The organism is Frondihabitans cladoniiphilus (assembly GCF_039544345.1).
Taxonomy (GTDB): domain Bacteria; phylum Actinomycetota; class Actinomycetes; order Actinomycetales; family Microbacteriaceae; genus Frondihabitans; species Frondihabitans cladoniiphilus.
In genome coordinates this window covers 109,088-165,820 of the sequence record NZ_BAABLM010000012.1, presented here as the reverse complement: position 1 = coordinate 165,820, position 56,733 = coordinate 109,088, and the positions used below count along the sequence as shown (strand labels likewise).

Annotated in this window: 52 protein-coding genes and 1 pseudogene (2 of these 53 only partly in view); 28 read left to right on the top strand and 25 right to left on the bottom strand. The window is 69.8% G+C overall.

Annotated features, from left to right (window positions below; genetic code table 11):
* The 4 genes from ABEA39_RS18490 to ABEA39_RS18475 form a co-directional block, all read left to right on the top strand.
* On the top strand, positions 1–88 hold the final stretch of the coding sequence (locus ABEA39_RS18490) for a class I SAM-dependent RNA methyltransferase (protein WP_345377447.1). 1,142 nt of this gene lie to the left of the window's left edge; the window shows 88 of its 1,230 coding nt (coding positions 1,143–1,230); the start codon falls outside the window, past its left edge; the stop codon is at positions 86–88.
* Positions 89–234: 146 nt separating this feature from the next.
* Positions 235–888, top strand: coding sequence for a response regulator transcription factor (locus tag ABEA39_RS18485; protein ID WP_345377486.1), 654 nt, complete (start codon positions 235–237; stop codon positions 886–888).
* Entirely contained in the window at positions 878–2,143 is a 1,266-nt protein-coding gene (locus ABEA39_RS18480; protein ID WP_345377446.1) for a sensor histidine kinase, read from the top strand. The genes ABEA39_RS18485 and ABEA39_RS18480 overlap by 11 nt, the downstream gene beginning before the upstream one ends.
* The gene (locus tag ABEA39_RS18475) at positions 2,140–3,234 is read left to right on the top strand and encodes a hypothetical protein (RefSeq protein WP_345377445.1); all 1,095 of its coding nucleotides are present in this window, start codon (positions 2,140–2,142) and stop codon (positions 3,232–3,234) included. The genes ABEA39_RS18480 and ABEA39_RS18475 overlap by 4 nt, the downstream gene beginning before the upstream one ends.
* A gap of 415 nt (positions 3,235–3,649) precedes the next feature.
* Here ABEA39_RS18475 and ABEA39_RS18470 read toward each other — a convergent pair whose 3' ends face one another.
* Both ABEA39_RS18470 and ABEA39_RS18465 read right to left on the bottom strand, forming a co-directional pair.
* Positions 3,650–3,895 carry an acyl-CoA carboxylase subunit epsilon gene (locus tag ABEA39_RS18470; protein ID WP_345377444.1) on the bottom strand — a complete coding sequence of 82 codons (246 nt, stop codon included), beginning with the start codon at positions 3,893–3,895 and terminating at the stop codon, positions 3,650–3,652.
* Positions 3,892–5,499, bottom strand: a complete 1,608-nt coding sequence (locus tag ABEA39_RS18465) for an acyl-CoA carboxylase subunit beta (protein ID WP_425556999.1) — start codon at positions 5,497–5,499, stop codon at positions 3,892–3,894. Before ABEA39_RS18465 ends, ABEA39_RS18470 begins: the two co-directional genes overlap by 4 nt.
* Positions 5,500–5,535: 36 nt before the next feature.
* Here ABEA39_RS18465 and ABEA39_RS18460 point away from each other — a divergent pair, with 36 nt between their 5' ends.
* From ABEA39_RS18460 to purE, 4 genes are all read left to right on the top strand, one after another.
* A complete protein-coding gene (locus ABEA39_RS18460) occupies positions 5,536–6,360 on the top strand; it encodes a biotin--[acetyl-CoA-carboxylase] ligase (protein WP_345377442.1) in 825 nt (274 codons plus the stop codon).
* 31 nt (positions 6,361–6,391) lie between these two features.
* Positions 6,392–6,928 carry a PH domain-containing protein gene (locus tag ABEA39_RS18455; protein ID WP_345377441.1) on the top strand — a complete coding sequence of 179 codons (537 nt, stop codon included), beginning with the start codon at positions 6,392–6,394 and terminating at the stop codon, positions 6,926–6,928.
* A 66-nt stretch (positions 6,929–6,994) separates the two neighbouring features.
* Positions 6,995–8,146: a 5-(carboxyamino)imidazole ribonucleotide synthase gene (locus ABEA39_RS18450; RefSeq protein WP_345377440.1), complete on the top strand. Its 1,152-nt coding sequence runs from the start codon at positions 6,995–6,997 to the stop codon at positions 8,144–8,146.
* A gap of 319 nt (positions 8,147–8,465) precedes the next feature.
* The gene (purE, locus tag ABEA39_RS18445; RefSeq protein WP_345377485.1) at positions 8,466–8,933 is read left to right on the top strand and encodes a 5-(carboxyamino)imidazole ribonucleotide mutase; all 468 of its coding nucleotides are present in this window, start codon (positions 8,466–8,468) and stop codon (positions 8,931–8,933) included.
* A 279-nt stretch (positions 8,934–9,212) separates the two neighbouring features.
* On the opposite strand, the gene ABEA39_RS18440 is transcribed toward purE, so the two are convergent.
* The 7 genes from ABEA39_RS18440 to lepB all read right to left on the bottom strand — a co-directional run bounded on the left by ABEA39_RS18440 (position 9,213) and on the right by lepB (position 18,019).
* Positions 9,213–10,349: a glycosyltransferase family 4 protein gene (locus tag ABEA39_RS18440; RefSeq protein WP_345377439.1), complete on the bottom strand. Its 1,137-nt coding sequence runs from the start codon at positions 10,347–10,349 to the stop codon at positions 9,213–9,215.
* 13 nt (positions 10,350–10,362) lie between these two features.
* Entirely contained in the window at positions 10,363–11,256 is an 894-nt protein-coding gene (gene rfbD, locus ABEA39_RS18435) for a dTDP-4-dehydrorhamnose reductase (RefSeq protein ID WP_345377438.1), read from the bottom strand.
* Positions 11,253–12,239, bottom strand: a complete 987-nt coding sequence (rfbB, locus tag ABEA39_RS18430) for a dTDP-glucose 4,6-dehydratase (protein ID WP_345377437.1) — start codon at positions 12,237–12,239, stop codon at positions 11,253–11,255. The genes rfbD and rfbB overlap by 4 nt, the downstream gene beginning before the upstream one ends.
* A gap of 115 nt (positions 12,240–12,354) precedes the next feature.
* A complete protein-coding gene (locus ABEA39_RS18425; RefSeq protein ID WP_345377436.1) occupies positions 12,355–13,251 on the bottom strand; it encodes a glucose 1-dehydrogenase in 897 nt (298 codons plus the stop codon).
* Between the two features lie 90 nt (positions 13,252–13,341).
* Complete coding sequence (locus tag ABEA39_RS18420; protein WP_345377435.1) at positions 13,342–15,633, bottom strand: FUSC family protein; 2,292 nt, start codon at positions 15,631–15,633, stop codon at positions 13,342–13,344.
* The gene (locus ABEA39_RS18415) at positions 15,624–17,216 is read right to left on the bottom strand and encodes an alpha/beta hydrolase (RefSeq protein WP_345377434.1); all 1,593 of its coding nucleotides are present in this window, start codon (positions 17,214–17,216) and stop codon (positions 15,624–15,626) included. The genes ABEA39_RS18420 and ABEA39_RS18415 overlap by 10 nt, the downstream gene beginning before the upstream one ends.
* Positions 17,213–18,019 (bottom strand): signal peptidase I, encoded by an 807-nt coding sequence (lepB, locus tag ABEA39_RS18410; protein WP_345377433.1) that lies wholly within the window; start codon positions 18,017–18,019, stop codon positions 17,213–17,215. Before lepB ends, ABEA39_RS18415 begins: the two co-directional genes overlap by 4 nt.
* Positions 18,020–18,172: 153 nt before the next feature.
* Here lepB and ABEA39_RS18405 point away from each other — a divergent pair, with 153 nt between their 5' ends.
* From ABEA39_RS18405 to ABEA39_RS18385, 5 genes are all read left to right on the top strand, one after another.
* A complete protein-coding gene (locus tag ABEA39_RS18405) occupies positions 18,173–18,574 on the top strand; it encodes a lactococcin 972 family bacteriocin (protein ID WP_345377432.1) in 402 nt (133 codons plus the stop codon).
* A gap of 65 nt (positions 18,575–18,639) precedes the next feature.
* Positions 18,640–20,619 (top strand): hypothetical protein, encoded by a 1,980-nt coding sequence (locus ABEA39_RS18400; protein WP_345377431.1) that lies wholly within the window; start codon positions 18,640–18,642, stop codon positions 20,617–20,619.
* A complete protein-coding gene (locus tag ABEA39_RS18395; RefSeq protein ID WP_345377430.1) occupies positions 20,616–21,335 on the top strand; it encodes an ATP-binding cassette domain-containing protein in 720 nt (239 codons plus the stop codon). Before ABEA39_RS18400 ends, ABEA39_RS18395 begins: the two co-directional genes overlap by 4 nt.
* Entirely contained in the window at positions 21,332–21,628 is a 297-nt protein-coding gene (locus tag ABEA39_RS18390; RefSeq protein ID WP_345377429.1) for a hypothetical protein, read from the top strand. The genes ABEA39_RS18395 and ABEA39_RS18390 overlap by 4 nt, the downstream gene beginning before the upstream one ends.
* An 89-nt stretch (positions 21,629–21,717) precedes the next feature.
* Positions 21,718–22,170, top strand: a complete 453-nt coding sequence (locus ABEA39_RS18385; protein WP_345377428.1) for a YdeI/OmpD-associated family protein — start codon at positions 21,718–21,720, stop codon at positions 22,168–22,170.
* 8 nt (positions 22,171–22,178) lie between these two features.
* Here ABEA39_RS18385 and ABEA39_RS18380 read toward each other — a convergent pair whose 3' ends face one another.
* The 4 genes from ABEA39_RS18380 to ABEA39_RS18365 form a co-directional block, all read right to left on the bottom strand.
* Complete coding sequence (locus ABEA39_RS18380) at positions 22,179–23,015, bottom strand: hypothetical protein (RefSeq protein WP_345377427.1); 837 nt, start codon at positions 23,013–23,015, stop codon at positions 22,179–22,181.
* The gene (locus ABEA39_RS18375) at positions 23,012–23,839 is read right to left on the bottom strand and encodes a heavy metal-binding domain-containing protein (protein WP_345377426.1); all 828 of its coding nucleotides are present in this window, start codon (positions 23,837–23,839) and stop codon (positions 23,012–23,014) included. The genes ABEA39_RS18380 and ABEA39_RS18375 overlap by 4 nt, the downstream gene beginning before the upstream one ends.
* A gap of 13 nt (positions 23,840–23,852) precedes the next feature.
* Positions 23,853–24,800: a heavy metal-binding domain-containing protein gene (locus ABEA39_RS18370; protein ID WP_345377425.1), complete on the bottom strand. Its 948-nt coding sequence runs from the start codon at positions 24,798–24,800 to the stop codon at positions 23,853–23,855.
* 88 nt (positions 24,801–24,888) lie between these two features.
* Entirely contained in the window at positions 24,889–25,704 is an 816-nt protein-coding gene (locus tag ABEA39_RS18365; RefSeq protein ID WP_345377424.1) for a dienelactone hydrolase family protein, read from the bottom strand.
* A gap of 54 nt (positions 25,705–25,758) precedes the next feature.
* Between ABEA39_RS18365 and ABEA39_RS18360 the strand changes: the two genes are divergently transcribed.
* From ABEA39_RS18360 to ABEA39_RS18350, 3 genes are all read left to right on the top strand, one after another.
* A complete protein-coding gene (locus ABEA39_RS18360) occupies positions 25,759–26,385 on the top strand; it encodes a dTDP-4-dehydrorhamnose 3,5-epimerase family protein (protein WP_345377423.1) in 627 nt (208 codons plus the stop codon).
* A gap of 7 nt (positions 26,386–26,392) precedes the next feature.
* Positions 26,393–27,253 (top strand): glucose-1-phosphate thymidylyltransferase RfbA, encoded by an 861-nt coding sequence (rfbA, locus tag ABEA39_RS18355; protein WP_345377422.1) that lies wholly within the window; start codon positions 26,393–26,395, stop codon positions 27,251–27,253.
* A 93-nt stretch (positions 27,254–27,346) separates the two neighbouring features.
* Complete coding sequence (locus ABEA39_RS18350) at positions 27,347–27,697, top strand: hypothetical protein (RefSeq protein ID WP_345377421.1); 351 nt, start codon at positions 27,347–27,349, stop codon at positions 27,695–27,697.
* Between the two features lie 28 nt (positions 27,698–27,725).
* On the opposite strand, the gene ABEA39_RS18345 is transcribed toward ABEA39_RS18350, so the two are convergent.
* From ABEA39_RS18345 to ABEA39_RS18325, 5 genes are all read right to left on the bottom strand, one after another.
* On the bottom strand, positions 27,726–29,360 hold the full coding sequence (locus tag ABEA39_RS18345) for a hypothetical protein (protein WP_345377420.1): 1,635 nt from the start codon (positions 29,358–29,360) through the stop codon (positions 27,726–27,728).
* Positions 29,361–29,428: 68 nt separating this feature from the next.
* Positions 29,429–30,331, bottom strand: coding sequence for a glycosyltransferase family 2 protein (locus ABEA39_RS18340; RefSeq protein WP_345377419.1), 903 nt, complete (start codon positions 30,329–30,331; stop codon positions 29,429–29,431).
* Entirely contained in the window at positions 30,328–31,473 is a 1,146-nt protein-coding gene (locus ABEA39_RS18335) for a glycosyltransferase family 4 protein (RefSeq protein ID WP_345377418.1), read from the bottom strand. Before ABEA39_RS18335 ends, ABEA39_RS18340 begins: the two co-directional genes overlap by 4 nt.
* A gap of 210 nt (positions 31,474–31,683) precedes the next feature.
* Positions 31,684–32,631: a GDP-mannose 4,6-dehydratase gene (locus ABEA39_RS18330; protein ID WP_345377417.1), complete on the bottom strand. Its 948-nt coding sequence runs from the start codon at positions 32,629–32,631 to the stop codon at positions 31,684–31,686.
* 14 nt (positions 32,632–32,645) lie between these two features.
* Positions 32,646–33,635, bottom strand: coding sequence for a GDP-mannose 4,6-dehydratase (locus ABEA39_RS18325; protein WP_345377416.1), 990 nt, complete (start codon positions 33,633–33,635; stop codon positions 32,646–32,648).
* A gap of 152 nt (positions 33,636–33,787) precedes the next feature.
* On the opposite strand from ABEA39_RS18325, the gene ABEA39_RS18320 reads away from it, so the two are divergent.
* The 5 genes and pseudogenes from ABEA39_RS18320 to ABEA39_RS18300 all read left to right on the top strand — a co-directional run.
* Positions 33,788–34,063 (top strand): hypothetical protein, encoded by a 276-nt coding sequence (locus ABEA39_RS18320; protein WP_345377415.1) that lies wholly within the window; start codon positions 33,788–33,790, stop codon positions 34,061–34,063.
* A 1-nt stretch (position 34,064) separates the two neighbouring features.
* Positions 34,065–35,591 carry a glycosyltransferase gene (locus tag ABEA39_RS18315; RefSeq protein ID WP_345377414.1) on the top strand — a complete coding sequence of 509 codons (1,527 nt, stop codon included), beginning with the start codon at positions 34,065–34,067 and terminating at the stop codon, positions 35,589–35,591.
* On the top strand, positions 35,591–37,096 hold the full coding sequence (locus tag ABEA39_RS18310) for a glycosyltransferase family 4 protein (protein WP_345377413.1): 1,506 nt from the start codon (positions 35,591–35,593) through the stop codon (positions 37,094–37,096). The genes ABEA39_RS18315 and ABEA39_RS18310 overlap by 1 nt, the downstream gene beginning before the upstream one ends.
* A 129-nt stretch (positions 37,097–37,225) precedes the next feature.
* A complete protein-coding gene (locus ABEA39_RS18305; RefSeq protein WP_345377412.1) occupies positions 37,226–38,191 on the top strand; it encodes an ABC transporter permease in 966 nt (321 codons plus the stop codon).
* 2 nt (positions 38,192–38,193) lie between these two features.
* A pseudogene (locus ABEA39_RS18300) lies at positions 38,194–38,913 on the top strand (ABC transporter ATP-binding protein); the annotation flags it as partial.
* 75 nt (positions 38,914–38,988) lie between these two features.
* On the opposite strand, the gene ABEA39_RS18295 reads toward ABEA39_RS18300, so the two are convergent.
* Both ABEA39_RS18295 and ABEA39_RS18290 read right to left on the bottom strand, forming a co-directional pair.
* Entirely contained in the window at positions 38,989–40,317 is a 1,329-nt protein-coding gene (locus ABEA39_RS18295) for an exopolysaccharide production protein (protein ID WP_345377411.1), read from the bottom strand.
* 21 nt (positions 40,318–40,338) lie between these two features.
* A complete protein-coding gene (locus tag ABEA39_RS18290; RefSeq protein ID WP_345377410.1) occupies positions 40,339–41,709 on the bottom strand; it encodes an O-antigen ligase family protein in 1,371 nt (456 codons plus the stop codon).
* 84 nt (positions 41,710–41,793) lie between these two features.
* Here ABEA39_RS18290 and manA point away from each other — a divergent pair, with 84 nt between their 5' ends.
* The 5 genes from manA to ABEA39_RS18265 all read left to right on the top strand — a co-directional run bounded on the left by manA (position 41,794) and on the right by ABEA39_RS18265 (position 48,980).
* Positions 41,794–42,960 (top strand): mannose-6-phosphate isomerase, class I, encoded by a 1,167-nt coding sequence (gene manA / locus ABEA39_RS18285; RefSeq protein WP_345377409.1) that lies wholly within the window; start codon positions 41,794–41,796, stop codon positions 42,958–42,960.
* A gap of 120 nt (positions 42,961–43,080) precedes the next feature.
* Positions 43,081–44,043: a UDP-glucose 4-epimerase GalE gene (gene galE, locus ABEA39_RS18280; RefSeq protein WP_345377408.1), complete on the top strand. Its 963-nt coding sequence runs from the start codon at positions 43,081–43,083 to the stop codon at positions 44,041–44,043.
* Between the two features lie 288 nt (positions 44,044–44,331).
* A complete protein-coding gene (locus ABEA39_RS18275) occupies positions 44,332–44,649 on the top strand; it encodes a WhiB family transcriptional regulator (RefSeq protein ID WP_345377484.1) in 318 nt (105 codons plus the stop codon).
* A gap of 76 nt (positions 44,650–44,725) precedes the next feature.
* Positions 44,726–47,557, top strand: coding sequence for a glycosyltransferase family 2 protein (locus tag ABEA39_RS18270; protein WP_345377407.1), 2,832 nt, complete (start codon positions 44,726–44,728; stop codon positions 47,555–47,557).
* The gene (locus ABEA39_RS18265) at positions 47,550–48,980 is read left to right on the top strand and encodes a DUF5719 family protein (RefSeq protein WP_345377406.1); all 1,431 of its coding nucleotides are present in this window, start codon (positions 47,550–47,552) and stop codon (positions 48,978–48,980) included. The genes ABEA39_RS18270 and ABEA39_RS18265 overlap by 8 nt, the downstream gene beginning before the upstream one ends.
* Before the next feature lie 191 nt (positions 48,981–49,171).
* Here the strand turns inward: ABEA39_RS18265 and ABEA39_RS18260 are convergent, their stop codons facing one another.
* Positions 49,172–49,621, bottom strand: coding sequence for a metallopeptidase family protein (locus tag ABEA39_RS18260; RefSeq protein ID WP_345377405.1), 450 nt, complete (start codon positions 49,619–49,621; stop codon positions 49,172–49,174).
* Positions 49,622–49,738: 117 nt separating this feature from the next.
* Between ABEA39_RS18260 and ABEA39_RS18255 the strand changes: the two genes are divergently transcribed.
* The gene (locus ABEA39_RS18255; protein ID WP_345377404.1) at positions 49,739–49,951 is read left to right on the top strand and encodes a DUF3499 family protein; all 213 of its coding nucleotides are present in this window, start codon (positions 49,739–49,741) and stop codon (positions 49,949–49,951) included.
* A 79-nt stretch (positions 49,952–50,030) separates the two neighbouring features.
* Here the strand turns inward: ABEA39_RS18255 and ABEA39_RS18250 are convergent, their stop codons facing one another.
* A complete protein-coding gene (locus tag ABEA39_RS18250) occupies positions 50,031–50,861 on the bottom strand; it encodes an RDD family protein (RefSeq protein ID WP_345377403.1) in 831 nt (276 codons plus the stop codon).
* A gap of 66 nt (positions 50,862–50,927) precedes the next feature.
* On the opposite strand from ABEA39_RS18250, the gene ABEA39_RS18245 reads away from it, so the two are divergent.
* Complete coding sequence (locus tag ABEA39_RS18245) at positions 50,928–51,923, top strand: stage II sporulation protein M (RefSeq protein ID WP_345377402.1); 996 nt, start codon at positions 50,928–50,930, stop codon at positions 51,921–51,923.
* A gap of 1,004 nt (positions 51,924–52,927) precedes the next feature.
* On the opposite strand, the gene ABEA39_RS18240 is transcribed toward ABEA39_RS18245, so the two are convergent.
* The 3 genes from ABEA39_RS18240 to ABEA39_RS18230 all read right to left on the bottom strand — a co-directional run.
* Entirely contained in the window at positions 52,928–54,220 is a 1,293-nt protein-coding gene (locus ABEA39_RS18240; RefSeq protein ID WP_345377483.1) for a DUF58 domain-containing protein, read from the bottom strand.
* A gap of 253 nt (positions 54,221–54,473) precedes the next feature.
* Positions 54,474–55,427, bottom strand: coding sequence for an AAA family ATPase (locus tag ABEA39_RS18235; RefSeq protein ID WP_345377401.1), 954 nt, complete (start codon positions 55,425–55,427; stop codon positions 54,474–54,476).
* A gap of 97 nt (positions 55,428–55,524) precedes the next feature.
* Positions 55,525–56,733, bottom strand: the 3' portion of a protein-coding gene (locus ABEA39_RS18230) for a DUF4350 domain-containing protein (protein WP_345377400.1). The gene runs 9 nt beyond the window's last position; only the last 1,209 of its 1,218 coding nucleotides appear in the window; its start codon lies beyond the right edge, outside the window; it ends in the stop codon at positions 55,525–55,527.

The window sequence follows — 56,733 nt, the reverse complement described above, 5'->3', positions numbered from 1 at the left end:
TCTCGGGTACGGCTTGGAAGCCCTCCGAGCGTTCGACCTGTTCCCGAACACCCACCATCTCGAAACGGTGGTGCGCCTGTCTCGATAGGCGGTTCGGGTACCGATATGATTTGCGCTGTGACGCCCGGTTTTCAGGGATCCGGTGCGCCCATCGAACGAAGGAAGATCGTGTCAGACCCCACGACGAACCCGACCCCCGCCGAGCCGCAGGCAGGAGGCCCCTCGGCCCCGCGCGTGCGCGTGGCGATCGTAGACGACCACGAGTCCGTGCGACTCGGCATCCAAGCCGCGTGCCAGAACGAGGGCTTCGACGTCATCCTCACCGCCGCCGGTGTCCAGGAGTTCGTGGACAACCTCGCCGGTCGCGAGGTCGACGTCGTCGTCCTCGACCTCTCGCTCGGCGACGGCTCGACGGTCACCGAGAACGTCAAGCGCGTGCAGGCCACCGGCTCCGCCGTGCTCGTGCACAGCATCGCCGACCGTGTGGCGTCGGTCCGAGAGGCGCTCGCCGCGGGCGCCGCCGGCGTGATCCCCAAGTCCTCCGCCACGAAGACCGTCATGGCCGCCGTCGCGACGGTCGCCCGCGGCGACGTCCTCAACAACCTCGAGTGGGCGAGTGCGATCGACGCCGACCGCGACTTCGCCAAGGCCCAGCTCGGCCGCCGCGAGCGTGAGATCCTCCACCTCTACGCGTCGGGACTGCCGCTCAAGCTCGCCGCGCAGCAATTGGGCATCGGCTACTCCACGGCTCGCGAGTACCTGGACCGGATCCGCGTCAAGTACGTCGAGGTCGGTCGCCCCGCCCCCACCAAGGTCGACCTCCTCCGACGTGCCGTCGAAGACGGGATCCTCCCCGGACTCGATTCGGACGGCGGCGATGGCCGCTGACGGAGCCCCCTCCGCTCCGTCCTTCCGGCCGAGGCCCACGCGCAACCCGATCAGCGGCCCGCTGCTCGACAAGATCTTCGCGCGTGCCCTCTCGGCCCTCGGCATCGTCTTCGGCCTCCAGGCGCTGCCCTTCGCGCTGAACCAGGCGCCGGACATGCAGCCCGCCTGGGCCTGGGTCATCGGCATCGCGCTCTTCGGCGGCATCCTCACCGTCGCCGTGGCGAGTCTGACGATGCGCGGCATCGAGACCGCAGCGGCTCTCGTGGCCGTGGCGTTCCTCGTGGCGCTCATCACCTGGCCCCTGGCCGTCCGCGATCCCACCGTCGTCCAGCCTCAGCTGCCCTGGCTCTGGTATCTGGTGACCCTCGGCACCTCGGCCGCCGCCGTCGCGTTCTCGCTCTGGGTCGCGACCGGCTACCTGTTCCTCGCGCCGATCGTCTACGGGCTCATCCGCCTCACCCCGTCCGGCGGAGCCGTCGATCCGGGTCGCGCCGCCCTCGACGCCTCGTACTCGATCATCCTCGGCGGGGCCGTCCTCATCCTCATCACCCTCCTCCGCCAGGCGTCCGAGGCCGTCGACACGGCGCAGAACATGGCCGTGGCCCGCTACTCGGGGGCGATCCGCGAGCACGCGACCGAACTCGAGCGCGTCCAGGTCGACGCCATCGTCCACGACAGCGTGCTCACCACGTTCATCTCCGCCTCCCGTGCGTACGGGAAGGACGAGCAGGCCCTGGCCGCGACGATGGCACGGAACGCCATGTCGCATCTGACCGCCGCCGCGACCGCCACTCCGTTCGACGATGCGAGCACGAGCCTCTCGGCCATGCGCGACCGCATCGCCGGCATCATCGAGAACCTCGGGGCGACCGTGCAGGTCCGGGCCAAGGGGCTCGACCACCACGAGATCCCGGCCAATGCCGCCGAGGCGCTGTACTCCGCAGCCGTTCAGGCCATCGTCAACAGCGTCCAGCACGCCGGCGGCGACGACGTCGAACGCTGGGTCAGCGTCGACTGGGCCGAGCAGGGCGTGACCGTCGAGGTGGGCGACACCGGTTCGGGATTCAACCCGGACGCCGTCGCGAGCGAACGCCTCGGGGTGCGGGTCTCGATCACCGAGAGGCTCGCCAACGCCGGCGGCGAGGCGCGCATCCACACCAAGACCGGTTCCGGCACGGTCATCAGTCTCGTCTGGCCGCGCGCCGTCCCCCGGGAGCGCGCCGTCCCCGCCCAGTTCTCCGAGGAGACCCCGTGAACGTCCGTCTGCCCCGGTGGCTGCCCATCGGGCTCGCCGCGCTGTTCTCGCTCTATCACCTGCTGCTCGCCGCGGTCTCCATCTCGACCCCGCGCGACCCCATCCCCATCATCGGCTGCATGGCCCTCTACGCCGCGGTGACGGCCATCGTGCTCTTCCCGACGAAGACCCGGACCCTGACCATGCCGGTCTGGATGGCCTCCCTCGCCCTGGCGGTCGCGGTGATCCTCCCGCTCGTCGTCGGTTCGCAGTTGTCGCCCCTCCGCCACGGCGGGAACGGCTACGCCACCTGGTACGTCGCAGCCGTGGGCACCCTGATGGTCATCGTCTCGACCCGGCGTCGACACGGCTTCGCCTGGTTCGGAGTGGCCTTCCTGGTGGTCCACACGATCATCTGGAGCGGCGATCCCGCCGACCTCGCGAACCTCGGCGTCATCGGCAGTGTGAGCTGGGTCGCCATCTCCCACGCACTCCAGGCCACGCTCGCTCGAGCGAGCCGCGACACCCGCGAGTTCATCCGGGCCGAGCAGGAGGCGGCCGACTGGCAGGCCGCCCAGGAGGCTCACGTGAACGAACGGCAGTTCCGACTCCTGCAGACCGGCCGGACCGCGCGCCCCATGCTCCAGCGCATCGTGGCGACCGGGGGCGACCTGACACCCGAGGAGCGACAGGAGTGCCTCCACCTGGAGGGCGCCATCCGTGACGAGATCCGGGGCCGGAGGCTGCTCAGCGACGACGTCCGCAAGGAGGTCATGGCCGCCCGGCGCCGCGGCACGATCGTGAGTCTGCTCGACGAGGGCGGCATCGACGACCTCGCCGACGGCGAGCTCGATCGCGTGCACGCGGCGCTCGCCGACGCCATCCGCGACTCCGTCGCCGACCGACTCATCATCCGGACCGTCGCCGCGGGCAGCGAGTATGCCGTGACCGTGGTGGGGCTGAGCTCGGAGGACATGGAGTCGAGTGCTCTCGGCAGCGGCAACACGTCGTCCTCCGACGACGACGAGGACGACGAGGACGACGACGAGGACGAGGTCAGCCTCTGGCTGCAGATCCCGCGATCGTCGAGCGTCGTGGCCGAGTTCGACTAGCCGCGCGACCGGTATTGCCCGCGCGACCGGTATTGCCTGCGCGGTCGGTGCCGCTCGTGCGGCCGATTCCGCTCACAGAGCCGACATCGCTTAACGGCAGAAGGGCCGGACGCCCAGTCCGGCCCTTCGCAAAGCCCCGAGTCAGGGCGACAACCCGAATGCTGCCCTGACTCGCCCCCGAACAGAAGCCCGCTTACCCTAGGAGGCCTGTTCGGTGGTGTAACTCTGAGAGAGACACCTAGCACTAGTAATAGTGGCGGTAGGGTCGACCTCAGAAAAGTCGTCATTTAGGGGGACAATGGGGTTCATTTTTCCCATCCCCGAAATCGTACTTGCCCCCCGTTGTGGGGATCAAGCCCCGTGGCGGATTCTCAGGCGACCCCCGACCGGGGGACAAAACGAGATGGTTCGGACGTCAGGGGCGGCCGTCGCGCCAACGCCCGGGCCCCGGCTCGACGGGCCCGCGCAGCGATCGCTGACTGCGGCGCCACGCCGTCGGGCCTTCGACGGTCTCGGCCGCTGCGGCTCGGGCGGCGTTCTCGGCCTCGAGACTCGCCAGCACGGCAGTGACCGCCGCGAGCTCGGCCGCGTCGGGGTCGCCCGACACGACCCGGATGGTCGGTTCGGCCGAGCCCGATTCCGGCGACGAGGCGGTGGTCACAGCGGAATGTTCCCGTGCTTCTTCTGCGGCTGCGACGCCCTCTTGCCCTGCAGTGCGCGAAGCGCCTTGACGATGGCCACCCGGGTGGCCGCCGGTTCGATGATGCCGTCCAGTTCGCCGCGCTCGGCGGCCAAGAAGGGGGATGCGACGTTGTACGTGTAGTCGTTGGCCAACTTCGTGCGCACGGCCGTGACGTCTTCGCCGGCGTCGGTGGCTCGCTTGATCTCGCTGCGGTACAGGATGTTGACCGCGCCCTGCCCGCCCATGACGGCGATCTCGCCCGTCGGCCAGGACAGATTGATGTCGGCTCCGAGCTGCTTCGAGCCCATGACGATGTAGGCCCCGCCGTACGCCTTGCGCGTGATGACGGTGACGAGAGGCACGGTCGCTTCGGCGTAGGCGTAGAGCAGCTTGGCCCCGCGGCGGATGATGCCGGTCCACTCCTGGTCGGTGCCGGGAAGGAACCCCGGGGTGTCGACCAGCGTGACGATCGGGATCGAGAAGGCGTCGCAGAGGCGGACGAACCGGGCCGCCTTCTCGCCGGCGTCGATGTTGAGGGTGCCGGCCATCACGGCGGGCTGGTTGGCGATGATGCCGACCGAACGGCCCTCGACCCGGCCGAAGCCGATGACGATGTTCGGTGCGAAGAGGGGCTGCACCTCGAGGAACTCGCCGTCGTCGACGATGTGCTCGATGACGGTGAGCATGTCGTACGGCTGATTGGGGCTGTCGGGGATCAGCGTGTTCAGCGTGCGGTCCGCGTCGGTGGTCTCGAGTTCGGGGGCGGTCTCGTAGACGGGCGGATCGGTGAGGTTGTTGTCGGGCAGGTAGCCGAGGAGGGTACGCGCGTAGTCGAGGGCGTCGTCCTCGTCGGAGGCGAGGTAGTGCGAGACGCCGGAGATCTTGTTGTGGGTGAGGGCCCCGCCGAGTTCTTCGAACCCGACGTCTTCACCGGTGACCGTCTTGATGACGTCCGGCCCGGTCACGAACATCTGCGAGGTCTTGTCGACCATGATCACGAAGTCGGTCAGCGCGGGGGAGTACACCGCGCCTCCCGCCGCCGGGCCCATGATCAGCGAGATCTGGGGGATCACGCCGGACGCACGCGTGTTCAGCCGGAAGATCTCCCCGTACTTGCCGAGGGCCACGACGCCCTCCTGGATCCGGGCGCCACCCGAGTCGAGGATGCCGATGATGGGGACGCCGGTGCGCAGCGCGAGCTCCATCACCTTGATGATCTTCTCGCCCGCGACCTCGCCCAGCGAGCCGCCGAACGTGGTGAAGTCCTGCGAGTAGACGGCGACCTGGCGGCCGTTCATGGTGCCGGTGCCCGTCACGACGGAATCGCCGTAGGGGCGCTTCGCGTCCATGCCGAAGGAGTGGGTGCGGTGGCGGACGAATTCGTCGAGCTCGACGAACGAGCCCGGGTCGAGAAGCTGCTCGATGCGCTCGCGGGCCGTCTTCTTGCCCCTCGCGTGCTGTTTGGCGATGGCGGCCTCGCCGGACGCCGTCACGGCCTCGTGATAGCGGTCCTTCAGGTCGGCGAGCTTGCCCGCGGTGGTCCGCAGGTCGTGCTGGGGGAGTTCGGAAGTCACGCCGTTCACTCTACTTAACCGATCCGGGCGCTAGATTGCGTGGTCGTGCCAGAACACGACGCCGACTTTCCCCTGACCTCCACAATCGCAGCGCGCTTCGTGCACCTCGGCGAGACGGGATCGACGAACACCGCACTCGTCGAGCTCGCCGGCGACGGGGCGCCCGACGGCACGGTGCTCGTCGCCGACCGTCAGACGGCCGGACGGGGCAGGTTGGGTCGCGAGTGGGTCGCGCCTCCCGGCAGCTCTTTGGCAGCGAGCATCCTCGTCCGCCCCGCGCTTCGATCCGGACGCGTGCTCCCCGACGCGGCGTGGGGCTGGTTCCCCCTCCTCGGCGGCGTCGCCCTCCGTCGCATCCTGGCGGCGCTCCTGCCCGAGCGCGACATCCTGCTCAAGTGGCCGAACGACGTGCAGATCCGAGGGCTCAAGGTCTCGGGGATGCTCGCCGAGCTGGTCGTCCGCGACGGCGCCCCCGACGCGGTGGTCCTGGGCATGGGTCTCAATCTGACGATCGGGCGCGAGCACCTGCCGACGCCCACATCCACCTCCCTCGCTCTCGAGGGGCTCGCAGGAACCGCCGCGGAGCTGGCCGACCTGGTCCTCTCCCGGGTCGTCGCCGAGGTCCGTGCCCTGGTCTCCGATCTCGTCGCGGCGGACGGGGATCCGGCCGTCGCCGACCTGGTCGGCGTGGTCTCGGCCGAGTGCGACACCCTCGGGCGGCGTGTGCGGGTCGAGCTGCCGAGCGGCGACACCCTCCTCGGAACCGCCTCCGCGCTCGACGACCAGGGCCGTCTCGTCGTGCGGGACGAGGAGACGGGCGAGTCCGTGGCGGTGGCGGCCGCCGACGTCACGCACCTGCGTCTCGCATGACTCGCCGACCGACGTGAGGTAGGAATGACTCATGTCGACGGACGAGGTGCCCCAGGAGCGTGTGATCGCGCGACTGCGCCCGCACGGTCGGGCGCTGTTCTGGCCCTGCGTCCTCCTGATCGCGGTCTGCGGTGCGACGGGGTTCTTCGCCGGCCGCTTCTCGGTCGACTGGCAGAACTCGGCGGTGCTGATCGCGGCCGCCGTCCTGGTCGTCCTGCTCTGGCTGCTGCCGTTGTTGGCCTGGCTCTCCCGCAACTACACGATCACGACGCGTCGCATCATCATCCGGCGCGGCCTCGTCGTGCGTACCCGGCAGGAGCTGATGCACACGCGGGGCTACGACCTCACGGTGCGGAAGAACGGCGTCCAGAGCCTCTTCGGCAGCGGGGACGTCCTGATCAACACGGGCCTCGACCGGCCCATCGTCCTGTGGGACGTCCCCTCCGCCGACCTCGTGCAGTCGACGCTGCACGACCTGATGGAGGTCAACATCAGCGCGGTGGCGCGACTCCGCCAGCAGGAGCAGTCGACGCCGCCGCAGAACTCCACGTACTGGAACGGCGTGTGAGAAGAGGTTCTCCCCAGGGCGAGGAACCGGGCATCCCCCGTTCGACCTGACCGTTACTCTGGTGCCATGGCTTTGAAAGTGGGCGTCATCGGTGGTGGGCAACTCGCTCGGATGATGGTGCCGCCTGCCATCCACCTCGGGCTCGAGATCAGCGTGCTGGCCGAGAACGAGGGGTCGTCGGCGCGTCTGGCCGCGACCCGCGTGGGCGACTATCACGATGCGGCGACGGTGCTCGCCTTCGCGCAGGGCGTCGACGCGATCACGTTCGACCACGAGCACGTGCCGCAGTCCGTGCTGCGGGCGCTGGTCGACGCGGGCGTGGCCGTGCATCCCTCGCCCGAGGCCCTCTTCGTGGCGCAAGACAAGCTCGTCATGCGGCAGCGGCTGACCGACCTCGGCCTTCCCGTGCCCGACTGGGCGCGGCTCGAGACGCCGGCCGACCTGGCGGCGTTCCTCGCCGACCACGGCGGGCGCGCCGTCGTGAAGACGGCTCGCGGCGGCTACGACGGCAAGGGCGTGCGCGTCGTTTCCGATCCGTCCGAGGTCGCCGACTGGTTCGCCGGCCTGTCCGACCCGAGCGTCGACCCCGAGAGCACGGGCGGGGCGCTCCTCGCCGAAGAGCTGGTCGAATTCCGGCGTGAGCTCGCGCAGTCGGTGGCGCGGCGCCCGAGCGGCGAGATCGTGGCCTGGCCGGTCGTGGAGTCGGTTCAGCGCGACGGGGTCTGTGCCGAGGTCATCGCCCCCGCGCCCTCGTCGGCCGGTCGTCTCGCCGACATGGCCGAAGACATCGCCCGCACCATCGCGGCCGAACTCGGGGTCACCGGCGTGCTCGCCGTCGAGCTCTTCGAGACGACCGACGACCGCATCCTCATCAACGAGCTGGCCATGCGTCCGCACAACACCGGTCACTGGTCCATCGACGGCTCCACCACCAGCCAGTTCGAGCAGCATCTGCGGGCCGTGCTCGACCTGCCGCTCGGCGACACCGGCACCTTCGAGGACTGGAGCGTGATGATCAACGTGCTCGGCGGCCCCACGACGGGCACGCTGGCCGATCGTCTCCCCGCGGCGATGGCGGATCAGCCGAGCGCGAAGATCCACGACTACGGCAAGGATCCCCGTCCGGGTCGCAAGGTCGGGCACGTGACGGTCGTCGGCGACGACCTCGACGACGTCGTGTTCCGGGCGCGGGCCGCGGCCGACCACTTCCTCGACTGAGGCTGGGCGGCTGCTGCGGCTGCGGTTGCTGCTGCTCGGGAGCCGGCCTGCATTCGTCTGTCGCGCAGACGCACCCCGGTCGCGCGGACCCGCGCCCCGGTCGCGCGGACCTGCACCCCGCCCGTCGGCCGCGACCCCCGGTCGACCGAGGTTCCATGCGGTTTCCCGGGTGCGGCTCCCCGGGCGGCCCCGTGCGAGAGACGATGATCGGGCGCGGTGATCAGCCGCAGTGGCCTGAGCGCAGTGCCCCTCGCCGAGCTTCGGTAGCCTGGCACCCGTGACCGATTCCGCATCCCCCTCGCCCCTCGTCGCTCTCGTGATGGGTTCCGACTCCGACTGGGCGACCATGAAGAGCGCCGCCGACATCCTCGCCGAGTTCGGCATCCCCTTCGAGGTCGAGGTCCTGTCCGCCCACCGCACCCCTGACAGGATGATCCGCTTCGGGCGCGAGGCCGCGTCGCGCGGGCTGCGTGTGATCATCGCCGGCGCGGGAGGTGCCGCTCACCTGCCGGGGATGCTCGCCTCGGTCACCACCCTGCCGGTCGTCGGCGTGCCCGTGGCCCTGGCCAAGCTCGACGGCCTCGACTCGCTGCTGTCGATCGTGCAGATGCCGGCGGGCATCCCGGTCGCCACGGTCTCCATCGGCGGGGCGGCCAACGCGGGCCTCCTCGCCGCCCGCATCCTGGGCTCGTCCGACCCCGCGGTGTCGCGCCGGCTCGCCGAGTACGCACTCGCGCTCGAGGGGCTCGTCGTAGAGAAGAACGCGGCGCTGAAGGCCTCGCTCTAGCGTTCGCATGCGCCTTGCTCTAGCGTCCGCGTGCGCCGCGCGGTTCGCGCCACCGCAGGGTCGACTCCAGGACACGCCGCTCAGGTTCGGCGAGGAGCGTGAATAGTGGAGTCGATCACGGCCGCCAACGCAGCCGACTCCAGAAATCACAGGCCCCGGGGAAGGTGAGCGGCGTGTTCTGGAGTCGCCCGGCAGGCAATCGCGCACGAACGACAACGAGACGTGCCGCGGCGCGTGGCATCGACCGCGCGACGTCTGGCGGCCTCGCGGCGCGACGCCCTACAGCTCGGCGTGCAGCTGCCAGACCTTCTCGGCGGAGTCGCGCCAGCTGAACGCCCGCGAGCGGTCCAAGCCGGCGATGCCGAGGCGTGTCGACAGCTCGACGTCGTTCACCACCTGGAACATGGCCTGCGCGAGACGCTCGGGGTAGCTCTTTTCGGAGCGGGACACCACCACGGCGGCGCCAGCCGACACCTCGACGAGGGCGGGGGCGTCCGAGTGCACGACGGGCGTGCCGAGGCTCAAGGCCTCGATGACCGGGAGCCCGAATCCTTCGGCGAGCGACGGGTAGACGAAGACGGAGGCTCGTTGCAGGAGCACGGCGAGGGTGGCGTCGGGCACCCGGCCGAGCACGCGCACGCGCCCCTCGGGCAGCCCCAGGCGGGCCACCACCTCGTCAACCTTGACGTCGCCCCAGCCGTCGGGACCGACGACCAGCAGCGGCACGTCGGGGGCGTCGGGGTGCGCCATCGCCTCGAGCAGGGGCTCGAGGCCCTTGCGCGGCTCGAGGGTGCCGACACTCAGGGCGTAGCGCTCGGGCAGGTCGAGGGACTCGGCGATCTCGTCGGCGTCGTCGGGCACCACGAGGTCGGGGCTCACGGCCCCGCCGATGACCCGGACCCGGTCGCCGAAGTCGTAGTACTCGGCGAGCTGGGCGGCGACGGCGTGCGTGGGGACGACGACCGCGTCGGCGTACTTGTGGGCCCGCTTCGTCATGGCCTTGTGCCAGCGGACCCCCTGCGCGGTGAGGGTCTCGGGGTGGGTCCACGGCACCGTGTCGTGGATGGTGACGGCGGTCTGCGTGCCCGGCTCGAGCGAGCGGTCGTGCTTGTAGAGCGGCGTGAAGAGGCTCGTGCCGTGCACCATGCCCCTGCCGGGCAGTTTCAGGGTGCCGGTCTGCCACGCGAGCGAGAGCTCGCGGCGGCCGAGGACGGAGCGGTAGAGGCTGGCGAGGCCCGGCAGGCGGTCTTCGAGACGGTCGTAGTCGGCCTGGGGATGCGCGGAGACGATGCCCTCGACGTCGCAGCCCTTCGGTGCCACCGTGATGATCTGCTTCGTGAGCTCTTCGGTGTAGCGTCCGATGCCCCCGGGGACGGGCGCGAGGATCTGGTCGACGACAACTCGCAGGGTCAGCATGGCGACATCGACCCTACCCGAAGACGCTTCCGGTGGCGTCCCCCGCGGCGCTCCCGAAGACCCCTTCGGCCGCCGCCTCGCTCAGGGCCTCCTGCCACGGCCGCATCGGGGCCAGCCCGGCGCGCTGCCAGGCGTCCTGCCCGAGCACGCTGAACGACGGCCGCGCCGCCGGGCGCACGAACGCACGGCTGTCGGTGGGGCGGACCCGCTCGGGGTCGAGGCCCTGGGCGGCGAAGACGGCGCGGGCCAGGTCGAACCAGGTGGCCCGCCCCGAGTTGGTGCCGTGGTACACCCCGGCCGGGGCGCCGGCGTCGAGCAGGGCGACGATCTGCCGCGCGAGGTCGAGGGTCCAGGTGGGCTGGCCGAGCTGGTCGTCGACGACCGACACCGTGTCGTGCGTCTCGGCCAGCTTCAGCATCGTCGCGGGGAAGCTGGCGCCGTGCTGCCCGTACAACCAGGCGGTCCGGACCACGTAGGTGCCATCGGGGTGGAGGGCGAGGGCCCGGCGCTCGCCCTCGGCCTTCGAGCGTCCGTAGGCGTTGATCGGGTCGAGGGGGGCATCCTCGGTGTAGGGCGAGGTCGCCTGCCCATCGAACACGTAGTCGGTCGAGAGGGTCACGAGGGATGCACGGGCCTCGCGACTGGCCTCGGCGAGGAGCCCGACGGCGGTGCCGTTGACCGCCAGGGCGTCCCCCTCGTGCTCCTCCGCGGCGTCGACTGCGGTGTAGGCGGCGGCGTTGATGACGACGTCGTGCCCCTCGACGGCCGCGAAGACGGCGTCGCGGTCGGTGACGTCGAGCTCGGCCCGGCTCGCCACGGTGACGTCGCGACCGAAGAGGGCTTCGACGAGGTCGGCCCCGAGCATCCCCCGGGCACCGGTGATCAGGTAGCGCGAGTGCTGGCTCATGCCAGGGCTGCTCGGGCCTTGAGCGGTTCCCACCAGGAGCGGTTGTCGCGGTACCACTCGACGACCGCGGCCAGGCCCTCGGCGAAGGGGACCCGCGGTTCGTAGCCGAGCTCGGCGCGGATCTTCGAGATGTCGACGGAGTAGCGGAGGTCGTGACCGAGCCGGTCTTGCACGTGATCGACGGAGGACCAGTCCTTGCCGGTGGCGTCGAGGAGGAGCTGCGTGAGCTCGCGATTGGTCAGCTCGGTGCCGCCGCCGATGTTGTAGATCTCGCCGGGACGGCCTCCGACGAGCACCATCGCGATGCCGCGGGTGTGATCGTCGACGTGGAGCCAGTCGCGGACGTTCAGGCCCTCGCCGTAGAGGGGAACGTGCCGATCGTCGATCAAGTTCGTGACGAAGAGCGGGATGACCTTCTCGGGGAAGTGGTACGGCCCGTAGTTGTTGGAGCAGCGCGTGATCGAGACGTTCAATCCGTGGGTGCGGTGGTAGCTGCGCGCGAGGAGGTCGCTGCCGGCCTTGGATGCGGAATAGGGGGAGTTGGGCTCGAGCGGGCGGTCTTCGGCCCAGGACCCCTCGGCGATCGAGCCGTAGACCTCGTCGGTGGAGATGTGGACGAACCGGGGCAGCTCGTGACGGAGGGCGGCATCGAGGAGGCGCTGGGTGCCGAGGACGTTGGTCTCGACGAAGATCGACGCGTCTCGGACCGAGCGGTCGACATGCGACTCGGCGGCGAAATGCACGACGGCGTCGAGACCGGGGAAGAGGGTGTCGAGGAGAGCGGCGTCGCGGATGTCGCCCTCGACGAAGGAGTAGCGCGGCGACTCGGACACCGCAGCGAGGTTCTCGAGGTTGCCCGAGTAGGCGAGGGCGTCGAGGACGACGACCTCGGCGCCCTCGAGCCCGGGGTAGGCGTCTTCGAGCGTGCGCCGGACGAAGTTGGAGCCGATGAACCCGGCCCCGCCGGTGACGAGGATCTTCACGTGCGTTGTCTCTCTCTGGAGGCGGGCTGTCCGGCGAGTCTACTGAAGCGCCGACGACGAACGCCTCCTCCCCAGGGGGAGGAGGCGTTCGATCACCGAGCGAGCAGCCGCCCGATCACGGTGTCGGCATGCCGCCGTTCACATGCAGAGTCTCGCCGATCACGTAGCTGGACTCGCCGGAGGCCAGGAACACGTAGGCGGGGGCGAGTTCGGCCGGCTGACCCCAGCGGCCGAGCGGGGTCTCTTCGCCGACCGTGGGCAGGGCATCCGCCGGCTGTCCACCTGCGGGCTGGAGCGGGGTCCAGATCGGGCCGGGAGCGACGGCGTTGACCCGGATGCCCTTCGGCGCGAGCTGCTGCGAGAGCGCCTTGGAAAAGGTGTTGATCGCGGCCTTCGTCGAGGCGTAGTCCACGAGGAACGGCGCCGGCGAGTAGGCCTGGATCGACGTCGTGTTGATGATGCTCGAGCCGGGCTTCAGGTGGGGGAGTGCAGCCTTCGTGATCCAGAACATCGCGTAGACGTTGGTCTTGAAGGTGTCGTCGAAGTTCTCGTCGCTCAGCTCGAGGAAGTCCTCGACGTGCTGCTGCTTGCCGGCGTTGTTGACGAGGATGTCGAGGCCGCCCAACTCGTCGACGGTCTTGGCGACGAGGTCGAGGCAGAACTGCCTGTCTTTGATGTCGCCGGCGATGGCGACCGCCTTTTGGCCCGCCGCTTCGATGAGGCCGACGATCTTCTGCGCGTCCTCCTCCTCTTCGGGCAGGTAGGCGATGGCGACGTCGGCGCCCTCTCGCGCGTAGGCGATGGCGACCGCCGCGCCGATGCCGGAGTCGCCGCCCGTGACGAGGGCCTTGCGACCCTCGAGACGGCCGCTGCCGCGGTAGGTGTCCTCACCGTGGTCGGCCGGGATCGCGAGGTCGGCGTCCTTGCCGGAGCCCTCCAGGTACTGCTCGGGCGGGGTCTTGTCGGCGTACTTCTTGCTCGGGTCTTCGAATGCGTACTGGTCGGTGGCCATGACGTCCTTTCGGCTGGGTCGTGCTGGCGTCCGCGTGCATTCGCGGACGACCTGGGACGGTAGGCGAGGGCCGCTGAGCGTCGTACCCCGTCAGGCCGTCAGCGGCTCGAGCGTCGCGCCGAGTTCCGAGCCGCGACCGCAGAGGGCCTGGTCGACCGCGTGGAGGTGCCTGGCCGCCGCGACGAGCGCGATGCGGTGCCGGGACGCCACGACTGCCGGGTGGTCCTCGAAGGCGTCGATCAGGGCGTCCGCCGGGCGGAAGACGACCCGCGACATGCGTCGCTCCTCGAGCGCTCCGGTGAACCTCTCGACGTCGTCGAGGACGGCCCGGATCGCGCGGTCGAGGACGTCGCCGACCGCGGCGTCGGAGGCGGCTGCCACGGCTCCGTCGGCGGCGCGGACGAGGGCGCGGGCATGGTGTTCGCAGGAGGCGAGAATCAGCATGGTGCGTCGGGAGCCGGACCGGTCGGAGACTCCGGCCAGCCCCTGCGTGAGGGGCTTGCTGGTCGTGCCGAGCGCGGCGAACGACTCCCGGAGCGCTCGCACGTCGTCGGGGGCCGAGATGGCACCGAGGCGGGCCGTCTCCCGCCCGGCGGGTGAGTCCTGATCGTCGGTGTCGCCGCGGACGTCCGTGAGGCGCTCGCCGGAGAGCCGGATCGCCGCCGCGAGCTCGCCCAGGAAGGTGCGCACGTCGCCGCGCACGGCACCCGAGGTGCTGTTGGGGAACACGACGTACGAGACGAGGATGCCGATGGCCGCCCCCGCCGCCGTCTCCTCCAGCCGGGTCAGGAGGAGCGCGACGCTGAACTCGCCGAGGATCCCGTACAGCAGCGCGAGCATCGTGGTGATGAAGAAGATCATGAACGCCGACGAGATCGACATCAGATAGAAGCCGAGGAACAGCGCCACGACGATCAGGACGACCGAGACCGGGACGTTGCCGCCGACGAGCCCCGCGATGAGCACTCCCGCGACGACCCCACCCAGAGTGCCGATCACACGGAGCCAGCCCTTGGTCAGGATCTCGCCGCGGGTGGAGGTTCCAACGAAGACCACGAAGGCGGCGATGACGGCCCAGAACCAGCGGGTCGAGGAGAGGGCGGTGCCGGCGGCGATTGCCAGAGCGGCGGCGACAGCCACCTGGACGGCGGTCCGCCAGAGCCGGCCGAGGTTCGCGGTCCGTGGTGGTGGCGTCGCCGACTCGACCCGTGCATCCTCGTTGCCCGTCTTTCGAGCCGTGTCGGTCGGGGTCTCGTCGAGGGCGTCGGGCCCCCGGGTCACGATTCCCTGCCATGCGGCGAAGGCGAAACGAAGGATGCGCGACAACGACTCGAGGCGTTCGTCCGCGTCCGAGATCCCGGCCTCCGAGACGTGCGCTCCGGGTCGTGCGTCGTGCGGGGCCTGGTCGCGCGGGCTCGGCGCACGCAGCAGCGCCGGGGTCGAGCCGGGCGGCCCGTCGAGCCGCAGGGGCGAGTGGACGGCCCGGCGGAGTTCGCGGAGGCGGGCGGAGATCCGGAGGAGTTGCTCGGGCGAAGCGCTGCCGTCGTCGAGCACGCGTCGGACCGTGCTGCACAGGCGTTCCAGGACCAGTTGGAAGTCGAAGACCCGCACGCCGAGGTCGTCGTTGTCGACGCCGAGCACGAGCGGGGCGGCCGCCGTCTCGAGTGCCTGCTCGACGGATGCCGCGGTGGACCCGCTGGCGGCGAGGCGCGATCGGATCGAGCGCCGGAGCCGTTCGTCGATCGTGCCCGCGCGGACCCCGTCGTCGACCGCGTCGAGGACACGGCCGGCGCGCACGCCGAGGGCGCGGAGCATCCGCCGGAGGTCGCGATCGGGATGCCGCGGCCGGAAGACGTAGCGCAGGGCGATGGTGAGGAGAGCGGCGATCGTGACGGCCCCGGCCACCACGGGGATCTCGGCCGGCGAGACCTTCGTGAAGATCGCCAGGAAGTACGACATGAAGCCGACCATGCCGATGGCGACGCCGCGCGGACCGATCGCCCGGATCATCACGGCGGCGAAGGCGACCGCGACGAAGACGGCGTCGGCCAGGAGCGGGGTGCCGCTCACGACGGAGGCGAGCGAGATCGTGGCCACCGAGGAGGGGAGCAGAAGGAGGATGGCCACGGCTCGGGGCCCGGGCCGGGGCTCGCGCACGGCGGTCGACGCCAGCATGGTGACGATCAGGCCCGGGATCACCGCGATCGCGGACAGCCCGGTCAGAGCAGCCAGAGTGAAGAGCACGACCGCCACGACCAGCAGGGTCGTGATGGTCGTGGCAGCCGTCCGGAGGCGGGAGAGGTCGGGGTCGGCCGTCGCCAGGATCCGGGCGACGCGCCGGAAGGGGCGCGTCGCCGTGCGGACGACGTCGGTCAGTGGCACAGCGGATCGTGGCTGGGGACGGTCCCGTGCACGAGGTACGCGTCGACGGTCGTATCGATGCAGGTGTTGCCGAGGTCGTAGGCCGTGTGCCCCTGGCCGTAGCGGGTCACGAGGTGGCCGCTCGAGAGCTGCTTCGCCAGGGCCTTCGCCTCGGCGTACGGCGTCGCCGGGTCGCCGGTGGTGCCCAGCACGAGGATGGGGCCGGCACCCGGAGCGGTGACCGGGGCGGGGAAGGCGAGCGGCTTGACCGGCCATTCGTCGCAGGTGACGTCGGTGTACCCCTCGTACGGGCCGAGCACGGGCGCGGCCTTCGTGAGCTGGGCCGCCTCCTTGCGCATCTCGCCCGTGCTGACGTCGGCACCGCCTTCGAGGCAGTTGATCGCGGTGTTGGCCTCGGTGGTGTTCGTCTCGTAGGTGCCTTTGGGGCTGCGCTCGTTGTAGTCGTCCGCGAGCGTGAAGGCCTCGGCCGGGTCGCCGTGGAGGGTCGACGCGAAGAGGGTGGTGAGGTCGGGCCACTCGGCGGTCGAGTAGAGCGGGTCGACGATGGCGGTCGCCAGGGTGGAGGCCCCGAGCATCCTGCCGTCCTTCGCCTTCAGCGGTGTCGTGGCGACCGACGACAGCAGGCCGGAGATGCTCGTCATGGCCTGGTCGACCGTGCCGGTGAGAGGACAGGTGGATGTGCCCACCGCCTCTTTCTTCTCGGCCAGGCAGGCCGTCACGTACGTCTTGAGGTCGCCCTCGAAGCCGGACGTCTGCGCGACGATGCCGCCGCCGGTCTCGGCCCAGGGGTCGTCGGCGCCGTCGAGCACGAACCGGCCCACCTTCGTCGGGAACAGGCCGGCGTAGATCGTGCCGAGGTAGGTGCCGTACGAATAGCCCAGGTAGTCGAGCTTCGGGTCGCCGAGGTCGGCGCGGATCAGGTCCATGTCGCGGGCGGCGCTCGCGGTGTCGACGTGGGCGAGCAGGCCCTTGCTGTTCTTCTCGCACGCGGAAGCGAAGGTCTTGGCATTCGCGCGGTCGGCCGCGAGCCATTCGGACGAGCCGATCGCGCCGGGAAGGATGCCGTAGAGATACTGATCGGTGCCCTTGGCGTCGAGGCACTTCACGGCGCTCGAGTAGCCGACGCCGCGGGGGTCGAAGCCGATCACGTTGTCTTTCGACGACACGGCCGAGTCGACGGCGTTCGAGACGTCGCTGCCGACCAGGTCGACGCCCGATTCGCCGGGCCCGCCGGGGTTGACCAGCAGGTCGCCCTGGGCCGTGCCGCTCGGGCGATGTTCCATCAACGCCAGGTGGATGCTGCTCGTCGAGGAGTCGCTCCAGTCGAGCGGAGCCTGGATCGACCCGCACCAGTAGCTGCCGCCGCAATGGGTCCACTCCACGGGAGCGGTGTACTTCTTCTCGAGCGAGGACGCCGTGCTCGACGAGATCGTCCCGGTCGCGAGGTGGGCGGTGGCCGTGCCGGCGACGGCCGCGGCGATGCCGACGACGAGCGCGAGGACGAGGGCCAGGACGACGAGTAGAGACCGGGGGATGCGCGGCGCACGTCGCTCGGAAGCGGGCGGGTTCGGGAAAAGGGTCACGACGACGCGCCTTTCGGGACTCGGGCGAAGACCTGCGGGTAGTCGCTGATGGTGCCCCAGCGGGACGACGGCCAGGTGATGGCGACGGCGCGCCCCACGACGTCGGAGATCGGCACGAACGCCGTCGACGGGGTCTGCGTGTAGTGGTAGGCGGAGTCGGCGGAGTCGTCGCGGTTGTCGCCCATGACCCAGAGCTCGCCGGCGGGGACGGTCACGTCGAACGTGTACGGATCGGCCGGTTTGCCGGCGGGGACGTTGATGTAGGGCTCGGTGAGGGGGGTGCCGTTGACTTCGAGCTGCCCCTGGGCGTTGCAGCAGGCCACGTGGTCGCCCGGAAGCCCGATGACGCGCTTGATCAGATGGTTGCCGCTGTCCTGCGTGCCGAGGCCGACCTGGGTGAGGGCCCACTGGAGGCCGTCGACGACGGGGTTGCCGGTCGTGGTCTGGGCCTGCTCGCCCTCGCTGAGCCAATTGCCCGGGTCGGTGAAGACGACGACGTCGCCGCGCTTGATGGCGGACGCCCTCGGCACCAGCTCGTTGACGACGATCCGGTCGTTCACCTGCAGGGTGTTCGTCATCGACGGCGACGGAATGTAGAAGGAGCGGACCAGGAACGTCTTGACCAGGAACGAGATCAGCAGGGCGGCAAGGAAGATGATGAGGATGTCGCGGAGGAAGCGCGCCGTGCCCCCGCGGCGGGGCTCGGGCCGCTCGGCGCGACGTCGGCCGCGTTCACTCGGCGCGTCGCCGTGGCCGCGCGCCTCGCCGTCGGCCGACGCGGCAGCAGTGTGGTCCGACATCATGCGGGGCCCCCGTTCCTCCCCGATCGTAAGCGAAAACGCGCTCTCGCCTCGACGCGCCCGCCCTGACTGCTTAATTTGTATTTCGTACGCAGAATCTGAAAGGCTGACCGCGGTCGAGAAAACACTCGCCCACGACTCGATGAGGAGAATCCCATGAAGAAATCACTGACGATCGCGACGGCCAGTTCCATCTGTGCTCTAGTAGGAATGCTTTTGATGCCGATGTCGGCGCAGGCTGCACCGGTGAGGGCCGATGCCTCGGCTTCCGTCACCGCCGGATCAGTTGACGACACGCAACGAGGCGTCGACATTCCCGAAGGCTTCTCGACTCGAACCGTGGCGCATCCCGAGGGAGGGGAATGGCGATACGGCATCGACGGGCCCGGCAACACCACGTACTCGCACTACCTCCACTCGTCCAGGAAGCACAGTTCCTCCGTTCGCAACGGCAACCTCGAGTGGTTCCGCAGTTCCGTGGCCGGTGCCGGGGTCCAGTCGAGGGCTGCCGTGGCACACACGGTGGGCGGCAATCAGTCCTTCTACAAATTCAACTAGCTCCTGTGGCCCGTCCGAATCGGTGAGACTCGGGCGGGCCACCCCTCTCACCGACGGACGTCCTCTTGATTCTCAAGCTCAGCGCAGCCGCTGCCGTCATCACCACTATCCTGACGGCCTTTCTCGTTGTGAGAAGCGGCGACGAGGCCGTCGTGAAAGGCGCATCCACCGTCGTGACCGTGTGGGACGACGGCGGCCTCACCCGAGTCGAGGCCGAGCGGGCGATCGTGGCAGCGGCGCGCCAAGAACGCATCACCCTCTACCGCAGCATCACCTCGGTCGAATCCGGGATCACCGTGCGCTCTTTATCGGTAGCCAATCAGGGCGATGATCGCGCACTGCCTGGTGTCGACGAGCAGTATCCCGACTTCGGGAGATCGCTTCATACTCGTTTCCGTCCAGCCCCGAACGGCATTTCTCCGGGCGGAATGTACGTGACGGGTGCGACCGAGATCCGGGCAGACCGCTTCGTCGCCGTCCTTCGGCAGCAGGGCCTCGACGTCACGGCCGTGCCGTTCGGGTTCGCTGGTCAATTCTGGTGGACGGCGGGTGCGGCACCGCTCCTGCCACTGCTCATGGCAGCACTTCTGGGAATGATCCTAGGGTGCGTGTCTTCGACCGTAGGTGCGCGGCGACAAGACGCAGTTCGCGTTGCCAACGGTATGTCCAGGACTGATGTGGCTTTTCGCCAGTGCGCGAGAGTCATTCTGCTGGTCCTCGCCTACGGGGTCATAGGGCTCGCTGTATCGGTGCTCCCTCTTGCCATTTACAACGGCCTGGCTCAATTTGCACGATTCGCAGGAACAACGGCCGTGGGAATCGGACTTGCGGCCGTCGTCGGGGGTGCTGTCGTTCTGGTGACCTCTCTCTTGGCGAATCGCCGTTCTCTGCTCCCGGCACTCGAGGGGAGGCTGCCATTTGGCCGCCTCACCCTGTTCGGCCTCGTCGCCCATGGGGCAGCCGTCGGTCTGGTCGTGGCCGTTCTCGCCTCTGCAATTGCGGCTGGCTGGTCGGCGTCCGAAAATCGTCGCGACTCGGCGGAATGGGACAGAGGCGACGACTTGTACGCCTTGAGCTTTCGCCTCTCGAACACAGAAGGCGAGAAATTCGTCGATGTGTTCGCCGCGCTTGGCCTTCGCGCCATCGCTGAAGGAAGAGCACTCGTCTCGACGAGACCGTTGGGGGGACCCGAGGATCACGGCCCCGACGGAGGTGGGGCTCTCATCGTCAACGATCGGTATCTGGCGGAGCAGACGATCCGGGATCACACCGGCAAACGTGTCGAAGGGTCAAACCTGCGGCCTGACGAGTTGACGTTGCTCGTGCCTGACGATCTCCGTGGGGTGCCTGAGCTCGTCTCTCGATATGAGGAGTGGATCCGTTTCCGTGCCGAAGCGGACGGCAGGAGATCCGACGATTCACGAGTGCCGATTCACGTGATCAGAACTGCCGGCGGCCAACGCGTCTTCAACTACTCGACGAGAGAGACGACCAGCTCCCAACTTGATCCCGTGGTCGCGGTCGTGCCCTCCTCCCGTCCGGTTCTCTCTTCGGATTGGATTGTCTCCGGGATGACACAGGGCACCGTCCTCTTCACTGACAGGACTCGACTGGAACGCGACCTCCGATCGAGCTCGCTCGATTCGTCGGCCTGGATCGTCAGCGCCAGGGACCTGGCAGAAGTGCGCCTCGACGGTCAGGAGCACGACTTGCGCACGACCATGTCGGTGGCCCTCCTCGCCGGGATCGTGGCTGTCCTCGCCGCGTTCGTCTTCGCTGCCGCGTCAGCGGAAATATCCCGGCGCGGTGATTTCTTGCGGCTTGTCCACGGTGATTCTGGGCTCCGAACGGTCCTGCTTCCCGCGACTCTGGCAGTAGCTTCCGCAGGAGCCGCTTCGGGGCTCGCGCTTTCGTCCCACCTCTCGGTGAGCCCATCGACCTTCTCCCCGTGCGGGGTCGTCCTTTTGGCCGATGTTCTCGCTGTGGCTTTGTTCATCAGCGTCCGAAGTCGGCGCCTGCGCGCAGACACCCTCAAGAAGTCTTGAAGCAGACGGGAAAAGGCCCTATGACACGCGTCGAAGCGACCAAAATCACGAGCGAAGACCAACACCCGGGCGCCATGTCCGTCCGCGGTCTCACGAAGAAACGGGGTGACCATCTCCTGTGGGCCGACCTCCATGTCGACGTCTCGGCAGGCGAGTCGCTGGCGATCACGGGGCCGAGTGGTGCAGGGAAGTCGACTCTGCTCAACTGCATCGGTCTCCTCGAACATGCCGATGCCGGCACCATCGAGTTGGCAGGCACTCCCACGATCGGGATCTCGCGCAGGCGGCGCCGACAGCTTCTGCGCGATACCGTCGGGCATCTCTTCCAGAACTATGGTCTGGTCGAGAGTTGGTCGGTAGACGCAAACCTGAACGTGGCTTTTATCGGCCGCCGGCTAACTTGTCAGGAGAAGGAGGGGCGACGAACGTCCGCTCTTGGCCGAGTCGGCCTCAGAGGGTTCGGCAATCGCCGCACCTACTCGCTGAGCGGTGGCGAGCAGCAGCGGGTTGCACTCGCGCGGCTGCTGCTCAAGTCGCCGCTCGTCGTCGTCGCGGACGAGCCCTCGGCCGCTCTCGACGAGCACAACGTGGCGATGGTGCTGTCTGTTCTGGACGAGCTGCGACGCCGCGGTTGCGCGATCGTCATCGCCACCCACGACGTGGCGATCGCTGATTGGTGCACCCATCGACTCGATCTGGCACAGGAGATCCGATGACGACATCGAGAGCACGGCGGGTGATCGCCGCGGCCCTGGCAGCCGCGGCCGTGTCGCCGCTCACAGCGTGCGCCAGCGAGGAGACCTGGGATCGATCCCGGGCTCAGGCCGCCTGCCTGGAGGCGAAGGGCTGGGACATCGAGTTGAACTGGGATGCCACTCTCTCAATCGACGACGGACCGGAAGCCGTTCCGGCATTCCGAAGCGATGCGGAGCAGTGCTGGATCACGACGGCACCGACGACGGTGCCGCCGACCGTGCCGCCGAGCAAGTCGGCGACTCCTCCGAGCTAGGACCGCGCGCTCCGCGGGCCGATTGCCGACGCTTGCGCCGACCGGGCCGTGAACGGCATGATCCAGTCACCGACCGACAGGAGAGCCCCGTGCCCACGTTCCACACCACCATCCTTCTCGCTCGCCAGACGGCGACCGGACTGGAGGTGCCGCCGGCCGTGATCGACGAGCTGGGTGCCGGCAAGAAGCCGGCGGTCGTCGTCACCGTGAGCGGTGCGGCCTCGCCCGACGGCTACGAATACCGCTCGACCGTGGGCATCATGAGCGGCAAGTTCTTGATCCCGCTCAGCTCCGACCACCGCAAGGCGTCGGGGTTCGCCGCCGGCGACGAGGTCGAGGTGGCTCTCGCGCTGGACGACGCGCCGCGCGAGGTCGCCGTGCCCGCCGACCTGGCGTCGGCACTGGACGCCTCCGGCGTGCGAGCGGCGTTCGACGCGCTGTCGCACAGCCGCAAGCGAGCGCTGGTGGAACCGATCGAGCAGGCCAAGGCCGCGGACACCCGCGCTCGCCGGGTCGCTAAGGCCGTCGAGTCGTTGGCGTAGCGGGGCGGCTACTGCAGCTCGAGCCCTGTCGCGAAACGATCGGCGAGGAATCGGCCGTTGACGAGCAGGGCCGAGGCGTCCTGCTCGACCGCGGCATCTCGCATCCTCGTCGCCGCCGTCTCGAGGTCGTCGAGCTGAGCGACCAGGGTGTCGGCCGAGGTTCGGCCGTTCGACAGCACGTGGGACGTCGCCCAGTCGGCGGGCAGCGCGAGGTAGGCCCGCAGCGTGTCGGGCAGGTAGGCCGTCGCCGTCCGCTCGACCACGACCTCGGCCTCGCCGCCGCCGGTCACGCGGGGGAGCGTCTCGTGCACCAGGGCCACAATCCGCTCGACGCGGGTGAGGGCCTCGTCGGGGATCCGTCCGCGAAGACGCGAGGGGAGGGTGAGGATGCTCGCGCCGATGTCGCTCTCGTCCACCGCCAGGTCGGACCCGGCCGGTCGCACGCCCAGCACGGTCAACGCCCGCGCGGCCGTCGCCGCGTCTCCGGCGGCGTCGGCGGCAATGGCTCCGATCTCGCCGGCGAACAGCTCGAGCCACTCGCCGAGCGGCGGGGTCTTCCGGGAGATGATGATCCCGCCGGCGACGCGAGCCACCTCGGTCACGAGCCGGCCGCCTCGCTCCAGGCTCAAGGTCATCGAGCGGCCCTCACGGGTGATCCGGAGCGACTCGGCACGGCCGGGTCGGCCCGCCATGCGATCGCCCAGCGACCGGTTGCGGGTCACGTCGAGGACCTCGCGGACGACCGACGCTGGCAAGGCGCGGGTCACGCCTTCGGCGAGGGAGTCGAGTAGGACCTGCGGGTCGTCGTCGGCCGAGGCCGTGAGCCCGATGGCCCCGTCGCTCACCGGGAGGGCCCGTCGGTCAGCGGGAGGACGAGGCTCGGCGTGGCGATGACGTGGTCGTCCCGCAGACTGCGGACAGCCGTGCCGATCGCGAAGAACTCGGTGGTGTGGCCGCCCCAGCGGTGGGCGAGGGAGTTGAGCTGCACGCCGACGATGCCCTCGGATCCGAGCACCTCGGCCTCCGTCTGCATGCGGCCCATGGCGAGCTCGCGGGCGTCGTAGAGGGCCTCCGTGTACTGCGGAATCTCGACGTTGGAGCCGATCGAGCCGAGCGACGCCATCATGCCGCGGTGGGCGATGTGATAGACGCAGGTGCCCATGACGAGGCCCTGCGGGGCGTAGCCGGCCTGGATCAGGGTCCAGAAGTCTTGACCCGACAGGTCGGACGTGAAGGGCAGGCCCTTGTTGTTACGCCACTTGCCGGTGGGCGGTGCCTTCTCGGCCACGACGGCCGTGCCGACCGCGATGAACTCGGCGAGGTCGTTGCCGTACTCCTTGAACTCGATCTCGAGGCGGACCCCGACGATGCCGTCGGCGCCGAGAGCGTCCGCTTCGGCCTCCATGCGCGTCATGGCGAGTTCGCGGGCGTGGTACATGGCCTGGCTCAGCTTGTCGAGCTCCATGTTCTTCGACCACTTACCGATCTGGATCCCCACGTGGTACACACTGGTGCCCAGCACGAGGCCGACCGGCCGGAACCCGGCCTGCTTGACGAGCAGGAACTCGTTCACCGACAGGTCGGAGGTGAAGAGGTTCTTCTTTCCGTCGGCGAGGCGCGCTCGGGCGTCCGGGGGCAGGGAGACCTGCGAGAGATCGGCATCGCTCATGAGGGGGTTCCTTTCACCGTCGGCGCGACGGCGGGTCGGTCAGAGGCATCACGGTCATCACGGCCGCGGTGCCGGGGCGTTTGTGGGTGCGGAAGTCGGCCATCGGGCCGGGGCCCAGGACGGTGCCGACGAAGATCGCCTCGGCGTGGAGGTCCTTCTCCTCGCCGCACGGGGTCTCGAATTCGCCGACGAAGGAGTGGGAGATGACGAGGTCGCTGCCGCCGACCCGGGAGGCTCGCGCGGCGAGTTGAGCCCGAGCGTCCTTCCGTGCGGCCTGCAGCAGGAGCGTGAGCCCGTCGACTTCGGTGTTGGACCAGCTGTTGCGCTGCATCTTGAGCTGGTAGTCCTCGTGCTTCGTCGCGACCGAGATGCCGAGGACGAGCCCACGGGGAACGAGGCCGGACAGGATGGCGGCCGCGCAGTCCTCGGCGCTGAGGCCGGCGTACCAGACCTCGCCGCTGCGGCTCGGGCGGGGCATGAGAGCCGTGTCGACGCTGCGGACGGCCGTCCCGATCGCCGTGAACTCCCAGGTGGAGTTCTCCATGCGCTTGCGGGTGACCTGCACGCCGACGACGCCCTCGGCGCCCAGGGCGCGGGCTTCCGTCAGCATCCGGTCGACGGCGCCGTACCAGGCCTTCTCGAACGCCTTCACGTAGGGGCCGAAGCCGCCGTACTTGCCGGACGAGCCGCCGGACGTCGTGACCGGCGTCGTGTAGCCGCCCCCGAGCATCCCGAACCCGCCCGTCCCGAAGCCGCGGCTGCCGTAGGCCCCGCACCCGCCCATGGTCCAGCCGAGCTGCATGACCAGGCAGCCGAAGACCTCGCCGACAGGAGCGAGACCGGAGCTGCGAAGAGCCGCCGCCGCCGGAGCGGAGAGAAGCGAGCCGGACGTGCTGCTGGCACGCTGGCGAGCGATGCGTTCGTGTGCCGCAGGGGGCAGTCCGTCGATCCAGTCGCTCACGTGCCCATCCAAGCACTGCCGTCGGGCGACGCGCCGAGCGCCGCGCGGACTCCAAGGTTCGACCTCACGAGGCGGCGGGATGCACGGCTCACGCCGCCGGGACCAACCGCCCCCGGAGGAACTCGACGACACGGCGCCGCGCCTCGAGCGCCGGGTGGCCCGGCTCGTCGCGCACCTCGTGCGTCAGAACGGAATGGGCACCCTTCGAGAAGCCGCCCGCGTTGCCCAGTGAGGAGTCGAGCTCGATGACCTCGAACGCGTCGCCCAGCCTCTTCGAGATCGTCGCGAATCGAGCCCGGGGAGCGGAGAAGTCGTTGCTGAAGCGGAGCCCCAGAGCGCAGACCTCACCCGCGTCGGCCCGCTCGGCGATCCGGTCGAACTCCTCGGCGGAGACGGGCGCCGGTGCCAGTTGTCGCGCTCGACCCAGCGGCATCGGCACAGCGGGCTGGCTGAGCACCGAGGCGACGACGGAGTCGTCCAGTGCAGCCGCCAGAGCGAAGCCGCCGGTGAAGCACATGCCGATGACGCCGACGCCGGGCCCCGGGGTCCGGGAGGCGAGGTCCGCGGCCACGGCCCGCAGATAATCGGTGATGGGGCGGTGCGCGTTGACGGCGAACGCCCGGAACTCGGCCGAGACGCACAAGCGCGAGACGGTCCGGACCACGTAGCCGGTCGTCGGGGCGCGACCGGGCTCGCCGAACGGCGACGGCACGACCACGGTGAAGCCTTCGTCGACCAGGTGATCGGCCAACCCCAGCACCTCGGGGGTGATGCCGGGCACCTCGGGGATGAGGACCACTCCCGGGCCCGAGCCCTTCTCGTAACAGTCGTAGGTGAGGCCGCCGCCGGTGAAGGGCGCCCGCGCCCAGCCGGTGAGGTCCGATTCGGGTGCCGAGGACGTCATAGCCGAAGCCTGGCACACCCGAAGGCGAAATGTGTCCCTACGTATACTGGGCGGATGCAGATTCGCGAGCTGAACATCCAGGGGGCGTGGGAGTTCACGCCGACGCAGCACGGCGACGAGCGAGGGGTCTTCTTCGAGCAGTACCGCTTCGAGGCACTCGAAGAGACGGCCGGGCACGCTCTCGACCTGCGGCAGACCAACACGTCGGTGTCGGCGAAGGGCGTCGTGCGGGGCATCCACTACGCGCTGCTCCCGCCGAGCCAGGCCAAATACGTCTCGGCACCCAAGGGGGCCTTCATCGACTTCGTCGTCGACATCCGGGTCGGCTCGCCGACGTTCGGCCAGTGGGACAGCGTCGTGATCGACGACGTCGACCGCCGGGCCGTCTACCTGTCGGAGGGCCTCGGGCACGCGATCGTGGCGCTGACCGACGGGGCCACCGTGAACTACCTCGTCTCCTCCGTGTTCGACCCCCAGCGCGAGAAGGGGCTGAGCGTGAGCGACCCCGAGATCGGTCTGGTCTTCCCGCCTGACCTGGGCACGCCGCTGCTGTCGCCGAAAGACGTGGCGGCCCCGACCCTGGCCGAGGCCGCAGCCGCCGGGCTGCTGCCGTCGTACGACGCGTGCGTGGCCTACGCCGAGTCGCTGCGGACCGTCTCGACTCCCATCGAAGGGCGGTGAGCGGGCGGTGCGCGGCATCATCCTCGCGGGCGGCTCCGGCACCCGTCTCTACCCCATCACCAAGGGCATCTCGAAGCAGCTGATGCCGATCTACGACAAGCCGATGGTCTACTACCCCCTGTCGACGCTGATGTCGGCGGGCATCCGCGAGATCCTCATCATCACCACCCCGGAGGATGCCTCCTCGTTCGAGCGCCTCCTCGGCGACGGCTCCGAGCTGGGCCTCGAGATCTCCTACGCCGTGCAGGCGTCGCCCGACGGGCTCGCGCAGGCCTTCCTCATCGGCGAGGAGTTCATCGGCGACGAGAAGGTCGCCCTCGTGCTCGGCGACAACATCTTCCACGGCACCGGGCTCGGCACGAATCTGCGTGCCAACACCGATCCCGATGGCGGCGTGATCTTCGCCTACCACGTGAGCAATCCCCGGTCGTATGGCGTCGTCGAGTTCGACGCGGACTTCGTCGCCCTCTCGATCGAGGAGAAGCCCGAGCATCCCAAGAGCAATTACGTGGTTCCGGGCCTCTACTTCTACGACAACGACGTCGTGGCGATCGCGAAGTCCATCGAGCCGAGCCCGCGGGGCGAGCTCGAGATCACCACGATCAACGAGCGCTACCTCGCCGAGGGGCGCCTGCAGGTGCAGGTGCTCGAGCGGGGCACGGCGTGGCTCGACACCGGCACGCACGAGTCGATGATGCAGGCGTCCGAATACGTCCGTGTGATCGAACAGCGTCAGGGTTTCAAGATCGGCTGCGTGGAAGAGATTGCCTGGCGGCACGGGTGGATCGACGACGCCGCGCTCCGCGCCCTGGCGGCCCCGCTCGTGAAGAGCGGCTACGGCGAGTACCTGCGCGGGCTGCTGGGCTGAGGGCCGCGCTCGCGGGGGTCGGAAATCCTCGCGGGGTCCCTCGCGGAGGGGTACGGCGGTCTTCGCTCAGGGGCGGAGGTGTACTCACGAATCATGGAACGCATCTTCTACGCGAACGCGTCGGTCCTCACCGGAACGTCGATCGCGCGTGCCCTCATCTCCTACGCGGAGGCGTTGGCACGGCGAAGCTCTTCCGCGGCCATCGACATCCCGATCCGCAATGCCGACGGCACGGTCGGGCGGGCCAATTTCCTGCTGGGCCCGGCCAGCCAGATCGTGGCGGAATCGGCCGACAGCGAGTTCGACGAGATCGAGGACGAGGAGCTCGTCGCACGGTTCCAGCGCCAGACCGACCTCATCGGACCGGCCCGCGCGGAGGCCTTCCCGCGAGGTGCGGTCGATCTGGAGAGCGCGCCGGACTTCGAGCCGCCCGCTCAGGACTGACCCGGGTCGACCGACTTGGCCGGGCATGTCAGAAGGTGATCAATCCCAATTCGTTGGGCCGGAGTTGCTTGCTGAGGTCGTCGAAGATGGTCACGCGGCCGATGTGGACCTCGTCATACGTGACGCCGTGAGAGTCGAGGGCTGCTTTGATGGCGGCCACGCGATCAGGTGTCGTTTGATTCGACGTCATGTAGACGAAAGTGGGTGATGCTTCGACGAGTGCGTTGTCCTCCCCGCCCTTGCTCTTTCCGTCCACCAACGGGGCGAACGCGATCTTCTCGTCGTCGTCGTAGTACTGAGCCGGGAGAGCCGTCCAGTAGTCGGCGTACACGCGCAGATCTCCGTGCGACTCGAGATACGCCTCGGCCTTCTCCATGTTCGCCGCGCTGGCGAAACTCGCCTCCGCACTGGCGTTGGCCGAATGGGTTCTGCGCGCAGTGCCCGAGACAGTCGATCCGACCAGGAGCACGGCGAGGATGCTCACAAGGACGGCGCTGACCCGTCTGGAGCCGCCGCGGCCGGGTAGTCGCAACGAGGCCGAGCGGTGAACCAGCATGCCGAAGGCGACGGCGGTCACGGGGAAGAGCACGTTCAAATACCTCGGGCTGTCGATGAACCACGTGTACGAGGAGGCGAGATAGATGAGCACCGCGACCGGGATGATCGCCAGGATGAGATCGCCGGGTCGCCGAGGAGCCAGACGGAGAGTCAGAATTCCGAGAAGCCCTCGAGCGCGCACGACCCATGCTGCGAGGAGGACTGCCACCAGCAGCAGGATCACGATGCTCTGGAGTCGCGGCGGGCCGGCCAGCCCCAGGTATTGCCGCGCGACATAGCTGAAGAGCAGGTGAGCGCGCTCCAGGAAAGAGGTGGGGGTCTGTGGACTCGTGGACGTCGGCAGTCTGCCGTTGGTGACGACCCAGACGAGGACCGGCCCGGCTCCGACCACGATTCCGAGGATCCCGAGTACCAGACCACGCCACGATCGCAGAAGGGTCGGTAGGAGCCAGACGGCGGCCATCACGAGCACCTCTAGGGCGGGGAGCCCGAGCCAGACGGTGAGGCCGAGGACGACGCCGAACGCTCCGAGCCAGAGAGCGACCGCCCACCGGCCTGGTTCTTTTCGCTCGCCGTTCCACGTCCAACCCGTCACCCGGAGGGCGATGACGACACCGACCAGAGCGACGAGCTGGCGGCTGTCGTAGGCTCCGTAGCTCTCCGTTCCGATCAGAACGTTGAAGTAAGGCCCTGCGGCGAAGTAGGCGGCAGCCGCGACTGCAGGCCAGCGGTTCGGCATCACGAAACGAGTCAGGACGTACACGAGAGCGATGGTGGCGGCCCCGAACGCGACCTGGACGAGGCGGAGGGTGAAGGGGGTCTCCGGCAGCCGGAAGATCGCGTACATGGCGGCCTGGATGTACTGCTCGAGAGATCCGTTGTACTCCTGGCCCGTGAAGTAGACGTACTGGTTCTCGCCTCGAAGGATGTGCCGGACCATGACGCCGGTCACGGCTTCGTCTCCGTTGAAGGCGCTGCCCGGAGCGATCGCCTGCAGGCGGAGGAGGACTCCCACCACGAAGGCGATGGCGAGCGTGGCGAGAGGAGCCCACCGCGTGAGGAGCGTGCCCGTGGCGGCGTCGTGGCGGCGTAGGGCTCGGGTCATCGCTGTCGTTCCTCTGATCGTGGACACGTGCTTCACGACGGATGGCACGAAGAAGTCAACCGAGGCTATCAGTGGCGCGCCGACGAGCTCGGAAGCGCTCGGTGGGATTTCCGGACGATCGATCGCGCGCGAACGGCCAGACCCAGGCGGACCGCCACCCGTATCGGAGCCCAGACCATGCCCGGGTGCGTCTTGGCGATGTAGGTGTACGCGCTGCGGTGGTGTGCGGCGATCATGGCGTCCGCGACGTGGTCGGTGCTCGCGCCGCCGATGTGGACGACGACCGCAGCCGGGACGAAGAGGTTGAGCCAACCTGCGTTCGTCATCCGCCGTCCGAGGTCCACATCCTCGAAGTACATGAAGAAGTCGCTGTCGAATCCGCCGATCGACTCGAACGCCTCGCGGCGCAGGAGGAGGAAGGCTCCTGAAAGCCAGCCCACCGTCGTCGGCTCGGACGACGACGAGACGTCACGCTGCTGATAGCGCCGGGTCCACGGATTGGTCGGCCAGACGCCGGAGAACACCGCGTGGCCGACGCCCGTGCGGATGGAGGGGAGCGCCCTGGCCGAGGGGTAGACGGTGCCATCCGGCTCGAGGATGCGTGGGCCGAGGATCCCCGCACGTGGATGGTCGGCTGCTGCAGCGAGCAGGGCCTCCACCGCACCCGGCGTGACCTGCGTGTCGGGGTTGCAGACCAGCACCCAGCTGACCTCGGGGCCGAATTGGCCGACGCCGAGGTTGGCTGCGCGGCCGTAACCGACGTTGCCCGGGGAGCGGACGAGTCGGACGTGCTTCTGGGCGGCGGCCACGCGCTCGGGCGCACCATCGACCGAACCGTTGTCCACCACGACGATCTCGCGAGGCGGGAAGGACTCCGTCTCGAGCGAGCGGACGAAGTCGTCGAGGGTCCGACCGGGGGAGTAGGTGATGGTGACGACTCCCACGCCCCCGAGCGGGGTGCCGCCGCTCACGAGCGACCCTTCCCGGACTCGGCCGCCGCCCGATAGGCGACCATGTGTTCGGCGGCCGATCGCTGCCAGGTGAAGGAGCCGGCGCGCTCGGGCCCGGCCGCGGCTCGGTCGTGGCGCCCTCTCCGGTCGAGAAGGATCCTGCGAAGGTCGTGGGCGAGTGCCGTTCGGGTCGGCTCGCCGTAGTAGGCGACGTCGCCCCCGACTTCGGGAAGCGCCAGACGGGCCGTAGTGAGCACGGCCGACCCGCAGGCCATGGCTTCGAGGACGGGAAGACCGAATCCCTCGCCCTCGCTCGGATAGGCGACGAGATCGGCGCCCGACAGGAACCCGGGCAGGGTTTCATCCTCGAGGAAGCCGACCCACTGGACGGAGGGTGGGAGCGAGTCGCTGCGAAGGAGTGCGACCGCTTCTTCGTCCCAACCCGCACCCCCGGCCACGAGTAGGCGCCAGCCGGCCAGCCGTTCCTCGTCGATCGCGTCGAGGAACCCCCGGATGAGAGGGACGAGGTTCTTGCGGGGCTCGATGGTCCCGACGAAGGCGACGTAGGGACCTCGGCCGGTGAAGGCCGCAGCGGCGTTCGCGATTGCGGCCGTCGACGCTGGACGGAAGCGGTCCGTGTCGATGCCGTGGTAAGCGACCACTGCTCCTTCGAGGCGGTTACGCGTGGCCCGGCGCACCTCGTCGAGCGTGGCTGCGCTTGGCGCGACGCAGACGGCGGCATGGCGCACCGACCACCGGGTCCAGAAGCGGAAGAAGACTCGCTTGAGGCGCGAGTGGAGGTGGGGATGCGAGAAGAAGGTGGCGTCGTGCAGTGTCACGACGACGGGCCCTCGCGCGAACACGGGCATCGTGTAGTGAGGGGCATGGACGACGTCCACCCCGTGTCGCCGGGCGAGGCCGGAGAGGCCGAATTGCTCCCAGAGCAGGCGACCGCGCACCGATCGGGCCCGTCGGGGAACGATCGCGAGCGTCGCACGAGGCGCCCGCTGCGCCCACATGTCGGCGTCGCGTTCCTGCGCCGCGATGATCACCTCGACGTCGTCGCGCGCCGCCAGCGCGGGGATGAGATCGAGGAGGTAGCGACCTACTCCACCGGCGTGAGCCGGAATCGAGGTGGCGTCGACGAGAACCTTGAGGCTCATGGACACCGACTTTCCGGATTCGCGCTGGGGTGGGACAAGGCATCAGGGTACAGGCCGCTCGGCGCCGGATCCGTGAGGACGGCCGCCCTCGTGTCGAGCGAGAACGTACTCCCAGCCGCTTCGCCGGAGGCCACCGCCAGCTGCTCCCGATCGGGAATCGGTTCGACCTCCACGACCAGTGCGGCGGTGCGGAGACGTCTCAGCATGAGGTCAAGACGTCGAGAGGTCGTGCTTCACCATGGCCTCCACCACGCCGGAGAACGCCAGAGTGGGATTCCAGCCGAGGGCGTGGCGGATCCGCGTGGAGTCCCCCCGCATCTCGACGGCGTCGGTCGGTCGGACGAAGGCGGGGTCGATACGCACGAGGTCCTGCCAATCGGTCACACCGGCTGCAGAGAAGGCCGCTGCGACGAATTCCTCGATGGTGTGTGATTCTCCGGTCGCCACGACGTAGTCGTCCGCTGTCGGGGAGAGTCCGACCAGTGCCAGGGCTTCGGCGTAGTCGGGGGCCCACCCCCAGTCACGCTTCGCATCGAGATTGCCGAGCACGAGCTCGCTCTGCGTGCCTCGGACGATTCGGGCCACGCCGGCCGTGATCTTCCGGGTGACGAACGCCTCGGGGCGTCGCGGCGACTCGTGGTTGTACAACACGACACTGGACGCACGCAGCCCGGCCGCGCGGTAAGCCCCTACGAGGACGTGGGCGTAGGCCTTCGACGCCCCGTACGGGTTGACGGGCCGAATCGGTGTCGACTCCGTCTGCGGCGAGACGTCGGCCGAACCGAAGATCTCGGCGCTGGCCGCCTGGACGAAGCCACGGCCTCCCGGAATCGAGGGAAGACCGTCGACCGCCTGGAGCAGATTGGCGACCGCGGCCCCATTGAGGAGCGACGTCTCCAAGGGACGGTTCCAGGAAGCCGCGACGGAACTCAAGGCAGCCAGATTCCAGAGGGTGTCCGGCGACACCTCCGCGACCACCTCGGCCGTCGTCGAGAAGTCGGCGAGATCGGCCTGATGGAGCCGTACCGCAGCAGGCACCAAGGGGTCCCGTGAATCCTCGCGCTGGATGCCGTGCACGTCCCAGCCGCGGGCCAGGAGATTCTCGGCAAGGTAGCTGCCCGTCTGGCCGGAGACTCCGGTGAGGAGGGCTACAGGCATGATGACGGCGGGGCCTAGCGGCCCTGCTTGGCCTTCTCGTTCTCGAGATCGGCGTCCACCATCTTTTTGACGAGACCGTCGAAGGACAGCGTCGGTGTCCAGGCCAGGACGTCCTTCGCCTTGGCGGCGTCGCCGATGAGCAGGTCGACCTCGGCAGGTCGGAAGAACTGGGGGTCCTGGAAGACGTGCTTCTCCCAATCGGAGATGCCGACGTGGTTGAAGGCGATGTCGAGGTACTCGCGGACGGGATGGGTCTCGCCGGTGGAGATGACGTAGTCGTCGGCGGTGTCCTGCTGCAGCATGCGCCACATGGCTTCGACGTAGTCGCCGGCGAAGCCCCAGTCGCGCTTGGCGTCGATGTTGCCGAGGCTGAGCTTGTCCTGGAGGCCGAGGGCGATCCGGGCCACGGCGATCGAGATCTTGCGGGTCACGAACTCCGGGCCGCGGAGAGGCGACTCGTGGTTGAAGAGGACACCGGAGGAGGCGTGCATGCCGTACGACTCGCGGTAGTTGATGGTCATGTAGTGACCGAACACCTTGGCGACGCCATAGGGCGAACGGGGCCAGAGGAGAGTGGTCTCCTTCTGGGGCACCTCCTGGACGCGGCCGAACATCTCGGAGGACGACGCTTGGTAGAAGCGGACCTTCGACACGTCGTCGCCGGCGTAGAGGCGGATCGCCTCGAGGATGTTGAGGACGCCGAGCCCGGTCACCTGGCTGGTCAGCTGGGCGTTCTCCCACGAGTAGGCGACGAAGGAGATCGCGCCGAGGTTGTAGACCTCGTCGGGCTGGGCGGCGTTGAGAGCGCGCAACAGGCTGGACTGGTCGAGCAGGTCGCCGGTGAGGATCTTCACTTCGGGGGCCCAGGCCTCGATGATCTCGCGTTTGGGGTTGTTCTGGCCGCGAACGAGCCCGAACACCTCATACCCCTTCGAGAGGAGAAGACGGCTGAGGTACATTCCGTCTTGACCAGTGACTCCGGTGATGAGGGCGCGCTTCGTCAATTCAATTCCTTAGGATTTCTCGGCGTTTTCCGACACGTCACTATAGCGTCGAGCCTCCGCGAGGCCTGGACCTCGGCAGGATAAGCTGTCGTGTCGTGCTCGAGGCCGGAACGGTTCTCCCGCATCGACGAAGCCACCCCGGAGGAGTCCCTGTGTCCGTTCTCTCGCACGACGACGCGAAACCGGCCCCGCAAGCGCCAGGTGCCGAGGCCGATCTGGCCGAACTCCGGGAGGCCGTGCTCGACGACTGGTTCCGGGTCACCTCGAGCGTGACCGGCGCGGTCCAGGAGATTCAGGCGACGTTGTCCTGGCGGGTCACGAAGCCGCTGCGATGGGCTCGGATCCTGCAGCACCGGGCGAACGAGATCGGCGTGGTCCCCGCCGCCCAGCTGGCGGCCGTCGCCGTCGCCAAGCGGCTCGGACGCTGACGTGCGGCCCGAGACGACCGCGCTCCACGCCGCCCTCCGCTCGCGCGTCGAGGTCGTGGCCCGAACCCTGTCGATCGCCCTGCCTCCGGCTCCGACGGCCGCCGAGGCGCTCGAAGTCGTCGCACGTCGAGTGGCAGCGTCCGCCGACCCGAATGAGATCTGGCTGTTACACGTCGCTATCACAGGCGTCTTCCCCGAGCCGGACGACTTCGGCCGTCTCCGACGCGCCCTCGTCCTGTCGACTCCGGCCACCGCTTACCTCAGCGCCCTCGAGGGCGCGATCGAGGCGGCCTCGCAGGTCTTCGCGTCCCTTCGGTCGATCGAAGTCGTCCGTGACGAGGTGTTGGTCGACGTCGACTACTGCGCCCGATGGGAGCACAACACGGGCATCCAGCGAGTGGTCCGCCACACGGTCCCGGAGTGGCAGGGGCGAGAGGATCGCCCCCACCGGCTGGTCGCCTGGACCGAGGATCAGACCGGGTACACCTCCCTCACCGAACGTCAGCTCGATCGTGTCCTCCACTGGAGCGACCGGAGGTTCCCGAAAGAGCTGGACCCCCGGGCGACCAACCGCGACCTCGAGCAGGCCGCCCTTCTGGTGCCGTGGAAGAGCACCATCCTCGTGACCGAGGTCCCCGCCGACGGCGTCTGCCCCGAGCTCTCGGCGCTGGCGCAATTCTCTCCGAACCGCGTCTCGATCATCGGGTACGACGCCATCCCCCTGGTCAGCGCCGACACCCTTCCCGACGACGAGTCGGAACGCTTCGCCCACTTCCTGAGCTTCGCCAAGCACGTCGATGTGATCGCCGGGATCAGCGGGTCCGCCGCCGATGAGTTCCGTGCTTTCGCGAGCATGCTCCCCAGTCAGGGCGTCGAGCCTCCCGAGATCGTGACGGTCTCGCTCGCCACCGAGGTCTCGTCGTCGGCTCGAGCTGCTGTCGAGAGCGTCGTCGTCGATCCGAAAGAGCCGCCGCTGATCATCTGTGTCGGCAGCCACGAGCCTCGGAAGAACCAGGAGGCGGTCCTGTTCGCCGCCCAGGTCCTGTTCCGCGAGGGTCTCGACTTCCGCATCGTCTTCGTGGGCAGCGGCAGCCGGCAGAACACCTTCCGCTTCGACGCCAAGGTGTCGCGCCTGCAAAAAGAGGGGATGCGCGTGGAGTCGCACCGGAGACTCGGCGACGACGATCTCTGGTCGCTCTTCGCTCGGGCTCGCTTCTCCGTCTTCGTCTCCTTGCACGAGGGGTTCGGCCTGCCCGTGGCGGAGTCCCTGGCATTCGGCACCCCGGTGCTGACGAGCGACTTCGGAAGTCTGGACGAAGTCGCCTCCGTCGGGGGGTGCGTCCAGGTCGACCCCCGGGACGACGAGTCGATCGTCGACGCGATGCGTCGGCTCCTGGTCGACGACGAACTCGTCTCGGGTCTTCACGGCGAGATCACTGAGCAGACGCCGAAGAGCTGGGGCGAGTACGCGGACGAACTCTGGCAGTCCGCCGTCGCGCCCCTGGTGCGAACGGAGGCGGTCGTCTGATGCCGAACCCCTTCGCCCCCGTCCTCTCCGTCCTCCCACCCCTCGGCCGAGAGGGGGCCGACGACGCCCTCCGTGCGGCCGCGACGGCAGTCCTCGGCAACGCGTTCGGCTGGCGACGGACTTCCGGTCGTGCTCTAGTGCGCGAGGTGTCCTCGGCTCTCGGAGCCCCGGATCCCACCGTCTCCTACGTCTTTCTCGCGTGTCTCCAGCAGCGCATCCCGCGGAGCTCGGAGATCGTCGAATTCACTCGGTCGTGGAGACTCGACGGGGTCGAGGAGCCTCTCCTGGCCGCCTGGGGTTCGTCCCGACCGAAGCCCGGTGTGCGGGTCGTCGTGGCGTCGGGAGTCGTCGTCGACGTCACGGAGACCGGTCGGAGCGCTTTCACCACCGGGATCCAGCGTGTCACGCGGGAGTCCGTGACCCGATGGGTCCGTGATCACGACGACGTCGACCTCGTCTCATGGGATCACGCCGGCGCCCGACTGGCCGGTCTCACCGAACTCGAAGCCTCGCGAGTCGTGCTCGACGCGGACACTCGTCGGCGCGTTCGCCGGCTTCCCTCGACGGTCGTGGTCCCGTATCGAGCGACCTTTGTCCTACCGGAGATCACGACCCAGGGTCGCCGTTCCGAGAACATCCGCACGATCGCCCGCTACTCCCGGAGTCGTGCCGTCGCGATCGGCCACGATTGCATCCCCGTGACCACGTCGGAGACGGCCGGACCGGGAATGGCCGGAGCGTTCTCCAAATACCTCGCGGCGCTGGCCGGGTTCGACGTCGTCGCCTCTGTCTCGAACGCGTCGGCTACGGAGTTCCGCGGGTGGGCGCAGATGCTCGGCGGCGCCGGACTCTCTGGGCCGCGCGTGGTGCCGGTCCCGCTTCCGCGCCAGAGCGCGGCGATCGACGACGCGACCGTCGCCCGCGTGACGAGCGAGCTCGGGCTCGACGACGGGGTCCCGACAGTTCTGGCCGTCGGCAGCCACGAACCACGGAAGAACCACCTGACGCTGCTCGCCGCGGCCGAGCTGCGGTGGCGCGCGGGTGATGAGTTCCATCTCGTGCTCGTGGGAGGGAACGCCTGGGGTGACGCTGACTTCACCCGCATGGTCGAGGCGCTCCTGGCCGCAGGCAGGCCCATCTCCCTTTTGTCCGCGGTCGGCGACGACACCGTATGGAGCCTGTACCGGATCGCCCGCCTGAGTGTCTTCTGCAGCCTCAACGAGGGGTTCGGCCTCCCTGTCGTCGAGTCGCTCGCGAGTGGAACGCCCGTGCTGACGAGCGACTTCGGGAGCATGCGCGAGCTGGGCGAAGGCCATGGGGCAGTACTGGTCGATCCCTACGACGTCCACGCCATCGCCCGAGAACTCGGGTCGCTGCTCGAAGACGACGCTCGCATCGAGACCCTGCGTCGAGAGACGGGCCGACTCGAGCGGTCGACCTGGGACGACTACGCGAAGCGCGTGTGGGAACTCGTCGAGGCGCCCTCCCGCGTCTCGGAAGGCTGAGCTCGGGCCGCGGGCTTCGCTCCCGTTCTGCTCTGGCATAATAAACCGCGCCCGATTCCGGACCTCGCCGTGCCCACCTTCGGGCCGGCCGTCATGTACGAGGTCTCCCGGGCGAGAATCAGGAGTCACGTGACGACCACAGCAGCGCAAGAACGCATCCGCCGCCTCGAGAAGCTTCCCTTCGTCGCGGCGGGAGCTCCCGACGCGACTCTCATCGGCGGCTTCTTCGGCGGTGTCCGAGACGTCCTGACGCACCGGAGCCTGCTCGACCTCCTCATCCGGCGCGAGCTGAAGGCCCGCTACAAAGACAGCAGCCTGGGTTTCGTCTGGTCGTTCGTGCGACCGCTGACCATGCTCCTCATCTACTACGTGGCGATCGGGCAGTTCCTCGGCGCCGCCCGCTCGGTGCCGCAGTACGCGATCTTCGTGTACTCGGGCCTGACCATCTGGGGTCTTTACAACGAGATCATCGCGTCGAGCACGATGAGCATCCTGGCGAATGCCGGCCTCATCAAGAAGGTCTACGTTCCGCGTGAGCTCTTCCCTCTCGCGTCGATCGGGTCGGCCCTGTTCAACTTCGGCATCCAGATGATCGTCCTCCTCGCCGCGATCCTCTTGACCGGTCAGTTCCCTCTGAGCTGGAACCTGCTCTACGCCCTCGCCGCCGTCGTGATCGTCATCACCTACGGCACCGCTCTCGCACTGTTCCTCTCCGCCTGGAACGTCTACCTCCGCGACATCCAGTACCTCGTCGAAGTGGCCCTGCTCATCCTCTTCTGGGCGTCGCCCATCGTCTACTCCTGGACCCAGGTCCAGACCATCGGCGCCCACCACCCGTGGGTCTCCAGCGTCTACCTGGCGAACCCGATGACCGACGCGATCCTCGCCTTCCAGAAGGGCATGTGGGAGGCGGGCAGCAAGCCGACGCAGTTGGGCCTGACCGCCACCGGTCAGCCCAACATCATCCAGCCGGTGGACTGGCCGCAGAACCTCGACTTCCGTCTTCTCGTGGTGTTCGTGGTCGGTCTGGTGCTCGTCTGGGTGGCGCAGCGGGTCTTCGCACGCCTGCAGGGCAACTTCGCGCAGGAGATCTGAGCATGAGCAACGTTCCCGTCATCACGATGAATCAGGTCTCCAAGCGGTTCATCATCCGCAAGGAGAAGTCCCTCAAGGAGCGCCTGGTCAACTTCGGTCGGTCCCGAAAGCACAAAGAGGACTTCTGGGCGCTGCGCGGAATCGACCTCGACATCGAAGCCGGTACGACCGTCGGCCTGATCGGTGCGAACGGCTCCGGCAAGTCCACGCTCCTCAAGGTGATCGGCGGCATCATCCAGCCGACCGACGGCAGCGTCCGGCGTCGTGGCCAGCTCGCAGCACTCCTCGAGCTGGGGGCGGGTTTCCATCCCGACCTCACCGGCCGCGAGAACGTGTTCCTCAACGGAGCCATTCTGGGGCTCACGCAGAAGCAGATCGAGGGCTACTTCGATTCGATCGTCGAATTCAGCGAGATCCCCGACTTCATCGACACCCAGGTGAAGTTCTATTCGTCGGGCATGTACGTGCGCCTCGCCTTCGCGATCGCCATCCACGTGGATCCCGACGTCCTGCTCGTCGACGAGGTGCTGGCGGTGGGCGACGAGCCCTTCCAGAAGAAGTGTCTCGACAAGATCAAGGAGTTTCAGCAGGAGGGGCGCACGATCGTCCTCGTCACGCACGATCTTCAGACCGTTCAGGACATGTGCGACCGGGCGATCGTGCTGTCCCACGGCCAAGTCATCTTCGACGGCGACAGCGTCAAGGGCGTGGAGACGCTCCGCGCCAGTTTCTAAGGCCGGCCCCGGCCGCCTCCGGCGCAGTCAGTGCGAAGCACGCGGTCAGCGCGAAGCACAGCGTCAGCGCGACCGCGGCAACTCGGTCGACCCGGTGTCGAAGTGCGGCAGCCGGAGGCGCCACGAGCGCTTGCGGGCCGAGATCGTCGCAATCGTGACGAAGAGCATCAGCGTGCCCTCTGCCAGCACGTAGCTCTCGGCGAAGGCCGTGACGCCGATCAGCACGAGCACGAGCGACGGCCAGACGTAGGCGACGATCGGGTGGTCCGAGGCCGTGAGCCACGACCGCAGGAAGGCGAGTCCGCCCGCGGCGATGAGGATCAGGAGCCCGACGAGACCGATCTGGAGCCAGGTGTCGTAGAACGCCCCCAGTCCGCTGTCGGACGGCGCTCCGTCGGCGACTCTCAGGATCGAGAACGGGAACACGTCGGACTGCCACGGCCCGGTGAAGCCCCAGCCGGCGATCGAGTGCAGGGGGATGAGCGTGCGGATCTCCGTCCACAGCGAGAGCCTGGCACGCACGTCGCTCGTCGCGCCGATCGCGGCGAGGAGCCGGTCGCGTCCGAGGTAGGCGAGGAAGCCTCCGATCAGGACGAGGGCGAGGAGGACGCCCTGCAGCACCGGTTTGCGTTCCTTGGGCGCCCGTCGGATGCTTCGCAGCGCGATGGCGGCGACGACGAGGACGAGCACGGCGATGCTCGTGACGGGCGAGCTGGCGAAGACGAGGCAGAGCACGGCCACGACCCCGGACGCGATCGCGGTGCCCTGCGTGACCGAGCGCGTCAGCCACTCGACGGCGAACGTGATCAGGGCGAGGGCCGCGAGGAACCCGAGCAGGTTGCGCGTTCCGGCGACGCCCTGGATCGGCCCGCCCTTCCAGAGGTTGCCCTCGATGCCGAGGAACGGGATGGGGGTGTCGATCAGGAGCCCGCTGAGCACCTCGAGGGAGAGCGAGACGGTGAGGAGGATGCGCAGCGCGTCGCCGGTCGCGCGGATCACCTGCACGAGGTCGCGGCCGAGCGCCAGGAACATGCCGAGGGCCGCGAAGGCGAGGGCGTACAGGACCCCGCCGATCGTGACCCAGGTGTACTGGCTCCAGAAGGTGCTCGCCGCCAGGAAGGCGAACAAGGCGAGGAGGGACACCGGGAGGATGCCGCGCCACTCGATGCGGTGCCGGGCGCCGAAGAGCGAGAGCCCGGCGAGGACGACCAGTGACGACAGGACGGCGATGGAGCCGGGCCAGCCGATCAGGGCCCGGACGGTGTGGAGGCCGAGGGCGTACAGCAGGATCGCGACCGAGAGGGCCTGGCTGAAGAAGCCGCCCGCCGAGAACCCGATCCACGCCGACAGGTAGCGGCGGAGGGGATCACGCTGCGCACCCGGGTTCGTCACGCTCCATTGTCTCAGCGGAAGCTACGCCCGGTTCACCGGTGCGTCGGAGGTTCGCGACTCCGATGCGGCCGGAACCGGAGCCGCGGGACTCGTCCACCAGCGGAAGTTGTCCGCACGCGTGGAGAGGCAGATCAGGACGAGGAGGGCCCAGCCCCACTCGACGATGAGCCGGGATTCGGCGAGCCCGTGGACGAGCATCGCGGTGATCAACAGGAGGGGGAGGAGGTCGAGGTGGTTCCACGGCGCGGGGGTCTGCGGCCCGAGCATCCGCCGGTCCGTTGCCCACCACCACGACCGCGCGGCCGTGGTGACGAGTACCCCGAGGAACACCACCAGCCCGATCAGCCCGAGTTGGAAGAAGACGTCGAGGTACGCGTCGTGGGCCTGGAGGTAGAGCACGCCGTTGCGCTTCGCGAGGGTGCTGAACGGCTTGTAGAACGGCTGCCAGTAGCCGGTCCAGCCCCAGCCGGCGACGGGGCGCTGGACGGCGAGATGCCAGACCTCCTTCCAGATCGTGAAGCGTCCGGTGAGGTCTTTGCTCTTGCCGAGGAGGTGGAGGATCGGGGTGCGCAGGGCGAGAGCCCCGCCGATCGCGACGGCGGCGACCACGATCCCGGCGACGCCGACGAGCCATCGCCGCTCGTGCGGCACCCGGCGGGCCACCAGCGCGAACACCAGCACCACGGCGGTGACCAGCAGGCAGAAGACGACGGTGGAGGAACGGGTCAGCACGAGCGCGGCGGCCGCGAACACGATGCCGACGATCGCCTCCTGCCTGCTGATCACCCGTGCCGAGGCCTGGACCCCGGTGACGATGAGGGCGAGCAACGCCATGATCGCCAGGAGATTGCTGTTGCCCGGCAGGCCCTGGATCTGCCCGCCGGTGAACAGGTTGTCGCGGGTCCAGTAGAAGGCGGCGGGATGCCCGGGCGGGCACGACACGTAGACCGGGCAGAACGGGTGCCGCACGAAGATCGACACGACGAGTTCGAAGAGGATGCTCGCCACGACGTAGATGCGGAGCGCGCGCCCGAGCGCCTTCACGATCGACTCCCACCGCAGCGTCGCCACGATCGCGACCGGGGCGACCGTGGTCATGAGCTGCGTCGCGATCCCGAGCGCGGAGCCGAGGGGATAGGCCGACCAGAGGATGCTCGCCACGACGATCGCGAGGAAGAGGCCGAGCAGCATCGGCAGACGGCTCGCCTTGAGCGGGTTGCGGACGATCAGGACGATGCTGACGACGACCAGGGCCACGCAGAGGACGCCCCATCCCCACCAGTTGATGGAGTTGCGGAGCGCGTCGCCGCCGAACAGGACGAGGAAGACCGCCGTCGCGAACAGGGTGCGCTCCCCGGCGGGGCGGCGGGGTGAGGCGGAGGTGTCGACCATGGCACCTCACAGTAACGGCAATAGCCCGGGGGGACCCGGGCGCCCGGCTCGTCGTCCGAGACGCACCCTTGCTAGCCTCGGAGCATGTTCCTGGCCATCACCAACGTGCCGCGCGACTACGCGTGGGGTTCGACGACCGCTATCGCCTCCCTCCTGGGCCGCGACGAGACCGGCAAGCCCGAAGCGGAGCTCTGGCTCGGTGCCCACCCCGGCTCCCCGAGCATCGTGGTCAATCCCGCCGTGGTCGACGGCGCCGACACCCTCGCCGACTGGATCGCCGCCGAGCCCGAGCGGGCGCTGGGGCAGGGGCGCCGCGAGCTGCCGTTCCTCCTCAAGGTCCTCGCCGCCGCACGGCCGCTGTCGATCCAGGCCCACCCCACACCCGAGCAGGCCCGCGAAGGCTTCGATCGTGAGAACGCCGCCGGCGTGCCGCTGCTCGCCTCCGAGCGCAACTACAAAGACCCCTTCCCGAAACCCGAGGTCATCTACGCGCTGAGCGACGAGTTCGCAGCCCTCTGCGGATTCCGTCCCCTCGCCGAGACGCTCGCCGACGTCGACGCGCTCGACTCGGGGTCGGGGCGTCTGTCGTCCCTCCGCGAGCACCTCGGCGAGTCGCTCGAGTCGACCGTCGCCTGGCTCTTCGGCGGCAGCGCCGACGCAGCCGCGGCCATCGCCGCGGTCAGTGCGGCCGCCGCCGATCAGGGGTCTCCCTCGATCTCCGTGGCGACGGTGGCCTCGCTGGCCGAGCTCTACCCGGGCGACGCCGGGGTCGTCGTGGCGCTCCTCCTCAACCGTGTCACGCTCTCGAAGGGCGAGGCGCTCTTCCTCCCCGCCGGCAACATCCACGCCTACCTCGAGGGCCTCGGCATCGAGCTGATGGCTCCGTCCGACAACGTCCTCCGCGGCGGGCTCACGCCCAAGCACGTCGACGTGCCGGAGCTCCTGCGCGTTCTCGACTTCGACCCGCTGCCGCTGCCCTACCTCCGCCCGACGGACGCCGGGGCGGGTGTCGAGCGCTTCGAGCCCGAGGGCACCGGCTTCGCACTGCTCCACGTCACCCCGGGCCCCTCGGGCGCCGTGGTCTCGATCGGCGGGCCATCGATCGTCTTGGTCACGAAGGGCGAGCTGCACCTCAAGGGGCAGGACGGCAACATCCGCCTCTCTCAGGGTGAATCGGCCTACGTGACGCCCGACGAATGGCGTCTCGCGGTCACGGGCACGGGCGAGGCCTTCGTCGCGACGTCCGCCTAGGGGCTCGCCGACACGTCGGAGTACCGCCGGCCTCGGCGTCCGGCCGCGCGTCGGGTCCGGTTCGCGACACCTCGAACGGGGGCTCGGGATGCGCGTGGCGGAGCCGATAGGTTGAGTGCCATGTCTTGGTTGGTCACCGGCGGTGCCGGGTACATCGGTTCTCATGTGGTTCGAGCGCTCGCGGCGGAGGGGCTCGAGCCGGTCGTCCTCGACGACCTCTCCAGCGGCATCGAGGCGTTCGTGCCCGAGGGCGTGCCCTTCGTCCGCGGCACCCTCCTCGACGGCGACCTGATCGCGAACACCCTCGAGGCGCACGGGGTCACCGGCGTGGTGCACGTGGCCGGCTACAAGTACGCCGGCGTCTCGGTGCAGCGCCCCCTGCACACCTACGAGCAGAACGTGACCGGCACCGCCACTCTCCTCGAGGCCATGGCGGGCCGCGGGGTCGACCGGATCGTGTTCTCGTCGAGCGCGGCGGTCTACGGCACGCCGTCGACCGACCTGGTCACCGAAGACACGGCCAAGTCGCCCGAGTCGCCCTACGGCGAGTCCAAGCTGATCGGCGAGTGGCTGCTGCGCGACCAGGGCGTCGCGACGGGCCTCCGTCACACGAGCCTCCGCTACTTCAACGTCGTCGGCTCCGGCGAGCCGAACCTCTACGACGCGAGCCCGCACAACCTCTTCCCCCTCGTCTTCCAGGCCCTCCTCGACGGACGCACGCCCAAGATCTTCGGCGACGACTACGGCACCCCCGACGGCACCTGCGTGCGCGACTACGTCCACGTCGCCGACCTCGCCGTGTCGCACGCGGTGGCGGCGAAGAAGCTCGACGCGGGCGAACGTCTCGAGACCGCCTACAACCTCGGCAGCGGCGCCGGAGTCTCCGTCCGCCAGATCATGGACGCCATGGCCGAGGCCACCGGCATCGCCTTCACGCCGGAGATCGGCCCGCGTCGTCCGGGCGACCCCGATCGGATCGTCGCGGAGGGCGTCCTGGCCGGGCGCGACCTCGACTGGAAGATGCGCCACACGCTCCTGGAGATGGTCTCCAGCGCCTGGGAGGCGCGCCGCTCGGCCGAGTAGGCACAGCCCCGTCGGGCAGCCCGCAGATCGCGCGGTGTGTCCTCCTTTCGTACCCCGGTCGACACGCCCGAACGCTCAATGACCCTCAATTGGGGGTCGAGGGTTTTATGATGCCCGACTTGACGTACCCCTACTTACAACGGTGTAATTACAGACATCGCGACCGCCGGGGAAGCGAGTGCCGACGAGGGGAGATGCGCCATGGCCATCAACGACAACGCCGCCGATTACGGCTTCGCCCAAGACGGTTCCGCCGCCCGCGACATCGACTTCGGGCTCGCCGACCCGTTGGCCGCTCGTACCCCGGGTGCCGGCGTCCCCGACGACTGGCACGTCGACCCGGTCCTTCTCGGAGTTCCTGGCGTCCGCCGCCCGACCGAAGAAGACAGCCAGCTCGCCTGGCAGGCCGACTCGCTCTGCGCGCAGACCGACCCCGAGGCGTTCTTCCCCGAGAAGGGCGGTTCGACCCGCGACGCCAAGAAGATCTGCGCCTCGTGCGACGTCAAGGCCCAGTGCCTCGACTACGCCCTGCAGAACGACGAGCGCTTCGGCATCTGGGGCGGCCTGTCCGAGCGCGAGCGTCGCAAACTCCGCAAGCGCGCCTGACCCTTCCTATGAATCGAAGCGGCACGCGACAGGGGTCCCCACCCGCTGCCGGATAGCCGCTTAGAGTCTCACCGTCATGCAGCCGAGAGTCACAGCGATCCTCGTCGCCCCGGGTGGGGCGACCACCCTCGACAAGACCCTCGACGGTCTGTCGCGTCAGACGCGACCGCCCGAGGCGCTCGTCGTCGTCGACGCCGGCGGCCCCGATTCCCCGGCCGGCCGACTGGCCCTGAGCGGTGCCGCTCAGCTCACGTCCGTCCCGGCGGGGACGTCCCTCGGCCGAGCGGTGACTCACGCTCTGCGCGTCCTGGGACCGGCCACCGAATCGCTCGACGACTGGATCTGGATCCTCGGCGACGACAACGCCCCCGAGCCGCAGGCACTGGCCGAGCTGATGGGCACCGCCGAGGTGTCGCCGTCGGTGGCCGTCGCCGGTCCGAAGCTGATGCGCTTCGACGAACCGCGGGTGATCGCCGAGTTCGGTGAGACCATGACGCGGTTCGGTGCATCCCTCGCCCTCGTCACCGGAGAACTCGACCAGGCCCAGCACGACGTGCAGGCCGACGTACTGGGCGTGGCAGCCGGGGGGATGCTCGTCCGTCGCCACGTCTGGGAAGCGCTCGGCGGATTCGACCCGGGCCTGCCTCACGTCGACGCCTCGCTCGACTTCTCGACCCGGGCGCGCCTGGCCGGGCACCGCGTGGTGCTGGTCCCGTCGGCGCGCGTGCTCTCGCAGGGTCACCCGGAGGACTTCGGTCGGACCGAGGGCGGCCACGCCCGTCGGTCCCGGCTCCGTCGGGAGGCCCAGCTCCACCGCCGTCTCGTCTACTCGTCGCCCCTCGCCCTGCCGTTCCACTGGCTGAGCCTCGTGCCGCTGGCCTTCCTCCGCTCGATCTGGCACCTCCTCGCCAAGAACCCGGGTGCCGTCGGCGGCGAGTTCGCGACCGCCTTCCGGGCCGCTTTCGGCCGCACGGGGGTCGCCGGCGCACGGGTCGCCCTCCGCCGCTCCAAGAAGGTCGGCTGGGGCGCGATCCGACCGCTTCGAGCAGACCTGCAGCAACTCCGCGAGCGGCGCGTCAACGACCGCGACGCCCGGCTCGCCCTCGTCGAGGACGCCGCCGTGCCCCGCGCCTCGTTCGTCGCCGGCGGCGGGCTCTGGGTGACCCTCTTCGCCGCCGTGGTGGGCGTCATCGCCTTCTTCCGCCTGCTGAAGTCGCCGGCCGTGACCGGCGGTGGGCTCCTTCCCCTCGACGCCACTCCGGGGAGCCTCTGGCACTCGGTCGGCAACGGCTGGCACGAGATCGGCACCGGCTTCGTCGGCCCGTCCGATCCCTTCACGGGCGTTCTCGCGGTCTTCGGCAGCATCACCTTCTGGTCGCCGTCCACGTCGATCGTCCTCTTCTATTTCCTCGCACTGCCGCTGTCGGCCATCGGCGCCTGGTTCGCGATCCGGCGGGTCACGACGCGCACCTGGGTGCCCGCGATCGGCGCACTCGTCTACTCGGTCTCGCCCCCGATCCTGGCCGCTCTGCACACGGGCCACCTCGGCGCCGCCGTCACGTTCGTGACCCTGCCGTTCCTCGTCCTGGCCCTGTCGTCGGCGCACCGGTCCTGGTCGGCCGGCGCGACTGCATCCCTCCTCTTCGCGGTCGTCGCCGCCTCGACGCCGGTGCTCATCCCCGCGCTGGTCATCGGCTGGCTCGGAGCCATCGCCACGAGGCCCCGGGGGACGCACCGGATGCTCGGCGTGCCGATCCCCGCGATCGCCCTCTTCGTTCCGCTCGCCGTCGCGCAGTTCGGCCGCGGCACCTGGTGGGCGCTGCTGGCCGACCCCGGGGTGCCCTCCCGGACCACACCGGCATCCGCCCTCCAGCTCGCGCTCGGCTCGGCGGAGACCGGCCTGAACGGATGGACCCGCCTGGTCGCCGGAGTGGGAGTGACGGGGGAGACGATGGCCGTGATCATCGTGCTCGCGATGCTGCCGCTGGGCATCCTCGCGATCGTCTCGGTCTTCCTGCCCACCCGCGGTCGCGCGCTCGCCGCGCTGGCCGTCGCTCTCCTGGGCTACGCGACGGCCGTGCTGGCCACCCACGTGCAGATCACCGGTGTCGGGAGCACGACGACATCGATCTGGGCCGGCAGCGGCCTCACTCTCTACTTCGCCGGGCTCGTCGGCGCGGCGTCGATCACCCTGGACCGCATCCCGCGGTTCAGCCCGCCCGTCGGACTCCTGTTCGCGATCGTCGGCGTCGCCGCCTCGATCCCGCTGCTGGTGGCGACCATGCTCGGAACCACCCTCATCCAGCCGAGCAGCGGACGCATCCTCTCGGCCTACGTGACGGCGGAGGCGCAGGTGAAGCCCGAGGTCGGCACGCTCGTGCTCACGCCTCAGCCGGACGGGTCGCTCGGGGTCTCGCTCCAGCGCGGCTCGGGAGAGACCCTCGACGACCAGTCCACGCTCGACTCGACCCGGCAGTCGCTGAATGCGACGTCGCGCGACCTCACGGTGCTCGCGGGCAACCTGGTGAGCCGCAGCGGCTACGACCCCCGGGCGGACCTGCGCGAGCTGGGCATCGGGTTCGTCCTCTTGAGCCAGACCGACGACGGGGGAGCGGGCGACGCGCTCGGCACCCGCGCCTCGGGGGCGCTCGACGGCAACGGCCTCTTCCTCCCCGTCGGCGACACCACCAGCGGCCAGCTGTGGCGCTACACGGACGCGACCGAGACACTGCCCTCGCACCAGCCGGACGGAGCGCTGCGGCCGATCGTGCTGATCGTCTGGGGCATCGTATTCGGATCGGCGCTCCTCCTGGCGATCCCGACCGCGCCACGACGCCGTCGCGCCCGCTCCGGGCCGGTCGAGGCCGAACTGCCCGCCACCACCTTCGACGAGGAGCGAGATGACTAGACGCACCATCGTCCGCACGGGCGTGCGCATCGCCGTGGGCGTCGTCGCCCTCGCCATCGGAGGCGGGGTCGTCGCGGCGGCCACCGTCGTGCCGCTGCCCACCCTCTCGCAGACCCCCGCCGGTCGAGTCGTCACCCCGGTGGCCCTCGACCAGCAGAGGGCCTGCTCCGGGTCGCTCCTGCGCCTCGCCGGCGACGCCTCCGCGTCCGCCACCTCCGTCACGGCTCAGGGCGCGGCATCGACCGCCACCGCCGCGAGCGGGAAGGCCACTCCGACGTCGACGCCGCTGGCCGGAAGCGACGGAGCCGCCTCGAAACCCGAGGTCGTCACCGCCGCGGCTGCGGGCGGCGTGGTCCCTCTCGTGTCGGGGGCGCAGCTCCAGAACGTCTCCGCTCCCGATCTCTCCGGCATCGCCGCCTCACCGTGCGCCGAACCGACGTCGTCGACCTGGCTCGTGGGCGGCTCCACCGAGACCGGACGCACGACCCTCATCGACCTCGTCAACCCCACCGACGTGAACTCCACCGTCGACATCGCGCTCTGGGGCGAGACCGGCACCGTGCAAGGGCCGGGACTCACCGGCATCGTGGTCGCTCCGAAGAGCCAGAAGGTCATCCCCCTCGCCGGGTTCGCCACCGGCCTCGTGTCGCCCGTGCTGCACGTCACCAGCCGCGGCGGGCAGATCACCGCCTCGCTGCAGGAGAGCATCGTGCGCACGCTCCAGCCCGGCGGCGTCGACGTCGTCAGCGCGGCGGCCGCCCCCTCGACCACGCAGTCCATCCCCGGCATCGTCGTGCGCGATTCGGACCAGGTCCAGACCCAGCTCGGCGAGAGCGGCTACGGCGATCTCAAGTCCATCCTCCGGGCGTTCAACCCGGGCACCACCGCCGCCGACCTCTCGATCCAGGTCTCCACTCCGGATGGCACCGGTGCGACCTTCAGCGTCAGCGCCGCCGCGGGCCAGGTGACGGACGTGCCGCTCGACGGGCTGCCCGACGGCGTCTACACCGCGACCGTCCAGTCGACGGAGCCGGTGGTGACCGGTGCCCGCTCGTCGAGCGACCCGACTTCGGGGACCTCCGACCTCGCCTGGGTCGGCTCGGCACCCGCCCTGGACGGGGCGACGCTGTTCACCGTGGCCCCCCTCGACACCGCCGGCGACGCGACCGCCACTCTCACCCTCGCCAACGCGACCGATCGGCCGATCACCGCGAAGATCGCGAGCCCCGGGGTCCCGGCCTCCTCCGTCACCGTCGCCGCGAACTCCAGCGTCAGCCAGTCGCTGGTGTCGGGTCGGAGCGCCACGCTCACCGGAGCGGACGGCCTCCGCGGGGCCATCGCCTACAGCGGCTCGGACGGCATCGCGGCGTACGCGCTGGTCTCGCCGTCGTCGGTCTCGACGCCGGTCACCGTCTACCCGTAGGGGCGTGCATCCCCCGTTTGCTGTCGTTTCTCAGGACAGGCGGTGTCTTGCCCGTCGCTGCTCAGGACACAGGGCTGTTTCCGGCCAGTACTCAGGAGGTCGGCCGGATCCTGACCGGAACGCAGGAGGCCCCTGCTCGATCACCTGAAAACGGGTGTCGGGGCTAGCTCCGGGTCAGAGGACGCTCCGGATCAGCGGTCGCGGAAGCGGTCGGGCGCGAGATCCCACGGGTCCTTGCCCAGCAGGTCGCCGACCGCCCGGAACACGTAGCCCTCGACGAGCATGCGGTGCTGCCACTCCTCGTCGCCCTGCCGCTTGGACTCGTCGAGGTGGGCGAGCCGCTCGATCGGCAGGCGGTAGAGCGTGATGCGTCGGGTCGCCCGATCGACGTGCCACCGCACGAACTCGCGATCGGGGGCAGTGCTGGGCACACCGGCGACTTCGAACACCACGCCCTCGAGCTCGTCCGGCCACAACTCGCGCAGATACGAGGCGGTGGCGGCGGCGAGGTCGTCGAACAGGTCGAGCCTGGTGCGGAGGAACGGCAGGTGCGGGCCTGCCGCGGAGGAACGCAGGCCCCGACCGTGCCGATCGCGGAAAGTCGATCGCCCGGAGGTGCGCACGCGCGGCGTTCTTGCCATTTGCCCATGGTAGTCGTCGCCCTGCGGCGTGCCTGTGGTGGAGGCCGCTCGTGACGGCGGGCGCGGCGGCGGGCGGGGGCCCGGGCATCCCCCGGCCGGAAGCTAAGCTGGCCCGAGATGAACGCGCGATCCTGCAGCAAGGCCACCTGCCAGAACGAGGCCGTGGCGACTCTGACCTACGACTACGCCGACTCGATGGCGGTCGTCGGGCCGCTCAGCACCTCGGTGGAGCCGCACGGGTACGACCTCTGCGCCAAGCACGCCGAGCGACTGTCCGCTCCGCAGGGCTGGCAGGTCGTCCGGCACGTCGTGCTCGGCAACGACTACTGAGGCCGGGGTTTCCCCGTCAGGCTGACCTCCGCCGCCGACGACAACAGGCCGAAACGGGGGATGCACGGCCTCGCGCTCGTCAGCGGCGCGGGAACCCCTGCGGCAGCCCGACCAGAGCCGGTTCGAGCCGGCGGAGGTTCGCCGCCTCGGCGTCGAGCGACCGCGACTCCCGATCGCGCCGCACGGCCGACACCGCGGCCACGAAGGTCTCGGCGTCCACGGCCGGGAGCGGCGACACGAACCGTGAGGCCTCGGCGGCGAGGCCGGCCGCCACCCGCATCCGGCTCGCGGGGACGAGTTGCGGCGCCTGCTGCAGGAACGCCGACAGCCGGCGGGCCAGCGAGTCGGGCAGTCGTGCGACGTCGGCGATCCGGGCCCAGTCGGCGAGCTGCGGTGGGACGCCCCAGACGACCCGGTTCTCTTTCGGGGCGCGCTCGTTCAAGGCGTAGGTGCCGGCCAGCAGGTCGCCCAACCGACGCGATCGACCGTTGAGCAGGCCGACGACGACGGCGATTCCGCCCGTCGTCGTGATGATCTCGAGGAGGCCGACGAGCGCGCGGGTGAACGCGTGCCGGAATCCGATCGCGCCGCCGTCGACTCGGACCACGCGGGCGCCGACGATCAGCTTGCCGAGCGACTTGCCCTTGGAGGCGGTCTCGACGGCTGTCGGCGCGACGATGAGGCAGACGACGATGACGACGACGGAGAGGGCCTTGGCGGTCGACGCGTCGACGAGCCCCCGGGAACTCGCCAGCTGGACGACGACCAGCAGGCCGGCCAGGGCCAGGAGGTAGACGAGGTAGTCGATCAGGACGCCGGTCATTCGCAGGACGAAGCTCGCCGGTCGGATGTCGAGACCGACAGCCTCACCGGTGACGAGCTCGTCGTCGGCGTGCAAGCTCTCGGGCATCGCCTCGAAAGGGGGTGGCGTGACCCGGCGCGCTCGACGACCTGACATACCTAGAATCTAACCAGAATGGACCTCGATTCCTATGCCTCCGCCCACTCCGCCGACTGGCGTGAACTCGACGAGTTGGCGCGCCGTCGGAAGTACTCCGGCGACGAGGCGGACCGGCTGATCGAGCTCTACCAGTCGGGTGCGTCGCAGCTCTCGGCGCTCAAGTCGTCCACCGGTGTCTCCGCGACGAGCGAGCGCCTCTCGTTGTCGCTCTCGCGCGCACGGCTGCGATTCACCGGCGCCGGCCGCAACATCGCCGGCCAGGTGCCCGCGTTCTTCGTGGCGCAGCTGCCCGCTGCTCTGTACCGGGTCCGGTGGCTCTCGCTGGTGATCGCGGGGGTGACCGCGATCGTGGCCGTCCTGTACGCCGTGTGGGCCGCATCCCACCCGGCCGTTCTGGCCACGTTCGGCAGCCCGGCGTTCCGCAAGCAGTTCGCGACCCAGGACTTCGTCGACTACTACTCGAACAACGCCCCGTCGTCGTTCACCGGTCAGGTGTGGACCAACAACGCGTTCATCGCCGCGCAGAGCGTCGCCTTCGGCATCACCGGCATCTACCCGGTCTACCTGCTGCTGACGAATGCGCAGAACGTCGGGCTGAGTGCCGGCGTGCTCGCCGACGAGGGCCGGCTGAAGTACTTCTTCTTGTACATCGCGCCGCACGGGCAGCTCGAGCTCTACAGCCTGTTCGTCAGCATGGCGGCGGGCCTGATGATCTTCTGGGCCTGGATCGCCCCCGGCGCCCGGACCCGAGGGCAGGCGCTCGCCGAAGACGGCCGGGCTCTGTTCTCGATCGCGATCGGCCTGACGATGTCGCTGCTGCTCTCCGGCGTGATCGAAGGATTCGTCACGCGGCAGCCGTGGCCCTGGGCGGTCAAGATCGGCATCGGCACCGTGGCCCTGCTCGTCTTCCTCACGTACCAGTGGGTGGTCGGCGGGCGTGCGTACCGGGCCGGCGAGCGGGGCGATCTCGACGAGTTCGAGGCGGGTGCGACGCAGCTCGTCAGTGGCTGAGTGAGACGTGGGAGGCGCGGCGGTGCTGTGGCGTGTGCTGCCGCGTGTGAGGCCGCGTCTGCCGTTGCCTCTGCCGCTGCCGTCGCGGTTGCCGCTGCTGCTGCCGTCGCGGTTGCTGCTGCTGCCGCTCCTGGAGCGGGTACTGCTGTAGCGGGTGTTGCCGCTGCTGCCCCGCGAGACTCCCGAATCTGCTGACGTTCCGGCTCGCGGTCGGCACATCGTGGAGTCTCGTCAGCGCCGCCGGTGATGCGAGCCCTCGGACGCTCAGGCACGCGAGCGCTTTCGAGGTGCTGGTGTCGCAGGGGGCGCGGCGCCGGGGTGCGGCTGCGCGGGGTCGGGGGTGCGGGTGGAGGCGGCCGGGGTGCGGGTGGGCGCGCCCGGGTACTCGCACCCCGGTTTCCGCCGGGGACCCTTGGTCGACGAGGGTTCGGGGCGGCGATGGGGGTGCGGCTTCGCGGGGCCGGGGTGCGGCTCCGGGCGGCCGGGGCGCCGCTGCAGATCGAGGTGCGGTGCCGGGCCGCGGCTGCGGTTGGGGAGTGCGGCGCTGCTCGCCCGGGGTGCGGCTGCGCGCGCCCGGGGTGCGGGTGGGCGCGCCCGGGCACTGGCACCCCGGTTTCCGCCGGGGACCCCGGGTCGACGAGGGTTCGGGGCGGTGATGGGGGTGCGGCTCCGCGGGGCCGGGGTGGCGCTGCAGATCGAGGTGCGGGGCCGGGGTACGGCTGCGGTTTGGGAGTGTGGCGATGCTCGCCCGGGGTGCGGCTGCGCGTGGTCGGGGGTGCGGGTGGAGGCGCCCGGGGTGCGGGTGGGTGCGCCCGGGTACTCGCACCCCGGTTTCCGCCGGGGACCCCTGGTCGACGAGGGTTCGGGGTGGCGATGGGGGTGCGGCTGCGCGGGTTCGGGGTGCGGCTAGGCGGGCCCGGGGTGCGGCTCCGCGCGGCCGGGGTGCAGCCGAGCTACCCCGACCGGGACACGCCGCGGGCCCGCAGCCAGGCCGCGCTCCGCGGCTACAGGCGACCCGCGGCCTTCAGCGCGAGGTACCGGTCGGCGAGAGCCGGCGGCAGGTCGGCGGGGGAGCCGGTCACCACGTCGGCACCGAGCTGCCGCAGTGCTGCCGAGACACGGGCGACGTCGAGCAGCGCGCGCTCGGCCGAGGCAGCCCGGTAGACGTCTTCTCGCGTCGCCCGCACCTGTGCCAGCTCGGCGAGGGCGGGGTCGACGACTCCGGCCACGACCACGAGGTGCCGGGCGGTCAGTTGGGGCACCGCGGCCAGCAGGCCCCGGGCCGCGCCCGGGGCGTCGATCGTGGTGGCGAGGACGACGAGGGAGCGCTGAGTGGTGATCGACCGCACGAGAGCCGGCACGGTGGTCCAGTCGGTCTCGACGAGCTCGGGTTCGATCGGTGCCATCGTCGTGACCATGCTCGACAGGAGTGCGGCGCCGGTCGCGCCCTGGACACGGCCGCGGACCCGACGGTCGACGATGGCGAGGTCGACACGGTCGCCGGCCCGGGAGGCCAGCGCCCCGAGCAGAAGGGCGCTCTCGAACGCCGTGTCGAGTCGGGGTTCGTCGCCGATGCGGGCGGCGGAGGTGCGACCGGAGTCGATGACGACCACGACGCGGCGGTCGCGCTCGGGCCGCCAGGTCCGCACCATCAGATCGCTTCGGCGGGCAGTCGCGCGCCAGTCGATCGAGCGGACGTCGTCGCCCCGGACGTAGTCGCGCAGGCTGTCGAACTCGGTGCCCTGGCCGCGGATCATCACGCTGGTCCGGCCGTCGAGTTCGCGCAGTCGGGCGAGTCGAGAGGGGAGGTGCTTGCGGGACGAGAAGCGGGGGAGGACCGTCACGGCGCCGGGGAGCGGGAGCGTGGCCTGTCTGCCGGCCAGGCGCAGAGGGCCGATCGATCGGATCGTGACGGCGTCGGCGCGACGCTCGCCGCGACGGAACGGTGTGAGGGTGGTGGTGACGGTCTTCTGGCGCTCGGGGGCGATCGCCAGCGGGAACCGCCCCGGGCGAGCGCCGGCCGAGGGCTGCCAGGCGTCACGAGCCACACCCCGGAGACGACGACGCCCCTCGTTGCGGAGGGTGAGCCCGGCCGCGACGCTCTCGCCGAGGCGGACGGCGGACGGAAGGGCCCGGGTCAGCCGGACGGCGCGGGGCGAGGCGGCCAGTGCGACGTCGAGGGCGGCCAGGACGACGCATCCCACCAGCCACCAGAGCAGCACCCATGGGTCGGACGTCGCCACGACAGGCACCACGCCGACTGCGACGAGCGCCACGAACCAGCCGCTGACGACCACGGTCAGCCGCCGACCCGCGCCGAAGCAGGCCGCCGCGCCGAAGCAGGCCGCCGCGCCGAGGCAGACCGCAGCGCCGAGGCAGACCGCAGCGCCGAAGCAGACCGCCGCGCCGAGGCAGACCGCCGCGCCGAGGCAGACCGCCGCGCCGAGGCAGACCGCAGCGCCGAGGCAGACCGCCGCGCCGAGGCAGCCCGCAGCACCGAAGCACACCGGCGCGCCGAAGGCGTGACGAGCAGAAGCGCACGACCCCGCATCAGATCGGCACCCGCACCTGCTGCAGCACGCTCTGCAGGATGCCGTCGGCCCCGACACCCTCGAGCTCGGCCTCGGGGCGGAGCTGCAGGCGGTGCCGGAGCACGGGCAGTGCCATCGCCTGCACGTGATCGGGCGTGATGCGGTCGAAGCCGGTGAGCCAGGCCCAGGCCTTCGACGCCGACAAAAGGGCCGTCGAACCGCGGGGGCTGACACCGATCTTGACCGACGGGCTCTCGCGTGTGGCGCGGGCCAGGTCGACCATGTAGGCCAGGACGTCGGGCGCGACCCCCACGGCACGGACGGCCTCCTGCGCGGACGCGAGTTCGGCGGCGCCGAGCACCGGCGTCACTCCAGCGGCGCGGAGGTCGCGCGGCGAGAAGCCGGCCGCGTGTCGGTTCAGCACCTCGATCTCGGCGTCGCGCGCAGGGAGCCCGAGCGTCAGCTTCATGAGGAATCGGTCGAGCTGGGCCTCGGGCAGCGTGTAGGTGCCCTCGTATTCGACCGGGTTCATGGTCGCGGCGACGAGGAACGGCACTGGCAGCGGCCGCGAGACGCCGTCGACCGAGACCTGCCGCTCCTCCATCGCCTCGAGCAACGCGGACTGCGTCTTGGGAGGCGTGCGGTTGATCTCGTCGGCCAGCAGGATGTTCGTGAAGACCGGCCCGGACCGGAACTCGAACTCGCCCTGCTTCGCGTCGTAGACCAGCGAGCCGGTGATGTCGCCGGGCATGAGGTCGGGCGTGAACTGGACCCGGGTCGTGTCGAGCGACAACGCATGGCTGAGGGCACGGACCAGAAGCGTCTTGGCGACGCCGGGCACGCCCTCCAACAGCACGTGGCCGCCCGCGAGCAGGGTGACGATGAGGCCGGAGACGGCCGCGTCCTGGCCGACGACGGCCTTGCCGACCTCGTCGCGCACGCGAGAGAACTGGGCCTGGAGCTGGGTGGTCATGAAGGGATTCTCTCGTGATCGGAACGAAGGTCGGGGAAGTCGTCCACAGGCTCGACGGGATCGAGCGCGGACGAGGGGCTGGGGAGAAGAGGTGGCGTCACCGGTCGCGCACCATCCGGGCGACGGCCCGTTCGAGGTCGCGGAGTCCGTCGCTGAGGGAGACGAGCATCCGGTCGTCGGTGGGTTCCGTGTCGACGAGCAGTGATCGCAGCCGCCTCGGGTCCTCCCCGAGCAGGGCGGCCGAGCGGAGCACCACGTCGTCGACGGACGCGTTCCGCGAGAGGCCGAGCTGGGAGGCGAGGCGACCGAGGGTGCCGATGCGGACCTGGTCGAGGGCGTGCATCCTCGCCGAATTCCGCTCGTAGAGGCGCGCGCGGCCCTCCATCGTCTCGGTCGACCGCACGACGACGGGGAGGTTCTCGACCACCAGCGGCCCGAGCCTCCGGCCGCGCCAGACGGCTCCGGCCAGTGCGGCGGCAGCCAGCAGCACGATCGACGGCGTGACCCAGCCCGGCGTCAGGCTGGCGAGAGTGCCCGTGCCGGCCGGCAGGTCGGTGACGCTCGGCAGATACCAGACGAGCGTCGGCGAGTCGCCCAGGAGGCGCAGGGCGAAGGCCGAGTCGTCGTCGTCCGCGACCGACGCGTTCGTCAGCGCGGTCGTGGTGCCGACGACGGTCGTCAGGTGGGATGCCCGGCTCACCTGCACGAGGCCGTACCCACCACCCGAGGCGGCCGGCAGACACTTCACCGCACCGGGCGTCGTCGAGGTGTACCGCACGCCGCTGCCGTTCACCTTCGGCGACGCGGCGAGTGCCGGAAGGTCGCAGCTCGGCGACAGGGTGCCCTTGAGATCGGCCGCACCCGCCTGCGTCCCCGGGGCGAGCACGTCGAGGGCGGTCTGGTCGGCGTTCGCCACGATCGTGTGCGAGCCGAACCCGGCCACCTGCTTCCAGGTCGACCGCACGAGGTAGCCGCTCGCGTCGTAGACGAAGACGGTGGTGTCGTCGGGCGCCACGGCCGCGGCCTTCCGCGTCTGGGCCAGCGTGGAGGTGGTCACGACCCGGATGCCCTGCTGTCGAAGCACCTGCACGACGGCCTTCGCCCCGCCCTGCTCGGCGTTGTCCGGCCCGAGCGCAGCCCCTCCAGTGGCTCCCGAACCGAGCACGATCAGGGCGATCACCACCGCCGCGAGCACCGCCGCTCCGATGGCCACCCAGAACCGGGCGCGCCGCGCTCGAACGGCGAGAGCGGGGGATGCCCGGGGCCCGGTCGCACGGGACGGATCGCGTCTCGGCCGCAGCTCGGT

What these genes read in the sequence shown, in the direction of transcription:
- ABEA39_RS18290 (WP_345377410.1), bottom strand. Translation starts at nt 41,709, where the DNA reads ATGGTCGACACCTCCGCCTCACCCCGCCGCCCCGCCGGGGAGCGCACC.
- ABEA39_RS18390 (WP_345377429.1), top strand. Translation starts at nt 21,332, where the DNA reads ATGACGACATCGAGAGCACGGCGGGTGATCGCCGCGGCCCTGGCAGCC.
- ABEA39_RS18480 (WP_345377446.1), top strand. Translation starts at nt 878, where the DNA reads ATGGCCGCTGACGGAGCCCCCTCCGCTCCGTCCTTCCGGCCGAGGCCC.
- galE (WP_345377408.1), top strand. Translation starts at nt 43,081, where the DNA reads ATGTCTTGGTTGGTCACCGGCGGTGCCGGGTACATCGGTTCTCATGTG.
- ABEA39_RS18455 (WP_345377441.1), top strand. Translation starts at nt 6,392, where the DNA reads ATGTCGACGGACGAGGTGCCCCAGGAGCGTGTGATCGCGCGACTGCGC.
- ABEA39_RS18345 (WP_345377420.1), bottom strand. Translation starts at nt 29,360, where the DNA reads ATGACCCGAGCCCTACGCCGCCACGACGCCGCCACGGGCACGCTCCTC.
- ABEA39_RS18260 (WP_345377405.1), bottom strand. Translation starts at nt 49,621, where the DNA reads ATGGCAAGAACGCCGCGCGTGCGCACCTCCGGGCGATCGACTTTCCGC.
- ABEA39_RS18235 (WP_345377401.1), bottom strand. Translation starts at nt 55,427, where the DNA reads ATGACCACCCAGCTCCAGGCCCAGTTCTCTCGCGTGCGCGACGAGGTC.
- rfbD (WP_345377438.1), bottom strand. Translation starts at nt 11,256, where the DNA reads ATGAGCCAGCACTCGCGCTACCTGATCACCGGTGCCCGGGGGATGCTC.
- ABEA39_RS18245 (WP_345377402.1), top strand. Translation starts at nt 50,928, where the DNA reads ATGGACCTCGATTCCTATGCCTCCGCCCACTCCGCCGACTGGCGTGAA.
- lepB (WP_345377433.1), bottom strand. Translation starts at nt 18,019, where the DNA reads ATGATGTCGGACCACACTGCTGCCGCGTCGGCCGACGGCGAGGCGCGC.
- ABEA39_RS18265 (WP_345377406.1), top strand. Translation starts at nt 47,550, where the DNA reads ATGACTAGACGCACCATCGTCCGCACGGGCGTGCGCATCGCCGTGGGC.
- ABEA39_RS18330 (WP_345377417.1), bottom strand. Translation starts at nt 32,631, where the DNA reads ATGCCTGTAGCCCTCCTCACCGGAGTCTCCGGCCAGACGGGCAGCTAC.
- purE (WP_345377485.1), top strand. Translation starts at nt 8,466, where the DNA reads ATGGGTTCCGACTCCGACTGGGCGACCATGAAGAGCGCCGCCGACATC.
- ABEA39_RS18360 (WP_345377423.1), top strand. Translation starts at nt 25,759, where the DNA reads ATGCAGATTCGCGAGCTGAACATCCAGGGGGCGTGGGAGTTCACGCCG.
- ABEA39_RS18255 (WP_345377404.1), top strand. Translation starts at nt 49,739, where the DNA reads ATGAACGCGCGATCCTGCAGCAAGGCCACCTGCCAGAACGAGGCCGTG.
- ABEA39_RS18450 (WP_345377440.1), top strand. Translation starts at nt 6,995, where the DNA reads ATGGCTTTGAAAGTGGGCGTCATCGGTGGTGGGCAACTCGCTCGGATG.
- ABEA39_RS18310 (WP_345377413.1), top strand. Translation starts at nt 35,591, where the DNA reads ATGCCGAACCCCTTCGCCCCCGTCCTCTCCGTCCTCCCACCCCTCGGC.
- ABEA39_RS18270 (WP_345377407.1), top strand. Translation starts at nt 44,726, where the DNA reads ATGCAGCCGAGAGTCACAGCGATCCTCGTCGCCCCGGGTGGGGCGACC.
- ABEA39_RS18335 (WP_345377418.1), bottom strand. Translation starts at nt 31,473, where the DNA reads ATGAGCCTCAAGGTTCTCGTCGACGCCACCTCGATTCCGGCTCACGCC.
- ABEA39_RS18250 (WP_345377403.1), bottom strand. Translation starts at nt 50,861, where the DNA reads ATGCCCGAGAGCTTGCACGCCGACGACGAGCTCGTCACCGGTGAGGCT.
- manA (WP_345377409.1), top strand. Translation starts at nt 41,794, where the DNA reads ATGTTCCTGGCCATCACCAACGTGCCGCGCGACTACGCGTGGGGTTCG.
- ABEA39_RS18425 (WP_345377436.1), bottom strand. Translation starts at nt 13,251, where the DNA reads ATGGCCACCGACCAGTACGCATTCGAAGACCCGAGCAAGAAGTACGCC.
- ABEA39_RS18440 (WP_345377439.1), bottom strand. Translation starts at nt 10,349, where the DNA reads ATGCTGACCCTGCGAGTTGTCGTCGACCAGATCCTCGCGCCCGTCCCC.
- ABEA39_RS18365 (WP_345377424.1), bottom strand. Translation starts at nt 25,704, where the DNA reads ATGACGTCCTCGGCACCCGAATCGGACCTCACCGGCTGGGCGCGGGCG.
- ABEA39_RS18375 (WP_345377426.1), bottom strand. Translation starts at nt 23,839, where the DNA reads ATGAGCGATGCCGATCTCTCGCAGGTCTCCCTGCCCCCGGACGCCCGA.
- ABEA39_RS18350 (WP_345377421.1), top strand. Translation starts at nt 27,347, where the DNA reads ATGGAACGCATCTTCTACGCGAACGCGTCGGTCCTCACCGGAACGTCG.
- ABEA39_RS18405 (WP_345377432.1), top strand. Translation starts at nt 18,173, where the DNA reads ATGAAGAAATCACTGACGATCGCGACGGCCAGTTCCATCTGTGCTCTA.